The organism is Nocardioides sp. P5_E3 (assembly GCF_054049275.1).
On sequence record NZ_JBFUMR010000028.1, the window covers coordinates 1 to 56,560 of the forward strand.

A 56,560-nucleotide genomic window follows, 5' to 3' on the forward strand; every position below is an offset into this window, starting at 1 on the left:
GTGCGAGGCTGGCAGGGAGCCGACGAGGTCGCGGGGTGAGACGGGCAGCTCGAGCCGGTCGAGGACCCGGCGGGCGACCTCGTCCTGGGCCTTCCAGTCGATGCGTCCGGTGAATCGGCTGCGGACGAAGCCGCCGATGCCGATGTTCTCGCTGACGCTGAGGTGGTCGAGCAGGCCCATGTCCTGGTGGACGACCGACACTCCGGCCGCTCGGGCGGCCTGCCACTGGACGGGCAGCGCGAGCTGCTGCCCGTCCACGGCGAGGCTCATCCCGGCGTCGGGTGCGTGGTAGCCGGTGAGGATCTTGATCAGCGTGGACTTGCCGCAGCCGTTCTGGCCGACCAGGGCGTGGATCTCGCCCGGTCGCACGACGAGCGAGGCATCACGCAGCACCGTGGCGGCGCGGAACGTCTTGCCGACGCCGTGTGCTTCCAGGCGAGCCGGAGTCATGACTTCTCGACTCCCCACGCGGTCAGGAAGAACTGCTTGAACGAGTCGTCGCCGAACCAGTCGGGAGTGAAGTAGGCCTCGGTGGACAGATTGAGGTCCGCAACGTTGTCGGCGTTGAAGTCACGGGTGACCATGTCCTCGGGTGCGACAGGGACGACCTCGTCGCCGGCCATGAGCTGCATGAGACCGTTGGCGTACTTCCAGCCCTCGTAGATGACCGGGGTGCCGAGGTCGGAGACCTGCTGGCCGTCCTTGATGCGCTGCAAGCCGGCGAGGTCGGAGCTGGAGGAGACAACCTTGACCTTGTCGCCGAAGCCGGCGCTCTGCACGCCCTGGAGCGCCGGCGGGACGAAGCTGTCGACCGGGACGACCATCAGCTCGGTGTCGGGGTGCGAGACGAGCGCGGCGCTGACAGCCGACGGCAGCTTGTCGATGTTCGGGGTGGTGAACTCCGCGGTGGCGACCTTGCACGTGGGGCACAGCTCCTCGGCCTTCGCGATGCCCTTGTCGCTGGCGCTTCGCGTGGTCGTCGAGTCCATCAGCTTGAGCCACAGGATCTGCGCGTCCGGGCCACCGTTGGCGACCGCGGAGACGGACATCGCCTCGTAGAGCGCGTCGACGCGGCCGGTGTTGTCGTAGAAGGCGAGGGTGTCGTCGGACTCCCGGCCACCGCTCGGCTCGACGCCACCGACGAGGACCTTGACGCCCTTGTCGGCCAGCGCGTCGAACGCCGTGCCGGCCATCGCGTAGTCGACGAAGAGGGACACGACGGCGTCAGCGCCCTGGTCGCCGGCGGTCTTGAGGCAGTCGGCGACAGCCGTCGGGTTGAACTTCCCGTCGCAGATCTTCCCGGTGGCACCGACCTGCTCGAGAGCGTCCTGCAGACCCACGGCCACACCGTGGATGACGGGGATCTGGTCACCGAGCGCGACGATGTGCACCGTCTTGCCGGCCATGTCCACCGGCGCCGAGAGCTTCGGCTCCTCGGGGTACTCGGTCAGCGGTGCCGCCCATGCTGCGAGCTGCGTCTTGGCCTGCTCGACGCCAGCCTCACTGTCGGCGGCGCTGCCGGCGGGCGCATCGTCCTTGACGCTGTCTTGGGCGCACGCACTCAGCAGCGTGGCGAGCGCGAGGGCGGTCGCGGCGAGCGCCGCACCTCGCGTCTGGGGAGCGATTCGGGTCATCTGCGTGATCCTTCGTTCGTAGGTGTGGGCCACCCCGGGTGTGACCTGGGTCATGTCAGGTCGTGGCGTGGAACGTACGAAGGACCGGCAGCCAGACGTGAGCGCGTCGTTCCTGCAGGTGGAACGTTCCGTGGACCAGCACGCACACGTGCCGTCGTCGCGGTCACGGCCGAGAGGGTGGCCGCCATGACCACGAGCGCCACCACGAGCAGCACCGAGACGGACACGCTGCCGCTGCGCACCCTCGTCGTCCTCGGCGCACTCACCGCCGCGGCGCCGCTGGTCACCGACTTCTACCTGCCGTCCCTGCCGGATCTGGCGCGCTCGCTGGGGACCGACGAGGCGATCGCCCAGCTCACGATCTCCGTCTCGATCGTGGGGTTGGCCCTCGGCCAGCTCGTCGCTGGCCCGTGGAGCGACCGCGTCGGCCGCCTGCTGCCCCTGCGGGCCGGGGTGCTGATGCTCGCCGTGACGTCGCTGTTGTGTGCGCTGGCCGGGAACATCGAGACGCTGCTCGCGTTGCGGCTCGCGCAAGGGCTCGCCGGCGCGGCGACGCTGGTCGTGGCCCGGGCGGTCGTGCGCGACGTGTACGACGGCGCCCGGGCGGCGCGGATCTTCTCCGAGCTCATCTTGGTGATGGGACTGGCGCCGGTGGTGGGTCCGGTCATCGGCGGCCAGCTGCTGCGGGTCACCGACTGGCGGGGCATCTTCGTCGCGCTGGCCGTCCTCGCGGCGTTGCTGCTGGTCGCGACGCTCGCGCTTGTCGAGGAGACGTGGACGCCCCGGGCGATCGGGTCGAGCGGAGGCTTCAGGGTCGTGCTGGGCGACCGGACCTTCCGCCGGTTCATGGTGCTGTCGGGATGTCTTGGCGTGGTCTTGTTCAGCTACATCTCGATGAGCTCGTTCGTGCTGCGCGAGGAGTACGCGATCGGCCCGGTCGCGTTCTCATGGATTTTCGGCGCCAACGCGGTCGCGATGGTGGTCGGCGGACAGGTCACCGCGCGGCTGGTGCACCGTCACGGACCCGCCACCATGCTGCGCATCGGCCTGATGCTGATGGCCGTCTCCGCGTCGTGCCTCGCGCTGGCGCTGATGGCCGCGCCGTCGCTGCCGTGGGTGCTGGTGCCGCTGTGGCTCGTGCTGTGCGGGCTCGGCCTCAGCTTCGGCAACGCGACGGCGTTGGCCCTGTCGAAGCACGCCACCTCAGCGGGGTCGGCGTCCGCGCTCATCGGCACCAGCCAGTTCCTGTGCGGCGCGGCGGTGCCGCCACTGGTGTCGGTCGGCGGTGCCACCGGCACCGCGATGGGCGCCACGATGGCCGCTGCCGCCGTGGTTGCTCTCGTCGTCGGCGCGCGCCTCACTCGGACCGACCCGTCCTCCGGGTCCTACTAGGATCACTTCGATGCCCAGGCAACGGACGCGTACACAGCCCCAGGGGGACGCCTCACGGCTGGCGTTGCTCGAGGCCACGTTGCGCCTGGCCGGCGAGCGTGGATACGTCGGCACCACGATGGCGAAGGTCACGCGAGCCACCGGGCTTCCGGCCAGCTCTGTCTACTGGCACTTCGCGAACAAGGACGAGCTCATCGCCGACGCCGTCGCGCACGGCTTCGAGACGTGGCGTTCCACCATCGATCCGTGGACGTCCTTCGACCCTGACGTTCCGCGGGCCGAGCAGCTGTTCTCCCAGCTCCAGTCGGTCGTGCTGGCCCCCGACGACCGCCTGGGCTACTGGCGGATGGGACTGCTGCTCGCCCTGGAGACCGGACCGGCCGTCGGAAGCGCTCCGCGTGACCGGTTCCTGGGCATCCGCGCCATCGCCACCGACCAGCTCGGCGCGTGGTGGTCGCTCTCGGTCGGCGGCAGCGACCCGCGCGCCCGCACCATGGCGCGACTGACCCTCGCGGCCCTCGACGGACTCTTCGTCGCCCGCCTCTCCGACCCGGCCGAGGACGTGCAGGACGCACTGCACCTGCTCGCCACCGGCCTGGACGCGGTCGCCGACCAGCTGTCCGACGACGCTGACGTGTCCAGAACCGGCGACACAGCACAACGAGCAGGCGTGCAGCGTCCCACCCAGGACAGTCGACTCAAGCTGCTTCGCGCGGCCGGTGAGGTCGCCGCCGACAGCGGGTACGACGGAGCCAGTATCGCGAGGATCTGCGCGGCGGCCGGCCTGCCCGCAAGCTCGCTCTACTGGCACTTCGTCGACAAGGACGACCTGCTGGCCGAGGTCGTCGACCAGTCCTACGAGGAGTGGTACGCCGACCAGCCCGCCTGGGACCTCCCGGCGGACGGCACCGCATGGGACGACGAGCTGCGTGGACACCTGGCCCAGAGCATGGGCAGCCTCGCAACGCGACCGATCTTCCTCCGACTCGGCTACCACCTGCTGTTGCTGCGTCGCGACGATCCGCCCGCCGCGCGGGCCCGCTTCGTCGACGTACGAGCCCGGGCCAGGGGAGCCATCGCGGACTGGCTCACCGGCGCCATCCCGGATGCCGGCGCCATGCCAGGACCGGCCTCGATGCTGCTGATGGCCCTCTCCGACGGGCTCTTCTTCTCGAACCAGCTCGACACCCCGCCATCCGACGCCGCGCTCTTCAGCGACCTCGTGACACGGGTGTTGGCCGCCGGCGCGCGCGCCACCGTTTCATCCTGACCCGACTCGAGGACCGCGCACCTCCACGCGGCATCTCATGCGGACCCTCAGCGCAGCACCCTCACCACTTCTTCCCACCCCGGCCCACGCCCCCCGCCCGCGCCCGCGCCCGCGCGCCAACCTTCCTCGGCCCGCCTCGTGTTGCCGGTTCTTTCAGCAGGCCCGTCCTCGCACTCGCGGTCCAGACCGATCCGCGTCAGCCTCTTCCCATCCTCTGTAGTGATCGTTACAGTAACGATCACTACAGGAAGTGGTGGCCGTCACACCGGCGGGCATCCGAAGGAGTGGGACATGAGCGTCATCGAGATGCAGCCGGCCATCGACGACCAGCGTCTGGACGAGCGAGTTGAGGAACGTGAGGACGACGAGCGGGACGTGGTTCCCTCTGTCACCAAGGCGCTCCAGCTGCTCGACACGTTCCGCACGCACGGGCCGACGCTCGGTGTCAGTCAGATCTCTCGGCTGGCTGGGGTGCCGAAGTCCACGTCCTTCCGACTGCTGGCGTACCTGGAGCAGAGCGGGTTCGTCGAGCGTGATGGTCGCGGGTACTGCCTCGGACGGCGTCTGTTCGAGCTCGGAAACAGCGTGGCGCTCTGCCGGCCCGACGGCCTGCGTGAGACCGCCAGTCCGCATCTCACCGACCTGTTCCTGGCCACCGCCGGCAAGGCCGCCGTGCACTTGGCGGTGCTCGAGGACACCGATGTGGTCTACCTGGAGAAGATCGCCGGTCCGCGCACCATGAGCGTCCCGACCCGGGTCGGCGCCCGGATGAGCGCCTCGTCCTCGGGCCTGGGCAAGGCCGTGCTCGCCTACAGCGGCCGCGAGGCGATCGCAGCCGTCCTGGACGCGGGACTTCAGCGCCACACCCGCTACTCGGTCGCCGACCCGGCCCGGTTCCTCCAGCAGCTGCGCCGCGCCCACGAGGACGGCGTGGCCTTCGACCGCGAGGAGGTGACCCTCGGCCTGGTGTGCACCGCTGCACCCATCCTCGTGGAGGGACGACCCGTGGGTGCCGTCTCGATGTCCGGTCACGCCATCGGGTTCAGCCCCGAAGCAGTCGCCCCGCTCGTGCAGCGGACTGCCGCCGCCATCGCACGCGACCTCGCCGCCTGACGCTCCGCCTCCCCGCAACGCACGAGGCCCCCGACCCGCTCTGGGTCGGGGGCCTCGGCACGCCATGGCGAACGCGCCCGGTGAGGCGGTCAGCTCTCGGAGATGAACGAGCGCACGAGGCGGTTGAACTCTTCCGCGTGCTCGAGCTGGGCCCAGTGCCCGCACCGGTTGAGCAGCACCAGGCGTGAGTCGGCGATCATCGAGACCAGCCGCAGCGAGTGCTCGTAATGCACCACGCGGTCGTCGCGGCCGTGGATGAGCAGCGCCTTGGTGGTGATGCCGGAGACCTGCTGCGGGGTGGCGACCGTCGGCACCGGGCCCTTGTTGGCGAAGCTCTCCAAGAAGTTGGCGAGGTGGTCGGGCCGGGCGGCGGCGTTGTCGGCGCGCTGCTGGGCCAGCTCGTCGGTGGCGTGCTCGGCGGAGAACGACATGATCTCCACGAGCCGCTTCATCACCTCAGGGGTGGGGTTGCGGTAGCCCTCCTGGAGGATCTTGAGGCCCTCGGTCGGCCCGTCGCCGGCGCCGAAGAGGGTCGGGACCGAGAAGAAGCTGCCGGGTCCCATCGTGATGAGGTGCGAGATGCGGTCGGGATAGCGCGCGGCGAAGGTGATGGCCGTCATCCCGCCCATCGAGTTGCCGACGAGCGCTGCGGTCTCGATGCCGAGGGCGTCCATGAGCTCCAGCACGGCGACCGGGTGGTCGTACTTGTCGGAGGTGGCGGCGTCCGACTGTCCCCACCCGGGTGCGTCGAGGGCGATGACCCGGAAGTGCTCGGACAGGGCAGCGATGTTGGGCGAGAAGTTGCTCCAACCGGTGGCGCCCGGGCCGCTGCCGTGCAGCAAGATCACCGGGTGGCCTTCCCCGGCCTCGTTGTACTTGAGCTTCCAGCTCGCCGTCTCGACGAAGCGGGTCGTGCCCTCGTCGGTCAGTGGTGCCGTCATGGGGACTCCTTGTCCAGGTTGTTCGCTGTTGTGGCGGTACGTCTGAGGATTCAACGCCCGTGCTGGCCGAACTCGGGCTGGTCGCGTGCCGTACAGCGGACCGCGAGCGGCGACCGAAGCCGGCGGGCGGTGGCACGGTTCGGCGCATGTCGTCCCACCACGCCGCGAGCACCAGACCCGTCACCGGGTCCGTCATCGGGTCCCTCACTGGGGTCGGCCCGATGCCGAGCCATCACGAGCGTCGGAGGTCGCTTCGAGCCGCGCTCGCCGCGGACGCACCGCTGGTGCTCCCCGGAGTCACCGACGCGCTCGGGGCTCGCCTCGTCGAGACGGCGGGCTTCGCTGCCATGTACGCCACCGGCGCCGGACTGGCCAACGCCCAGTACGGCGTACCGGACCTCGGCCTCATCTCGCTCGGTGAGGTCGCCGACCACGTGGGCCGGCTGACCGAGGCCACCCGGCTGCCCGTCATCGTGGACGCGGACACCGGCTACGGCGGACCGCTGATGGCGATGCGCACCATCCGGCTCATCGAGCGCGCCGGCGCAGCCGCCATCCAGCTCGAGGACCAGGAGATGCCCAAGCGGTGCGGTCACTTCGACGACCACGCCCTCATCCCGACCGCCCACATGCAGACCAAGCTCGCCGCGGCCGCCGAGGCGCGCACCGACGACGCGCTGGTCATCATCGCCCGCACCGACGCACGCAGCGTCCACGACATCGACGAGGCCATCGCCCGCGCCAAGGCCTACGTCGAGGCCGGTGCCGACCTGATCTTCGTGGAGGCTCCGCGCACCGTGGACGAGCTCGCCCTCGTCGGGCGGGAGCTGGCCGGCGTGCCGCTGCTGGTCAACGTCGTCGAGGGCGGCAAGACCCCGCAGCTCGAGCTCCAGGAGTACGCCGACCTCGGCTTCGGAGTCGTGCTGTTCGCCAACTACCTGATGCGCTCGATGACGCTGGCCGGCCGGGAGGCGCTGGAGCACCTGGCAGCGCACGGCGAGACCGGCACCCGTGCCGAGAAGATCGCGAGCTGGGTCGAGCGCCAGGCTCTGGTGAACCTCAGCGAGTTCACCGCCGCCGAGGCTGCCCTCGACCAGCCGTGGAGCGGTCGATGATCCCCGGGCTCCCCTACGACACCGACCTGCCGGACCGGGTCGGTGTCCTCGTTCTGGGTTCCGGGCTCGCCGGATGCGCCGCCTTGCTGGCCGCGGCCGAGGCCGGCCAGTTCGCCGTGATGCTGGAGAAGACCTCCGAGATCGGCGGGTCGACGGTCAAGTCGGCCGGCCTGTCCGCGTTCGCCGGGACCGCCGAGCAGCAGAAGCAGGGAATCGCCGACTCCGTGGAGCTGCTGCGCAAGGACCTCCTCGAGGTCGGGAAGCACCGCAACGACGAACGCCTCGTCGACCTGTACTGCGAGCACCAGCTCGACACCTACCAGTGGCTCACACAGCACGGCGTCACCTACGGCGACGTGCACGCCGCCTCCGGGCAGTCCGCGCCCCGCTCCCACCCGACCGACACCACCGCCATGCTCGTCCACCTGCTCAAGGCCGCCGGTCGGCTCGGTGCGCGGCTGGTCATGGACACCTCCGCCGAGCGACTGGTGCGCGAGGGCGGGCGCGTCGTGGGCGTCGACGTCCGCACCGCCGACGGCAGCCGTCGCGTGCTCGCCGACGCAGTCGTGGTCGCGACCGGCGGGTTCGCCCAGAGCCCCGAGCTCCTCGCCCGCTTCGCCCCGCAGATGGAGCACGCCCTGCGCGCCGGTGGCGCCGGCTGTGAGGGCGACGGCCTGCTGATGGCCTGGCAGCTCGGTGCGGGCGTCGTCGACACGCCCTACATCAAGGCGACCTACGGCCACTTCCACGAGATGCACCCCGATGAGGACGGCACCGGCATCCTCGCCGTCTACAAGGGCGCCATCGCCGTCAACCGGCAGGGCCGGCGTTTCGTCGACGAGTCGCTCAACTACAAGGCGATCGGCGACCGGGCGCTCGCCCAGCCGGGTGTGACGACCTTCCAGGTCTTCGACAGCCGGGTGCTCGCATCCTCGAGCGACGAGGTGCCGATCTACGACTTCGCCGGCCGCGCCAGCTCTGGCCTGCTGGTGCGCGCCGACACCGTCGCGGAGCTCGAGACCCAGCTCGGCCTGCCGCCGGACTCCTTGGTGGCGACCGTCGAGGACTACAACCGAGCGATCCGCGACGGCTCGCCCGACCCGCTCGGCCGCCAGCACCTGTCCGGCTCCGTCGGCGCGCCGTTCCCGCTCGAGCAGCCCCCCTTCTTCGCCCACCCGTCGGGCAGCGTCGTGCTCGCCACGTACTGCGGGCTCACCGTCGACACCAGCCTGCGGGTCCTCGACATGTACGGCGAGCCGATCGAACGGCTCTACGCCGCCGGCGAAGTGATCGGCGGCTTCCACGGTGCCGGTTACATGACCGGCACCTCGATCGGGAAGGCCGGCATCTTCGGCCGGCTCGCCGGCACTCACGCCGCAGCCGAGGAGAGTGAGCTCGAGTGGTGAGCCCGTTCGACCTGACCGGCCACGTGGCGCTCGTCGTCGGCGCCGCCCCCGGCGGCCTCGGCGAGCGGGCTGCGCAGGCGCTGGCCGAGCACGGCGCCACCGTGGTCCGCGCCGACCTCAACTCCGATCTTCATGGCGACCTTCAGGGCGACCTTCAGGGCGACCTTCAGGGCGACGTCCTGCTGCACGTCGACGTCACCGACGAGGCCTCGGTGCACGCCCTGGTGGCCCACGTCCTGGACCTGCACGGGCACATCGACGTCCTGGTCAACGCGGCAGGCGTGATGCTACGCAAGGCCTACGACCAGACCAGCCTCGCCGAGTTCGAGCACGTCGTCCGGGTGAACCTGACCGGCAGCTGGCTGCTGGCCCGCGAGGTCGCCCCGGCCATGTCCGACACCGGCCGCATCGTCAACCTCAGCACCGTCTACGCCGAACGCGTCGGCCCGGTCCCGGAGTCGGCCTACTACGCCTCGAAGGCCGGCGTCGCCAACGTCACCCGCGCCCTCGCCGCCGAGCTGGGGCCGCGTGGCATCACCGTCAACTGCCTGGCCCCGGGCGTCTTCTACCCCACCAAGATGACCGCCGCCCTCGGTGCAGACCCTGAGCGCCTGCAGTGGTTCTCCGAACGCACCATGCTCGGCCGGCTCGGCGACCCCGATGCCGACTTCGCCGGCCCCCTTCTCCTCCTGGCCTCCACCGCCTCGTCGTACGTGACCGGACAGGTCCTCTACGTCGACGGCGGCTGGTCCGCCTGGTAATCGCACGCGACCTGCTACCCGACCCGACCCGCACCCCAGATCGAAAGCGAACCCCGATGACGAACCCCACGACGAGCTCCACGACCAGCCCCCGTCCCACCCGAGCTCTTCTCCTGTTGGACTACCAGGTCGCCCTGTGCGAGGAAGGGCCGCACCTGCGGATGCCCCCGCTCGCCGCGCAGGTCGCCGAGCGCGGCGTGCTCGCTACAGCCGAGAAGGTCCTCGCAGCGGCCCGCACCGCCGGCTGGCTTGTCGTGCACGTGCGGCTCGCGTTCGACCCCACCTACACGCTGCGGACCAACCGGCTCGCCCGCTTCGACGCCTACCCCGACCAGCAGGCCATGCTCGCTGACTCCCCCGAGGCCCAGGTCGTCGCCCAGCTCGCACCCGCCGCAGGCGAGCCGGTCATCGACAAGGGCTGCGTCGACCCATTCGTCGGCACCCCGCTGCGCCACGTGCTCGCCGCCGAGGGCATTACCGAGGTCGTGCTCGGCGGCGTCGCGACCAACCTCGTCGTCGAGTCCGCGGCGCGGCACGCCAGCGACGCCGGCCTTCAGGTCACGGTCGTGGAGGACATGTGCGCGTCGTTCCGCGCCGACTTCCACGACTTCTCCGTGACCAACATGCTGCCGCTGTTCGGCACCGTCACCACCGCAGCCGACCTCCTCGGGGGCCTGTCGTGATCGGGACAAGCGACCACCAGAGCAGCGAGTACGACGTCATCGTCGTCGGCGGCGGGGTCGCCGGCTTGGCCGCGGCCTGCGCCGCCGCGGAGGGCGGTGCCCGGGTCGCCCTCCTCGAGCGGTCCACCGAGGCCGAGACGGGCGGCAACACTCGCTACACCGAAGCGTTCTTGCGGATGAAGTCGCTCGAGGAGACCGCCGAGGGGCTCGAGGACACGCTCGTCGATGACTTCATGGGCCACCCGGACCCCGCCCTGATGGCCGACGCCGCGCACGACCCGTCCCGCCGCTCCGCGCTGTACCGCGCCCACCACACCGTCGACCCCGACTACGTCGCCCGGTTCGCCGAGGCGGCCCCGGACGCGTTGGCGTGGATGGGCGGGCACGGGGTGCGCTACGACTTCCTGCCCACCCCGTTCCTCACCACTTCCACCACCCGCATGGCGCCGGTCGGCGGTGGCCTGGCGATCGTGGAGACGATGGGCAAGGCCGCTCGCGGCCTCGGGGTGGAGTTCCACTTCGAGACCACAGCCCGCTCGCTGGTCATCGACCACGACGACGCCGTGCACGGCGGCGGTAGCGGTGGAGTCGACGGGGTGGTCGCCGACACCCCCGCCGGTCGCCGCGTCTTCCGTGGCCGGGTCGTGCTCGCCTCCGGCGGCTATCAGGGCAACGCCGAGATGATGGCGCGGTACCACGGTGACCGCGCACTCGTGGCGCGCCCGGTGGCGCGCGGTGGCAACTACAACAAGGGCGAGGGCATCGAGATGGCCTTGGCGGTGGGCGCCGCCACGGCCGGCAACTTCTCGCTCTTCCACGCCGAGCCGATCGACCCGCGCTCCGGCGAGCCGGAGGCGGCGATCTTCTGCTTCCCCTACGGCGTTCTCATCAACGCCGAGGGCAAGCGGTTCGTCGACGAGGCCCGCGGACCCATCGACGCGTGGTACGAGCGCACCACCCGCGACATCGCCGCACAGACCGGCGGCATCGCGTGGGTCGTGCTGGACCAGAAGGCCCTGGCGGTCCCCAACATCCGCTCCGGCATCCGCACCGACATCGCACCCGTCACCGCGGACACGGTCGAGGGACTGGCGGCCCGCATCGGCGTCCCCGCCCCCGAGCTCGTGGCGACCCTTGCGGCATACGACGCCGCATGTGGCGACGGCGACTTCGACCCGCTGTCCCCCGACGGTCTCGCCACCACTGGCGTGACGCCGCCGAAGTCGAACTGGGCCCGCCCCGTCGGCCAGGGTCCCTTCGAGGCCTACCCGATCATGGCCGCGAACGTGTTCACCTTCGGTGGGCTCAAGACCACCGAGCACGCGGAGGTCGTCGACAACGACGGGCGCGTGGTCCGTGGGCTGTGGGCAGCCGGGGAGATGACCGGCCTCTACTACTCCAACTACACCGGGTCCACGTCGGTACTCCGCGGAGCGACGTTCGGCCGCATCGCCGGAATCCTGGCGGCCGCCGGATGAGGATCTGGCACCAGAGCTTCACGGTCCTCGACGACGTCCCGCACTACCGCGACGCTCTCGCCCGGCACCTCGCGAGCCAGGTCGCGGACGGCACGACGGTCGACCTGCACGGCATGGCCGAAGGCACCTACCCGAGCGACTACCCGGGCACCCACATCGGCTACGCCTACCTTTCCGGTCTGCATCGCGAGCAGTTCGTTCAGGCGGCACTACGCGCCCAGGACGAGGGCTACGACGCGTTCCTCATCGCCACCATCCCCGACACGGGGTTCGAGGAGGTCCGCACCCTCATCGACATCCCGGTCGTGACCCTGGGACACACCTCGGTCCTGATGGCCGCACAGCTCGGCGACTGCATCGGCATCGTGAACTTCATCGAGGCCTTGGTGCCGCAGCTGCGCCGCAACCTGCGCAACTACCGGCTCGAGGGGCTGGTCGGGCCGATCGTGCAGGTCGCAGCCGCCTTCACCGACGTGATGGCCGCCTACGCCGACCCGCAACCGCTCCTGACCGCGTTCACCGCCGCTGCACGTCAGGCCGTCACCCAGGGCGCCACCGTGATTGTCCCGGGTGAGGGGCCCCTGAACGTGTTCCTCGCCGACCAGGGCCTCGTCGAGGTCGACGGGGTGCCGGTGCTCGACTCGCTCGGTACCTGCGCGAAGGTCGCCGAGCTGCGAGCGGCGCAGCACCACTCGAGCGGCATCCGCCCCACCCGGGTCGGGTTCTACGGCGCCCAGCCGCCGCGTGACCTGCTCGACACCGCCCGCTCCTTTTACGGCGTACCGGCCGCGCTCACATGATGGCGACCAGCGAGGGCGAGGACGTCGATGTCGCAATCGCCGGTGGAGGCGCGGCCGGCCTGATGACCGCCCTGCGCGCCTCACAGAACGACCAACTTGTCGTCGCCGTCTTCGAGAAGTCCACCCGCGAGGGCTGCAACGCTGCCATCTCCAGCGGGTCGCTGGCCGCTGGCGGGACCCGCTTCCAACAGGCAGCCGGCATCATCGACTCCCCGCAGCAGCACGCCGACGACATCCTGGCCGCCAGCCGCGACGAGCCTTATCGACCGGTCGTGGAAGCCCTCTGTGAGGCGGCACCCGAGCTGGTCGAATGGCTGGCTGAGACCGGCTACCCCATCGAGATCGGGGTCGACATGCCGCGGGCCGGGATGTCGGTCCCCCGCCTGCACACCGACAGCGGACGCCTCGGTGGCGCCCGGCTCGTGCGGCACCTGCACAACCTCCTCGCCGCACGCCCCAACGTCGCGTTCGTCGACGAGGCACCGACCGTCGGACTGGTGACCACCCCCGGCGGAGTCGGGGGGCTGGTCGTCGAGCAGAACGGCTCCCGAGGGGCCGTCCGCGCCCGTCACACCGTGCTGGCCACCGACGGCTTCGCCGCCAGCCCGGCCATGATGGCCAAGCACCTCCCCCACCTCGGCGACCCGTTCCACGGCGGCACGTCGACCAACACCGGCGACGCACACGCATGGCTGCACGCACTCGGTGCCCAGTTCCGCAACATGGGTGCCGCGCTGCGCTCCGGGCTCGTCGTCGTCGGCCACGGCACCCGCGTCTCCCCCGCGCTGCAGTTCAACGGCGCCATCCTCATCTCCACCGACGGACGACGTTTCGTCGACGAAGAGGCGCACGGCTACTCCTCGATGGCCGGCATCCTGCAGCAGCAGCCAGGAGAACGGGCTGCGATGGTCTGGGACACGACCGCGATGGCGGCCACCGTCGAGTCGGAGATGATGCGCGACTGTCTCGCGAGCGGCGCCATCGCCTCCGTCCCTTCGGTGACCCACCTCGCCGAACGGCTCTCGATCGACGTCGACATCCTCCGAGACGCGCTGTCTCCGCTGCCGGGCCGCCGCCCGCTCGAAGCACCGTTCCACCTCGCCTGGGTCACGCACGGCGTTCTCACCACCCAGGGTGGCGTCGTCATCGACCCCGGCGGGCACGTCCTGGACCAGTGCGGCGTACCCATCCCCGGGCTGTACGCCGCCGGCGGCACCGCGTGCGGTCTCGCGGGCCCCAGCTCCGACGGCTACAGCTCCGGCAACGGCCTGCTGTCGGCGTTCGGGATGGGCTGGATCATCGGCAACGGACTCGCCGCTGCCGACCACCTGAGCACGCCCCCAGGGCGTGCGGATGAAAGGAACGACGATGTGCGGCATTCCTGACACACCCTTCACCCGACGAGCACTGCTGCGGACCTCCGGTGCGGCTGCAGCGGTTGCAGGAGCGACCGCCACCGCCGGCCTGGCCACACCGGCGCACGCCGCCCACCCGGCCAAGCCGCTCGACCGGCGCACCCGACTCGTCCTCCTCGGCACCTCGGGCGGCCCCATCTGGTGGACCGACTCGAACAGGCGCGGCATCTCCTCCGCCGTGGTCGTCGGCGACGCCGTCTACATGGTCGACTGCGGCGACGGTGCCCCGGAAGCCTGGCGCCCGGCCGGCCTGCTCGGGCCCGGCCAGGGCCAGAACGACATGACCAAGCTGCGGGCCCTGTTCCTCACCCACCTGCACTCCGACCACATCTCGGACTACCCCACCCTGCTGCTCCAAGGCTTCGTCGGCGGCGGCCTGGCCACCGCGGACCGACCCCTGCACGTGTACGGGCCCGGCCGGCGCGAAGGACTGCCCCACGTGTTCCCCCCGGGCCGACCGACGCCCGCCCCGGTCAACCCCGAGAACCCCGGCGCCGGCACAGTCGACATGACCAACTCACTCATCGCCGCGTTCGCGACCGACATCAACGACCGCATCTTCGACAGCGCCTCACCCGACATCCGGTCCCGCGTCGTGCCCCACGACATCGCCGTCCCTGCCGGCGCCTCCACCCCGAACATCCCGCCCGTACGTGTCTCGCCCTTCCACGTCTACGAGGACGACCGGGTCAAGGTCACCGCAACCCTCGTCGACCACGGCCAGATGTATCCCGCCTTCGGGTTCAGGTTCGACACCGACGACGGGTCGATCGTCTTCTCCGGAGACACCACCCTGTCGGACAACCTCATCGAGCTCGCCCGCGACTGCGACTACCTCGTCCACGAGGTCATCGACCAGCCGTGGGTCGAGCAGAGCGTCGCCGGCCTCCCCGTCCCGCCGGAGGTCAAGCAAGCCTTCTTGAACCACCTCCTGGGAGCCCACACCACCGTCGAACAGGTCGGCGCTGTCGCACAGGCAGCAGGCGCCAAGACGCTGGTCCTCAACCACTTCGTGCCCGGCGAACTGCCCAGGAGCCGGTGGAGGCGCGCGGCACGCACCTACGACGGACGACTCGTCATCGGCGAGGACCTCATGCAACTCGGTGTCGGAAAGGCACGCGCATGACCAACCACCGCCCGCGCACGCTCGCCGCGGCCCTCGCCGCGTTCACGATCGTCATCGCCGCCGCTCCCGCAACCCTCGCCGCACCCGCCGAGTCCTACCGACTGTCGTTCATCCCGGCACCGCCCTCACCCGAAGACATCATCGCCGTACCCGGGACCAGGAAGGTCGTCGTGAGCGCCCTCGCCGCGGACCCGCTCGCCGAGGGCAGCGTCGGCCACCTCTACGCCATGGATGCCACGACCCGGAAGGCCACCGAGATCTGGCCCGACGCCGCATGGCGCACAGCCTGGGACAAGGACACCTACCCCGACTGCCCCGGCCCGCCCGACCCCACCAAGGCGTCACCGCACGGCATCAACATCGCAACCGACGCCGCCGGCCGGTCCACGCTGTACGTCGTCAACCACGGCGGACGCGAAGCGATCGAGGTGTTCCGCATCCGCGGCGGCAAGAACGAGACCCTGCGCCTCACCTGGAAGGGATGCGCCGAGATGCCGGCCGGGACCTTCCCCAACGGCGTCGCCCCACTTCCCGACCGAGACGGGTTCGTGGTGTCCAACTTCCTCGACCCGACCAGCGCCAACCCCTTCGCGGGCATGTTCACCGGAGCCAAGACCGGAGACGTCCGCGAATGGACGCCGCGACGCGGCTGGCGAACCGTCCCGCGCTCGGCCCTCGGCGGCGCGAACGGCATCGAGGTGACCCCCGACGGCAGGGCCGTCATCGTGGCTGCTTGGGGTGAGCGGAAGCTCTACCGCATCCCGCTGCGCCGCGACATCCGATCGCAGACCAGGACGTGGGTGCAAGTACCGATGAAGCCGGACAACCTCCGCTGGACCGCCGACGGGCGGCTGCTCCTGACCGGCCAGGACATCACCGAGCAGCAGTTCCTCGCATGCGAAACTGGGAACCTCACCGGGTGCCCCACCGGCGTGCGCGTACTGCGCGTCAACCCGAACACGATGCGAGTCCGCACCATCCTCCACTCGGACACGAAGCGGTTCAGGGTCCCCACCGTCGCCGCACCGGTCGGCGACGACGTCTGGGTCGGCACCGTCAAAGGCAACACGATCGCGCGGCTGCGCTCGCGCTGACGTGCCACCCGGGTCGTCTGGCTCTTTCCTGTGCGGCGGAGCCAGACGCGCTCTGGCGACTCGCGAGCACCCGCAAGGCGTCGACGGTGCCCTCGATGGACCGGCGGAGGCGCTGCTGTTCGCGATCGCGCCGTAGAAATCGGGTCGTGATCGCGCGCACCGGAGCACGCCGAACGTGTACGCACGCGTCCCACGCGCCGCGTCGCCGGCCACCCCCTACGCCGCTCACCAAGTACCTCGCACCCCATGCACTGTCGGTCGGAGTTGCGGCGGACGAAAATCGGTGAGGCCTGGCTGGTGGTCCTCATTTACCGCACCGACAGCGCCCGAGACGCCGGAGTTGTCCGATCAGCGCTCGGTTGGCGTGCTTTTCCTGAGTGTCGACAACCGACGACGGCTAGCGCCGAGACACACCGGAGGAGAACTCGCCATGAAGGACGACACCGACACTTCACTGCAACCGACGCTTTGGGGGGAGGCGCCCGAGCACCAGGCGACCGGCGCGCGCCCACGGGGTGCCGCACGGCAGCCTCGTCAGCACCGTGCGGCCACTGAAGCTAGCGAGTTGTGGACGATCGACGAAGTCGCCCACTACCTCGGCGTCCCGAAGCAGACCGTCTACTGCTGGCGCACGAGCGGCTACGGGCCGGCCGGTTTCCGCGTCGGTAAGCACCTGCGCTGGCGGGCGTCCACGGTGATCGCGTGGACCCTCGAGCTCGAGCGCCAGCGGTGACCGACCAGAACGACGCCAACGAGCTGACCGAGCGCCCGCGGTCGTGTCCGCGATGCGGCGAGGCCATCGTCGACGTGTTTCCGAGGTTGCCGGGACGGCCGCGGCGATGGTGCTCGTCGAAGTGCCGCCGATCAGCATCCGAGGAGCGGCGAGCCGCGGCGGCGGGGGCGATCGCCACGCGATATGTCCAGGCCGACGTCACCCTCGACGACCACGTGCGCGCGGTGCTGGCGTCGCCGTCCGCGTGCCGCCGCGTCCTGCGCGATCTGCGCGAGAGGTCTGAGGCGGGGAAGCTGGGCGACGCGCGGTGGAGCTCAGTGGCCGAGGAACTTCAGCGCACCCGTCCGCAACCCCGTCCGGCCGTTCGATGGGGTTCGCGGTGAAGGGCACCCGACACGAGCAAGCGCCACCATCGATTGACCGACCCGGCAGCTGCGGAATCGTCGCCTGCCGGTTCGCGCTTTCGGTGCGTCGCTGACCCCGCTCGAAAGCGACATCGTGCTCTGGCGAGTACTGGAGTCCTCCGCCGGACAAGATAGAACCGCCCACGGTCTCGGGTCCGTGAGCGGTTCTGGCCTCAGAGTACGCGGCCGCTATCCCCAGTGCTGGTACAGCACATGCACGCGCTTGCAACGGATCGGTAGCGCATGCGACGCGAGCCCGTCGTGACCGATGGTCTAGCCCTCATTCACCCCGAACGGTGAAGTTCGAAGCCGACGCCGCTTCGCGGCCCGTCGCCGCGCGTACGGTCACCACGCGATCACTCGTGGGGGCGTTGAGGTTGTAGGCCCCGCCGGGCCCGGGGGGCCTGGCGGGGCTGACCACCGCCCGGGCGCAGGGGCGACCGCAGAACGTGCCGACGCGGCAACAGCGGCGCGACCTCAAACGGGGGGATTGGTCGCGCCGCTGCCTCCTGCTGGAGCGACCGCGGCGCCATCCGCATCTCTGCGGGAGGTAGAGACAGGCGGCAACGCGGCCACTCACTCCCTCCAGCGTCACGGCGCGGGGAAGTGTTACGGATCCGCGTTCCGCGGCCGCAGTGACGCTGATCCTTGGACAGAGATTGCCCCCGCCAAGGGGCGGTTCATCCTTTGGTCTGCGACATCCGAGGTCGCGCATCACCGCTCCAGCAGTGGGAACCGATTCCGCAGGTCACTGCAGCAGCCCGGGCTGCCGCCGTGACCAGGCCCGGGGAGTCATGAAGCGGCCCCCCGGGCCGACCCCGTTCACGACACGTCAGGGACCCGGCGAGTCTCCGCAATCTCGGCGGCCACGACGGCGACCTTCCTGTTGGTGCTCGACGAGATCCGCCGCAGGTAGTCGAACGCCTGGCCCGCGGTCACGTCGTAGCGCTCCATCAACACACCCTGCGCCTGACCGATGATGTTCCGGTTGTGCAGCGCCAATCCAAGCTGATCGATCTCCCGCTCGGCCGCCATGAGCACCGACAAGTGGCCGGCCAGTGCCTGGGCGACGGCGACATCGTCAGCCTCGAATCGACCGCTCTCGCAGTACAGGCTCAGCGCGCCGAACGAGTGCTCGTCGGTGTACACCAGCAGCGACATCATCGAATCGACACCGAGCTCGGCGTGCACGGCCGGAGCCCACGCCGGCCACCGCGGCTCGACGGCCAGCGACGGACTCACGAGCGTGTTCTGGTCGCGACGCACGTCCAGACACGGTCCCTGCCCCAGCTCGGTCTGTCGTTTGTTGGCCCGGCAGACCAGGTCGTCGCTGCTCGCACAGGTGACCAGGCGGCCGCCCTCGTTGATCGTGATCCCCGCATGGTCGCAACGGGCGACGAGTGCCAACGCCGCATCAACGGCAACCTTGAAGCGGGCGTCCTCATCAGGAGCCGCAGCCAGGGCCTGAGCCAGCTGGGTGAACTCACCGAGTAGCAACTGGGCGTCGTGCATACCCGCCTCCCCTGTGTGACCTCAGCCGCCTCCCGGCTGCATCGGGATTTTAGGCGCCTGAGCACACGGCGTTCTACACCCCGCAGGCGTATCTCCTCAGGCCTCAGAACAGCTCTGGACAGCCAGACCGGGCGTCGGTCACGATGGCCGTTTCCCGCTACATCACGGATGCGCGCGCCGGCGAGGTCAGCATCGCAACGGCCGCGCAGGCCCGGTCGGGACGGACACCCCCGCCGCCCGGCCGGGTCCCCCCGAGGGCGCGACCAGGTTCAGGCAAAGGGGGTCACACTGGGCCGTGCCGGTGCGGCTGGTGCACCGGAGTGCGAAGACCTACACCGAGCCATTTGGAAGCCGCGACCTGGCCGCCGCCATCGGCCCGAAGGCACAGTTCGTCCTAGTCAAGGACGGACAGCACGAACTCCACAGCGACACGGCGACGCAGTCCTCGGTCAACTCTTGCACTTCCTCAGCCGCGTCGGGCACGACTAGTAGGAGCACCATCCGCATGTCGGCAGATCCGGACCTCCCGACAGGCGGCGCGATGACGCGTGCGACCGTGCGTGGGATCAGCGCGCGATCGGAGATGCATACGTGCCCTCGCCCGCCCGAGCCGAGAGGATGGGTGCCGAGTCGCTAGGCGCAGTCTGCACAGAGGTCGACAGCCGGCAAGGATCGTCGAGATTCGTGCTGAACGAGGAAACACGACGTGCAGGTGAACTCGTCCGTCTGCTTTGGCACGACCTCGATGGACAGCGTCTCGTGCGAGAGATCAGCGCCAGGAAGTTCGTATGACTCGGCAAGCTCGGTTTCGTCCTCGTCTACCTTCCCTGAGGTTTTGTCCTTGTCACCTGATGCGAGGCGGCGGGCCTCAAGGCTCTCTTCCTTCTGCTCTTCTTCGGTCTTGCGGGATGCGTCGTAGTCGGTAGCCATTTGCAGGTCCTCTCAGGGCGAAGCGCGAATCCTAGTTTCGACTGCGGAGGCGGCCGCAATGGGAGGGGCTAGGAGCAAGGGGTCGCCGATGCGTGACTGCCGGCAGCTACCCGACAGGCGGCGGAATGGGTCACCTTTGCGACTGCGCCGAGAGCGGCAGATCCGGATGTCCAACCGCGGGTTACAAAGTCCACTGCACGGTCGTCCGGTTAGCAGAGGGTGAGCCGAGCCAGGTTGAGGTCCGCGGTGAGCCTTTCGCGCAGTTGCGGACGGAGCCCGTCAGCCGGTTGTCGATCGTCGCGCTACGAGCGCAGGCTGGAACAGGGCCTGCCGGTGGGCGTGACTAGGGTCGCTGGCTTCTTCGACCAAGAGTCGGGCGGCTGTCCGACCTAGTTCGGCTCGGGGCTGGCTTACTGAGCTCAGTGGTACGGCCGCGGCGCCGGCGAAGTCGATGTCGTCGTATCCGACGATTGCCAGGTCTTCAGGAACGCGGGTTCCGGACGCAATGGCGTGCTGCAGGAGTCCGAGGGCTACGAGGTCGTTTGCGCAGAACGCCGCACTGGGTCGACGGCGCTTCGGGATGCCGGCGAGCCGCTCGCCAGCGCGCCGGCCGTCCTCGACGCTGAGTCCTGTGGTCGCAAGCACGACGAGGTCTGGGTGGGCCATGCCTGCGGCGTGCCATGCCTGCCGGGCGCCTTGCAGACGTTCTTGTACCTGGCCCAGCGTGTCCGGACCCCCGATGAACGCAATGCGCTCGTGGCCGAGGTCGAGGAGATGCCGCACGGCCAGCTGTCCGCCCAGGACCTCGTCGACGGACACGGTGCAGAACTGGCCGCCGGCTCGGGTCCGGTCAACAAGCACGACAGGGGTGACGGCGGCTGCTTGCTCGAGGAAGGAAGACGCGGGGTCCACCGGGGTGATGAGGATGCCCGCCACCCGTTGTTCGCGGAGGTGGGCCAGGTGTGCGGCCTCACGGTCGGCTCGGTTGCTGCTGTTGCACAGGAACAACGAGAGATGCTTCTGCTCGGCGGCGTCCTCGATGCCTCTGGCGACATCGGTGAAGAACGGGTTCGTTGCGTCCAACATGACGTAGCCCAGCGTGCGACTGCGTCCGGCGCGAAGCTGCCGCGCGGTCTCGTTGCGGACGAATCCCAGTTGTGCCATGGCGTCGTGCACTCGCGTCACATTCGCGGCGGACACCTGATGGGGACGGTTCAGCACGTTGGAGACCGTCCCCACGGAGACGCCTGCGAGCGCAGCGACGTCAGTCATGCGCGCAGCGCGGGGCAAGTCGAGCGAGCCGGTCATCAGTCCTCTCAAACGTAGGCAGGCGGTTGCAGGACGCGCGCCCGCCGAGCGACGACGGTAGCGGCAGACCAGTGAGAGTGGAATGGCTCTCGCCGGTGCACTACGACGTCGGCACAACGGTGATAACCGACATACAAACGGTGAATGCCCACTTGTGCCTGTGGTGTTGCGGTCGTCACAACGCTCGGACCAAACTTGTGAAACACACCACATGAATCGTTTCACATCGGACGCCTGAAATTGCGACCCAATCTCAGGACGCCAAGTCGAAGTGAACGTGATGCGAGGAGTCGCGGGGGACGGTGGCACTCCCCGGCGGCGCTTCACCACAGCTCTGCAGCTGGCCCACCACCCGGTCCGTCTGGCTCGGTGGCAGTCACGCCCGCATGTCGGGCACACAACAAGGAGTACGCATGTCCCAGCGTCCAAGCGCGTCGCCAAGGCGACGAAGGGTAGTGATGGTGAGCGCTCTCGCCATGCTCGCCGTGACGGCTGCCGCCGGCTCGGTGGCAGCCCCGGTGGTCACCGCTTCGGCAGCACCCGCTGCCTCGCCAGATGAAGCCAAGGTCAGCTACTGGAACGGGGTCAACCCCGTCACCGAGCTCACCGCGTCGACGTTCGCCAACCCTCCGGCCAACGACAAGGCTTGGGTGCGCTGGAACTGGCCGCCGGCCACCACCACGAACGAGCAGCTGCTCGCCGACCTGCAGGACCTCGCTGACGCGAACATCGCGGGCGTGGAGATCGGTCAGGGCGGCAACCCGACCAACGAGCAGCTCTCCCTCATCCTCGACAAGGCCAACGAGCTCGGCATCAAGGTTGGCATCAAGTACTCCGGGGGCGCTCCCGTCACGGGAACGTGGGTCAACACGAACGACTACACCCGCAAAACGCTGACCAACAACCGCACCACGGTCAACGCCGGCGAGAACTTCACCGGCGCCCTGCCCGGCACCGGCACCCTGGTCGCCGTCATCGCCTACCGCTGCTCGAGCGCCACGTGTGAGACCACGGGTCCGCGCCAGCTCGACCGCAGCTCCGCCATCAACCTCACCAGCCAGGTCACCGACAAGAACACGGCCGGCTTCTTCGGCGGCAGCACCGTCGGGAACATCAACTGGACCGCTCCGGCCACGCCGGCTGGCGCGCAGTGGCAGCTCGTCACGTTCCGCGCCTCGGCATTCCAGAACGCCCCCGAAACCCTGACGAAGCAGGGCACGCAGGCGATGATCGACGGCTACGAGGCGCTGTGGACCCCGGAGTTGAAGGCGAAGCTGAAGGCGAACGGCGCCGACATCTTCGTCGACTCCCACCCCACCGACCCGTGGGGTACTCCCACCGAGCTGTGGAGCAGCAGCATGGCCACCGACTTCCAGTCGCGTGCCGGCTACAACCTGGTCCCTGACCTCGCGGCGCTGTTCTACGCCGACTTCCGCTACAGCAACGGTCGCGACCAGCGCGTGCGCAGCGACTTCTACCAAGTCCGCAACGACCTGTTCATCGAGAACCGCATCAGGCCGTTCACTGCGTGGTCCAACACGTACGGCATGACGCTGCGGCTGCAGCCGGAGGACCCGAACATCGGTGGCGCCGACGCCCCGTACCAGGACCAGATCGACATGGCGTACAACCTCCAGCGCCCCGAGCACGAGTCGTTGGTCGGTGACAACATCGACATCTGGCGTGCCATCGCCTCGGCGAACAGCTGGACCGGCAACCCGTGGTACTCCGAGGAGTGCTGCGCGGTCGGCAGCCAGAACTACGTCGAGACGCTGCAGGACGTCCAGGCCCGCATGAACAAGTCGTTCGCCGCGGGCATCACGAAGAACGTCTACCACGTGTACCCGACCGGTTACTCGCCGACGAGCACGTGGCCCGGTTACGGCAACTTCGGCCCGACGAGCTTCAGCGGCTCGTGGGGTCCGCGGAACCCGAACTGGGAGTCCGACGCCCCGGAGTTCAACACGTGGATGGCCCGCAACCAGCAGGTCATGACCCAGGGTCGCTCCGACATCGACGTCGCCGTGTACCTGCACTCCTTCGAGTGGCCGGCCGGTGCGCTGGTCAACACCGACGGTTCCCCGTTCAAGAACCGCATGTGGGAGGACCAGGCTATGCAGCGGGCCGGGTACAGCTGGGACTACGTGAACCCGACCCTGCTCGCGTCCAAGGACGCCAAGGTCACCGGCGGAGTCCTCAATGCCGCAGGCCCGTCCTACAAGACCCTCATCGTCAACACCGGCATGCAGACCCCGTGGCACCCGCTGAAGTCCGCCATGCCGGTCGCCACCGCCAAGAAGATGCTCGAGCTCGCCGAGGACGGGATGAAGCTCCTCCTCGTCGGTGCCGCCCCGGACACCACCCCAGGTGACAACGGCGACGACGCCGAGCTGCGTGCCGTGTGGTCGGACATCCTCGACCAGCCCACCGTGCGTCGCGTCGCCTCCGAGGCTGGCGTGCCCGCCAAGCTCGCGGCGTGGGGCGTGCAGCCCGACATGAAGCCGTCCGAGCGGTCCACCATGTTCGGCCGCCACCTCAAGGATCGCGCCGCGGGGACGGACTACTACTTCCTCTACAACCAGGGCGAGGAGCGTCTCGACTGGGCCTCGCGCGACATGGTCTACGAGGAGCCCGAGGCTTGCCGCTACACCGGCACCCTCACCCCGTGCCGGCAGAAGGGTGAGCCCGTCGACCTCGACGTCACCCTCACCGGCGAGGGCGCCCCGTACCTGCTCAACACGGTGACCGGCACCATCACGCCGATCAGCCAGTACACCGTCGGCAACGGCACCGTCACGGTCAACGTGGCGCTCGGACGCGACGAGTCCACCATCGTCGCCCTCACGAAGAACCCCAACAAGTTCGGCGTCAAGGAGCTCAAGCGGCACGTCGTCAGCACCACCGCCGACCGGGCCGTCGTCACTGACGACAAGGTCATCCTGCGTGACACCGAGCCCGGCACGTACACCGCCGAGCTCTCGGACGGCAGCACCGTCAGCGCCACCATCGCTGCCGCAGCCCCTGCCGTGGAGCTCACCGACAAGACGTGGAACGTGTCGGTGGAGAAGTGGACCAACGCCAACCCGGCCGGCGCCACGGGTGCTGCCGGCGCGGAGATCGCCAAGAACGTCGTCGACGTGACCATGGACGGTCTCAAGGCGTGGCCGGACGTCCCTGAGCTGGCCGGCGTGTCCGGTGTGGGCACCTACTCCATCAACGTCGACATGCCGTCGACCTGGCAGCAGGGCAACTCCGCCGTCCTGTCGCTCGGTCAGGTCGTCGACACGATGGCGCTCACCGTCAACGGGAAGTCGGTCTCCATCGACCCGCTGTCGGCGAAGGCTGACATCGGCGAGTACCTCAAGGCCGGCAGCAACGCGGTCACCGTCCGGGTCTCGACGACGCTGAACAACCAGCTCGCCACCGTCCTGCCGGCCGTCGCCACCCGCGGCGTCACCCAGGAGTACGGAATCGTCGGCCCCGTCACCCTGAAGCCGATGGCACAGGCCGAGGCCACTGGACCCGGCACCGGAGGCCCCGGCACCCCCGGTGCCCCGGCCAACACCGCAAGTCCGACCATCTCCGGAACCGCGAAGGTGGGCTCGACAGTGCGCTGCGAGCCCGGCACGTGGACGAACGCCACCTCGTTCGCCTACAGCTGGTCCGCCAACGGCACGGCCGTCGCCGGCGCCGATGCGCAGACTCTCGCCCTGGACACCGCGATGGTCGACAAGTCCGTCACCTGCGCCGTCGTCGCCACCGGCGCAGGTGGCAACGCCACGGCCACCTCCGCCGCGGTGAAGGTCGCCAAGGGTGACGCACTCAGGGCCACCACCAAGCCCAAGCTGGTCGGCAAGGCACGCGTTGGCTCCAAGCTCACGGCACGCAACGGCCAGTGGACCCCCGCCGCGACCTCCTACACCTACGTGTGGAAGGCCAACGGCAAGGTCATCAAGGGCGCCAAGGGCAAGAGCTACAAGCTGAAGGCGAAGGACCGTGGCAAGAAGATCACCGTCACGGTCACCGCGCACCGTGCCGGCTACACGGACGGCAAGGCGACCTCGGCGGCAAGGCGGGTGACCGGCCGCTGAGTCGCACATCAGGCGTGGGCCCGGGAGACGTCCCCCGGGCCCACGCCCTCGCACGTACGGCAAAACGGTGCGCTCGATCAACCACCGGGGTCCATGATGGGGCCGACGGAACCGACACGACCTGTCAGACAGCGTGGCGGAAGGCCTTCGGTTCGCGGAAGCCTTCGGCCTGAGCGGGCGGCCTCAAGGCTTCGAGACCGACATTGGAGGAGCAGGAGTGGACTGGAACCTGATCCCTACGCTCGAAGCCCTGCTCGCCGAACGCAGTGTCAGCCGGGCGGCGCGTCGCCTCGGGCTCAGTCAGCCGGCCGTGAGCAACGCGCTTGCACGCCTGCGGCGCCAGTTCGGCGACGAGCTCCTGGTCCGCCGGGGTTCCGGCTACGAGCTCACCCCACTGGCCGAACACCTCGCCGTCGCCACCCGCGACGCCGTCGAGGCCGTGTCAGCAGTCTCCGCGGCCTCCACCGAGTTCGACCCCGCGACGAGCACGCGCCTCTTCCGCATCGCCGCCAGCGACTACGCACAGATGGCGGTCGCCCCCCAGCTCCTTGCAGAGCTGGCCCGCCACGCGACATCCGTGCGCGTCGCGTTCGTGTCCCCGTTCAGCGACCAGTTCGGCAACGACGAGGAGCTGGTGGACGCCACCGACGGCTGGCTCGCCCCGCGTGAGGTGCTACCCGGTCACGAACACGTCGGCGCAGGCGCCGACCGTTGGGTATGTGTGGTCGATCAACACCACGCGGGAGTGTCGACGTCCCTGACGCTCGATGATGCCGCCGCCTACCCGTGGGTCGTGCCGGCGGTACGCGGCACGACGCTGCGCCTGCACCGTGACGGACTGACCTCGCATGGCGTCGAACCGGTCGTCGAAGTCACCACCGAAACCTTCGGCAGCGTGCCGTTCTTGGTCGCTGGGTCCACGCGCATCGGGCTGGTGCAGGAGTCCGTGGCTCGGAGGGTCGCCACGGCCGCTGGTGTGCGCATCCTGGAGTGCCCGTGGACAGTCCAGCCGCTGCACCTCACCTTCTGGTGGAGCCCCAAGAAGAACGGAGACCTCGGCCACGCCTGGCTGCGCGAGCGGGTGGCAGCCGCGATCGACGCCATGCACTCAGAGCCACCCATTACGACGAACCCCTGAACCATGACGGCGACGAAGGACAGCGAGTCTCGCAGACGATCGCCCAGCCTGACAGCGACGGCTGGCATGGCCTCCTACCTGGACAGCGGCGCACTCGTGGCGTCCGGATTCGCCATCGGTGGGTTCTACGTCGACCCGCTCGGCCTCGATGCCCTCACCGTCGGCGCGCTCCTCGGCCTACAAACGCTCTCGTTCGCAACCGGCGCCATCGCCGGAGGCCGGCTCGGCGACCATCTCGGACGTCGGCGCGTACTTGTCACGTCCCTCGGCGTCTACGCGTGCGGCGTCGCGGTCCTGGCGGGCGCTCACCACCCCACCACCCTCGCCCTCGGCTGCCTCCTGACTGGACTCGCCATAGGCGCCGACCTACCCAGCTCGCTCGCGCTCATCGCGGAGGAAGCCCCCACCCGCAAGGCGCGAAGCCTCGTCATCGCCCAGCTGTTGTGGCTCGGCGGCCTCGGCGCCACCGGCATCCTCGCGCTGGCCTTGGCAGATCACGGGGAGCTCGCAGGGCGCCTGCTATTTGTCCACCTACTCATCGTCAGCCTCGCCGTGCTTGCACTGCGCGTGAACCTGCCGGAGTCGCGCGAGTGGCGCGCTGCCCGCCAGCGAGCCGACGGCCGCACACCTGACCACGCCACCACAGCAGAGCTGAGCGAGGGTGTGACCGCTTCCCAGCCCGCCGGACTGACTCGTTCCCGAGCCGCGGCCGGGGGCGCGGTGAGCTCACCGGCCGGCCCCGACAACCGCACACGGCGCATGCTTGCCCCGGCTGTCATCGCGATCACCGCCTACTACACACTGTGGAACCTCGGAGCCAACACCCTGGGCCAGTTCCGGCCCTACCTCTGGACGCAACTCCTGGCGGGAACCGAACGCGGCGCCGCCCTGCTGATGTTGCTACCGCTGCCGATTGCCGTCATCAGTGGTGTCCTCTTCGCGCGAGTCGCTGACCGCCCCAGGCGAGCAAGATGGGTGGTCGCAGGATCGCTGCTGACCGCTGCGGGCTGGCTCGCGGTCACAATCTCACCCAGCCCAGTCGCCTTCAGCGCACTCGTCATCTGCTTCGCGGCCGGAGCGGCGGTATCCGGGGAAGCCATGTACAAGATCTGGGTCCACGAGTTCGTTCCGACGCTCGCCCGAGCCACAGTCCAAGGCACCAGCCTTGCGGTTGCCCGAGTCGCCGCCGCCGCGTTCGCTCTGGTGACTCCGACGCTGGCACTCGCTGACCCCCGGGGCTTGTTCGCCGCTCTGTGTGGCGCGCAGGTCGCAGCAACGCTCATCGCGGTGCGCCTCAGTGCTCGCTCCGGGCCGTAGCTCGAGAACCGAGGTTTGGATCGCCCATCCGAGAAGCGAGCTCACGGATACGGACCTTCGATGCTGACGACGCACCTCCACCGACCATTCCGCTTGTCCGTGCAGGTTCCTGAGGTCCTGGAGGGCAACGGAGCTAGGATCCGTCGAATCACGTCCCGAACGAGGCACACCAGTCGGTGGCCGCTCATCGGTGCGGGTGCAGGCAGTCACGTCGCGCCGACAGGCGGCGGAGTGATGCGGGTTGAGTTGAACGAGACGAACTCAACTCTTGGTCCGGGCTTGCTCCTGAATCCAGTCGCTGGCCGAGCGTGGAGTGATGCCGCGCTCGCGGAGCGGGGCGTCGTCCCAAGTAACCCGAAGGAGGTCCTGCATCAACCCGGTGCCGAAGATCGTCGCCATCGCGGGATTGGGACGGTCCAGGACCCGCATGCCCAGACGCGCTAAGGCTCGGGGCATCCGCTGGACCTTGATCGTCCTCCCAGTTGCTTGTTCTGCAATGGCGATGGCCTCGTTGCGGCTGATCGCCTCTGGCCCGCCGAAAGTGATGATGTCGGGTGGATCGACCTCCACAGCGACGGCGGCGACGAGAGCTGCGACGTCTTCTGTAGCGACCCATCGCCGCTTGGTGTCGCCCTTTCCGAACACCGCGACCTTGCCGCCATGGATGTCGAACCGCCCGATGGGAGCGAGATGAATCTCCTGAAACGCATCGGGCCGCACGACGACTCGCCGCATAGGTGACCGAGCGAGCCGCCTCTCGGTGGCTGCCTTCGCGCGCTCGATAGGCGTGCCCAAGGCCGAGTCGGCACCGGCGTAGGAGACGTAGACGAACCTCTCAACACCAGCGCTCTCCGCAGCCTCGACAAGCGACGCCATCCCGACTTCATCGGCTTCGTGGATGCTCGGATGCTTGGTGCCAGCGAGCACCCGGGCGATCGCGGTAGCCGACGCGACCACCGTGCGCACTCCCTCGCACGCCGTCGCAAGGCTCGCGAGATCGGCGAGATCCCCGCGGATGACTTCGGCCCCCGACTCGCGAAGTCGCACAGCCTCCGTGCCCGGACGCACCAAGCATCGGACCGAATGCTCACCATCACGCAACCACCGGACGATGCGACTCCCCAGGTCTCCTGAGCCACCAACCACCAAGATCATTACCAAGCTCCCTTCGAGCCAGGCATCGGGCGCGAGCCTGACCCTCCAGCATCGTCAGCCATCCCATAGAAGGCAACGAGGGCAAGCGGGCACCTTCGACGAGCACCACGACAGGCAGGCACCACCCTCACGCACATCCCCCGATTGCGGCGTAAAGACGCGCCTCATGGGACGAGTCCGGCGGACCCCGATCCTGCGGGAGCCTCGACGTAGCCCCGCCTTGCAGCGGCCGGTTGGCCCCTGGCGCGGCAGCGGGCCAGGGAGTAGGCATGAGGCAGACCGAAGGAGCTGTCATGGTTGCCCCAAAGCAGACATATGCCGCACGCCTCGAGATCGACTACCCCGATCGGCTGGACCGGGTCACCACGCTTTTCCGCGTGGTGCTCATCATCCCTATCGCCATCGTGCTGTCGCTGGTGAGCGCGTCCGCGACGTCGACCACGGTCATCTACAAGTCGGGCGAGGTGGTCGAGAGGACGACGAGCACCGGTGGCGGCATCGCCGGTGGTCTGTTCGCCGCCACGGCGCTGATGATCGTCTTCCGGCAGCGCTACCCTCGCTGGTGGTTCGACTTCGTGCTCCAGTTCAACCGCTTCGTGACGCGTGTGGGCGCCTACCTCGCCCTCCTCACCGATCGCTACCCCTCGACCGAGGACGAGCAGAGCGTCCACCTCGAACTGGACTACCCCGACGCACGCGAGGGCCTCAGCCGGTGGCTACCGCTGGTCAAGTGGCTTCTGGCTCTGCCCCACTACGTCGTGCTGCTGTTTCTCGGGGTCGGCGCCGTGGCGGCGGTGGTGATCGCATGGTTCGCGATCCTGTTCACCGGTCGCTACCCGCGCGCACTGTTCGACTACATCGTCGGAGTCGGCCGGTGGGCGCTGCGCGTGCAGGCCTACGCATTCCTCCTCCTCACCGACTCCTACCCACCCTTCAGCCTTCACTGATCCGCGCATCAAGGACACGCCGCGTGGTGGAGTGCCTTCGCGGCGGAATGGGGCACTTTCGAGGCGCACACTGCGGCAGTGTGCGTGGTCCCGGCTCAGATGGCGAGGTCGACCTCCGCCGTCGGGCTCAGGCGGCAGTCGTCCCGGCGACCCCTCGCGAAGCAGGTCCGCGTGTTCGCAGTGCTGGGCGCACCCGATAATCACCGGAGCATCAGCCGCTGCAGCTCGACGCCCTCGCAATCCATCGGCCGCGCGGTGTCGTCGAGGTCGTGCGCGGCGACGATCTGTTGGGAGACCGCACACGCCGCGCTCCAGACGTCCAGGTGGGCGCCGAAGTCAGTGTCCGAGAGTGGGTCGAAGTCGAGGTTGGGTTGGTTTGGTGTGCAACTCAGGCTGGCTCGTCGCTCGTCCACGCAGCACACCCGGGGGATCCGGAGTACATTTGGCATTGGCGAGAGTGGCCGCGCCGACCGTCGAGGCGGAACGCAACGTTAGCTCTTCTCCAGTATGCGAAAGCCGCCTCTTAGGTACGCCTTGGGCGGCGGCTTTGCGTCCGGGCATGGCGTGTCACGGACAGCACCCCCGAGACGCTCGCAGACGGCAGCGCCCATCCGAGACACGCTTAAGGCACGTGCGGATGCCTTGAGCTGCATCGGCAGGCGGCTGCGCAGAGATCAGCCCCGCCAGGCCTGCCCGGCGGGGCCTCGACCCAAACGCCCCCGCGGGGGTCGTGCGCCGACCGTATGTCAACTCCCGCGCCAACCCAGGCGGCGTCTCACAACACCGCCGCTGAGGGTGGGACAGGGCTAGACCATCCGTGGACGTAAGCCTCGCCGGGCCTCTGTCGCAAGCACCGCGGCGGGCGCGACTCCTTCGACGTCGCTCAACTGAGACCGGCCTTTCCTGCGCGGGCGTGGCGGTTCGACTTCGCCGCCAGGCGGCGCAAGGACGCCCTTGAGCGAATCCGGTCGTGCCGCGGCCGATTGGATGCGCGTCGGAGGCACCGCACATTGACGGTGCGGTGGTGGACGGCGGGAAGGAAGTCGAGCGTTCAACCATGGTTGTGCCCACCCGACGCCCGGAGTAGACCTAGTCCTGCTCACGGGGTGCCCGAGGGTGCTCGCTCACGCAGTCGAGCGCCGGCGGGCACCCGGTGAGACCAAGACTCGTCAGCGCTCTACGGCCAGCCGGCCGACTCGGGCTGGCTGTTGACCACTCCGCTGATCCTCCCTGGACCAGGGCGAGGTGACACCCAGTCGCGGCAAAGAGACGCGCCCAGTCGGCCGCGCCGCCGCTGGTCAGCGCTGCCCAGACGCTGGTGTTCAGGTCGACCAGGATTACGTGAGGGCCTGGTCGATGCCGACGTGGGGCGACACCACGCCGGCAGCCCCGCCGTAGATGGTGTGTCTGACGATGTGTCTGCCCTTTTGCGGCCGCGCGCGCTTTGGCCTAGACGGCCGTTGTTGTTGCCGGTCGCGTGGAGGACTGTGGCAGGAAGGGCCAAGTCCATAGAAGGGATCGAACCATGTCGCACGTCTCCAAGAAGGATGAGGTCGGTCAAGGTAGCTGTCGACTACCGGCGAGTGGCGCTTCGGTGCCGCCGGCGAGAGGACTCAAGAAGGCATTTGTCGCGGCGATCTGCGGTGCCGTCGTGGCGTTGATGACACCTGCAGCGGCGGTTGCACCGATTGACGCCGACAACATCAGTCGGGCAGCGGCTGCCGAGGACCAGTTCGAGCACAGGGTGACGAACGTCGCTGCGCACGGTCGCTTCCGGTGTGGCGACCTCATCTTGGAGGTGGTTGCGGGACGGGAAATTGAAACCCAAGACGGCTTCCTGCACGACGGTGTCGCTCATGTCTTTATCAATCGCGTGTGGCGTCACATCAAGCTGTCTGGCTCGGACGGCGAGACCTACCGATCCTCGGGGGTGGCGAGCGCGTGGTTCGTCTTGAAGGCGCCCCACTTCAATCGCCCCGTTCGGGGTGACGAGACCATCGTTGCCGTGTTCCGGTCCGGAGCAACCAAGAGCCCGGGCTACGTGAAGGAGCACATCTCCATCAGAGACAGTAAGGAGAAGGAAGTCGTCAGCGGTCCCTGCGACTACGCAGACGAGTGAGGCCGCATCCACCTGCTCAAAACTGGCATGCATGGGTCGATCAGGCCCAATTCCTCGGGCGGGCGTCGAAGGCCACGACGTAATCCGATCGGGCAGCCACACCGCGCCCTGATCCCCGTGCCGCGCAGGGCGCCAAACGACTCGCGGCAGTAATCGCGGCGGAATGGGTCACCTCTGCGGCTGCTGGGAGAGCGGCAGATGAGTGCGTTCATCGCGGCATGAGCGACCGTTCAGGCACGGCAAGGTTCCTTCGCCGGTCCGGTGTGCCTCGTTACCGAGCACGACATGTCGTGGCCCTTGGCGTCAGTGCAGGCCGGCCTGGTCGTAGGCGGGGTCTTTTGTCCACCCTTTCGGGGTGCACCGTGGGAAAGACCTTGGACAACGCCTCGACAAGGTCGCTAGCCTCCAAACCGACTGGAGGAGGCCACGAATGGCGGATCCTTTGGGGCGGAAGCCGTCCGGCAATGATGGTGCGCCTCGCGCCGCGTTCGGTGACGTGGTCGAGTCGAAGCTTCACCGCCCTCCCGTGCGCGAGGACTGGATCGACCGCACGCGGCTGCTTGAAGCCATGATGCGGGCCGTTCGGCATCCGGTCACCCTCGTGTGTGCCCCCGCCGGGTACGGCAAGACGACACTGGTCGCTCAATGGACGCAATGCGAAGGCCTTCCTCCGACCGCCTGGGTTTCACTCGACAACGGTGACAATGACCCCGACCGGTTGTGGAGTCACGTGGCTGCGTCCTTGGAACGGGCTGGCTGCGTTCTGCCGGTCTCCGACCCGGTGCGCGTGCTCGACGGCACTCCGTCCTGGCGACCGCGGGCCCTGCTGTGGGCGATCACGACCGCTCTGGCGGCAGCACCCGAGGACCTCGTCCTCGTCCTCGACGACTTCCACTTCGTTCAGTCGCCCGAACGCCACACCGAGGTCGAGACGCTGGTGGCAAGTCTTCCCGAGCACGCGCACCTGGTGATCACCAGTCGCGCGGACCCCGGCCTGCGCCTGGGACGGCTCCGCGTCTCCCACGACCTGGTCGAGCTGCGGGCGGAGCAGCTGGGCTTCACCGTCGTCGAGGCGCGGAAGATGCTCGCACATCAGGGGGTGACGCTGTCCGACAATGCCCTCGTGCAGCTCGTCGAACGGACGGAGGGGTGGCCCGCCGCCCTCTACCTCGCCGCTTTGTCGCTGACTGGTCGGACAGATGCTGACGACTTCGTCCGGCGGTTCAGCGGAGGCAACCGGTTCGTCGGGGACTACCTCATTGAGGAGGTCCTGAGCAGGCAGCCTGAACGGCTACGCGACTTCATCCTCGGCGTCTCGGTGCTCGACCAGCTCACCGCGGAGCTCTGCGACCACGTCCTCGAACGGACGGACAGTGCCACGGTCCTGCAACAGTTGGAGCGCGCCAACCTGTTCCTGGTGCCCCTCGACGCGCAACGACGCTGGTTCCGCTTCCACAACCTCTTCCGCGCCGTCGCTCTCAGCGAGCTCGAGCTCACGCTTCCCGATGTTGTCGACGTCCTGCGTGCCCGGGCCGGTGACTGGTTCTCCACGCACGGCGATGTCTCCGAAGCCATCAAGAACTGGCTGAAGGCCGGGCGCACCCAAGAGGCAGCCACCCTTGTCCAGACCAACTGGCTGCAGTTCGCCGACGCGGGACGTGCCGGCACCGTGCTGTCCTGGCTCAACGACCTGGGCCCTCCCAGCGGCCCGGCGGCCCTCGTCACCGCGGCGTGGATGGCGGCGCTGACCGGCGATGAGACGGCCTTGGCGCGGCACCTCGAAGCGCTCGACGGGCTCGAAGAGCTCGGCCCGCTACCCGATGGGTCGCAGTCCGTCTCGTCCTCGATCGCGCAGATGCGCGGCCTGTTGGGCTACGGCGGGCCTGCCGACATGCTCACCGCAGCACGGCTCGCCGTCGCGCTCGAGACGAACCCCCGGTCCCCGCAGTACACCATCGCGCACCTGGCGTTCGGGCACGCGCTGTACGTCCACGGGGACCTCGACGGCGCCGTCGTGTCGCTCCAGGCAGCCACCCACAGCCGTCCCGCTCCCGGCATCATCCGCATCATGTCGCAGTCGCTCCTCTCGTTTGCCGAACACGAGAGAGGCAACCTGATCGAGGCGCGAGAGCACGCTGAACAGGCCATGGACATCCTGAACCGCCAGACTCTACGGGCCGCACCGCAGGCCTCGTGGGCGTTCGTCGCCCTCGCCCAAGCTCAGGCAGTGGCAGGCAAGACCGACGAAGCCGTCAACACCCTCGAGCTCGGACTCGCCGCCCGACGGACCACCAACGCCCAAGGCGTGTGGGCGCCGATCCACCACCTCCTCCTCAGCGCACGGCTGTTCGCCCAGCTCGGCGACACCGACCAGGGTCGCGAACTGCTGGCCGAGCTGACACAACGCATGAACCGCTTCCCGGACACCACCCCGGCGATGATGGCCAGGGTCGAAACGACCCGCCGCCTCCTCACCAACCCCGGCGCAGAGCGGATCCTCGACGAGCCGCTGAACGAGCCGCTGAACGAGCCGCTGACCGGCCGCGAGCTCGACGTGCTCCGACTCATGCAGGGCCCGCTGAACCTCTCAGAGATCGCCTCGGAGCTCTACCTTTCATCCAACACCGTCAAGAGCCACGCACAGGCGGTCTACCGCAAGCTCGGCGCGCACTCCAGGGCCGAAGCCGTCGTCATCGGTCGCAGGCGTTCGCTCATCTGACCACCCGTGCCACTAGGTGTGTTCCCCCATGACGTTGTCGACGCGGAGCAGCGCACCCATCGCGGCAGATCTGGAACTCGGCTGAAGCGCGTCAGCCGGGCGATGCTGGCGGTACAGCAACGACAGCGTCGTTCAGACCCGTGCGGTCCAAGCAGTCAATGACTGCATCGACGTCTACCCCGTCCAACCCGCCGAGGTTGCCTTGCGAGTAGTGGCCACCGCCGCCCGAGAACTGGTCACCAACCGCGACCTGTCCCCCGGACTTGAAGACAACTGAACGCTCCGCTGGGTCCCAGGAAGTCCCGTCGGCCCAGAACGCCACTGAATCGCCAACCATAAGACAGCCCTTGTTCAGGCTGAGTCGTCCAACGACTTCTGCCGTCGGGTAGGCATTCCACTCCCGCACAGCGATGACGGGGCCCTGCTCCTCAGAATCGGTGTCGGGCCTCTGCGAATAGCCGCATGCCGCACCTGCACCCAGCACGCTCAGTGCTGCGGCCATGCGCATGCCGACCATTGTGATGCGACGAATCATCAGCTCTCCTGCCCCTGTCCGAGGCTAGACGAGGAGCGCGCCAAGATGGTGCGTTCCTCGCTGGCCTGCTCTCGGACTGTCACTCGCACATCGGCAGATCCGGCATCTCACGGGGCGCCATCAAACGGCGGATAGACGCTGCCAGACCGGCCACGACATTCAGGGGTAGTGGGGGCGATGATGCTCGTGTGAGGGCCACACGTGGCGTCCGACTCATCGGACGGGACGAGGAGCTCGACCAGTTGCGCCGAGCGGCTAATGAGGCGCGCGTCGGGAACGCCCGGGTGGTCGTGGTCGACGGTGAACCGGGCATTGGGAAGACCCGGCTTGTTGCTCAACTGGTGGCCGAGCTGCGCGCCTCAGGCGACCTAGTCGTTTCCGGTCACGGCATCAACCTCGCGGGCGGCGAACTCGCCTACGGAGTAGCCGCCGAGATGATGCGGGACCTCACCAACCAGCTCGGCGAGTCCGCAGTGCGCGACGCCGCCGGCCCGCACGCCCAGCGGCTGGGTGTCCTGCACCCGGCGTTCGCCAGCCAGAGCGGCGGCGACGCGTCGGTCGCGGTCGACCGAGCGGTGCTGTTCGGCGCGGTGCACGCCGCCTTCCTGGGGTTGATGCGCGACCGGATGGTCTGTTTGGTCGTCGACGACCTGCAGTGGGTCGATGCGTCCTCCCGGTCCCTGATCGACTACTTGGCGCTGGTGTCCGCCTCCGCCCCGTTGCTGCTCGTGTGCACGGTCCGCTCCACGCCACATGATGCGGGACCGATCACGGTCGATCTGGCGGACCTCTCTCGAGCCCCAGGTGCTCAGACCATCACGCTGGGCCCGCTCCCGCCGTATGCGGTGGAGACGTTCGTCCGGGCGGCCTTAGGCGACCACGTGACGCCGGAACTCGTCGAACGAGTCCAGGTGGCGAGCGAGGGCGTCCCGCTCTACGTCGAGCACCTGCTCGAGCCTGACGAGCAGGCCGGCTCGACCGTGTTGCGGGTGAACCTCGCAGCCCGCCTGACCGGGCTGGACGAAGACACCGCGCGATTTCTGCTGGCCGCCGCGGCGGGAGCCGGACACTCGTTCGAAGATCTCGTGGTGGCAGCGAGCGACCTCGACCCGGACCGTGCGGCGCGAGCACGGGCCGACGCGACCGCGCGCGGCCTGCTCTCGGGCATCGACCACGGTCAGGTGCGGTTCCACCACGCGCTGCTACGCGACGCGGTGCTGGACGGCGCGTCCGCAGCAAGCCTGCTCGAGTGCCATCGTCGGTGGGCTGCCTCGCTGGAACTCACCCCGCACGCGCTCCCGGCCGCCGAGCGGCTCACCGCTCTCGCGCAGCACTGGTACGCGTGTCGCGAGGAAGACCGGGCGCTTCGTTCAGCGGTCGATGCCGCCCGTGCGGCGTTCGACCGCGGAGGCCTGGTCGAGGCGGCGACCTGGTTCGACCGGACGATGCGGCTGTGGGATCGCGTGCCCGACCCCGAGGCGGTCACGGGCCTGGACCGTCGCGAGCTGCTGGTCAAGACCTTGCGGAGCCACTTCGGCCAGGGAACCGACGCCGGGTTCCTCCGGATCACCGAGTTGTGCCGGGCCGAGCTCGAACGGAGCCAGGACGACTGGGTCACGAGCTTGTACCTGCGGCTTCGGATCGCCTGGTTCACGAGGCTCACGCAGGGTGTGGTCCAAGAGGTGCTCGATTCCGACCAAATTCAAACCACCGCCGAGGCGTTGCTGGCCGAACACGCTCATCCGCTCGCGGCCTTGTGCGGGATAAACCTCATTCAGCTGTACCCCGCGGCCGTTCCCTGGTCGCTGGTGGAGCAGACAGGCGCCCGGGAACTGTCAAAGGTCGAGCAGAGCGGCGACCTGGGTGAGTTGATGGCCCTCCTGTGCTGGCAAGGCTACGTGGCGACCACGCGGGGACAGGCAGCGCAGGCCATGGCCAGCAACCGGCGAATCATTACGTTGACCGCGCACGGACCCCCGCCCGCGCCGACGGTCATGGTCAACACGGTGCTCAGCATGGGATCGCTCGGCCATTTCGCCGAGGCACTGGCCTGGGTCGACTCGCTGGTGGACCTGTCCTCACCGGCCGACGGGCGGGCGTGGGCCAGCGTCGCCGAGAACTTGGTGGAAGGCCTGTACGCGGCCGGAGATTGGAATCGAAGCGATCAGCTGGAGGCTTTGGCCGGCGACACCGAGCCCATGACAGCCGGCATGAACTGGGCGATCCGGACCCGAATCGCCGCAAGCCGTGGTGCAGTCGAGGCTGCCCGTGTGTACCTATCCCGGACTCTCGAGGTCCTCCCAAAGCCCGGTGACCCACGGGCCCCACTCATGGCCGCGCACCCGGCGGCGACGGCCACCGCCGAGGTGGCAATCCTCGATCGCGCGCCGGAACGGGCGCTGGAACACCTGCTGCTAGCGCTGCAGGCTCCCGACATCGTCGAAACGTCCGGCCTAGCCGCAGAGCTCTTGGTCCTGGCCGCGCGGATCGTGCCGGCGCTCCACAGCGCGCCCGCGGGTACCACCGAGCGGATCCGCGAAGTGTCCGAGCAGCTGCACCAACTGGGTGACCTCGGCGTCGCGTGGTCCGGCGAGGTTGCGGCACTGCTGGCAGAAGCGGAAGGCCATCCCACGCCGTCCAAACGGTGGCGTGAGGTCAACGCCGCGTGGAAGCGCGTGGGGCATCCCTTCGATGCACTTCAAACTCAAACACAGCTCGCGGGCGCGCTGCTGCGGGAAGGAGCACGACCCGCAGCAGCGCAAGTCATCGCCGAGGCGCTGCAGCTGGCAGACGAGCTCGGCGCTGTTCCGACGGCCGACCGGCTCCGCGCGATCGCCCGGTCGGCACGCCTGCCCGGTCACGACGCGACTGGGTTACCGGGTCAACTGAGCAGGCTGAGTCAGCGGGAGCTGGAGGTTTTGCGGCTGCTCGCGGCCGGCCGCAGCAACGGACAGATAGCCGAGGAGCTCTTCGTATCGCCGAAGACGGCGTCCGTGCATGTCTCCCACATCATCGGCAAGCTCGAGGTGGCCAACCGCACCGAAGCCGCCGCGCTCGCTCACCAGCACGGGATCACCTAGGCGCTGCGCCAGCCGGTGCGTCAGTGGACCCGGCAGGCGGCTGCCCGACGGGTCCGATTCGGAAGCGCCTGTGGCCTCTCAGCGGACACGGGCCATACCGCCGAGCCAAGCGTCGACGCTGTCGGACCGCAAGGTGTCGCCGGGCTCCGTGGCGGTTCCCGATGCCGTCTCCGTCCCGGGGCAACGCGGAACCGGGCCGTCGAGAGCGACGTTCCAGCGCGGCTGCTCGATGAAGCACTGGCGGGTGTACGGACGTTGGTCTCCATCGCGGGTCTCTGTGGCGGACGAGGGCACGGCGGCCAGCGCAGCGATGGTCACCGTATAGGCGACGACGAGCGTCCAGCGCGTGACGTGCTTGGAAGTGCCCCGGGTGCCGGTGTTGCGGTGCTTGATGTTCATGGTGTGCTCCTTGCTCAGTGTTTCCGGATGCCTCCGACACTTCTTGTAAGGAACGGGCGAGCACATTGGGTAAACGACTAATCGATCCCGACGTGAGGCACTCGCAGACGAGGCACCCTGCGTTCGCTCGTGTTCAGGACCGAGGCCGCGTCATAGTGGGCGGTTCGCAGCGCCTCTGAGGCACGCCCAATCTGGGCGGCATGCCCGTGACGGGGCGGATCGGCTTGGGCCTCTAGCTGCTGCCCTTCGAGCCCGAGTCCGAGTGATCGCCGTGGTGGCGTCAGCGGAGGTGCTTTGGCGACGCGGCGGTCGTAAGGACGTAGTTCGTGGTAGCTCAGGGTCTAGGCGAGCGATGTCCTTGAAAGCGGGTGACTCGTGTGGTTGTGCGGGTCGAAGCCGGTAGTAGCTCGACAGAATCAGTTGGTTGGGAGGGATGCTGACGGCGGGCAGGTCGAGGCGGCTCGTCCGCCTTCTGCGATGGATCGCTTTGAGGATGGCGAGCAGCACGGACACCTTGCTGGCGACAGCGGCGGCCCATGACCACCGCCCGCCAGAGCCTCGAAACTGCCCACAAAGTGCCCGGAAAGTCCGGCGGAAAGAGCCCGCGCGATGAGAGACGGCAATCGGCGGAGATCGACGAAAGCGCAGGTCAGGCCGCCATTAGCCGCAACTACACGTCATCGTTCACTGCTGCGGAGAGTTCTCAGCGGGTTCGGGGTTCGAGTCCCTGATGGCGTACAGAAGCGAAGGGCCGGTCCTGCTGGACCGGCCCTTCGTCGTGCTCCCGCCGGTCGGACACTCTGCTCGAGCACCCGGCCGCGCTCAACAGCAACGTAGGCAGTTGACCGTTCCGCCGCATGGCCCACGCGTGGACGGACCCAAGGGCGGCCGAACTGCCTACGTTGGACAGGCGCGGCCGCCATGATGGCGCACATGAGCGAAGGGCCGGTCCAGAGGACCGGCCCTTCGTCGTTTCTCCCGCGGGGATGCTACTTCGTGAACAGGCTGACTCCGCCGGGGCCGACGAGCAGCCCGACGATGATGAGAACGATGCCCCAGAGCATCTGACCCCTGATCAACGAGACGATGCCGGACACCACGAGGATGACGGCGAGGATCCACAGCACAAATGCCATTGCATGCTCCCTTCGGTTGAACCCTCAACCTAGCCTTCACGGTTCCCCAGCGGTAATGCTGCACACCCGGATGGGCGTGTCGCCGGCCTCAGGCCCGGTCCTCCTCGCGCAGCCGCGGGGGCGTGAACCCGTCGGGGTTGAAGCCGGTCTTGTCGGCGTAGAACTCGCGCAGCACGTCCATGTCGGCGCTCACGTCGCCCGTCGGGTGGAACGTCGGACCCCAGCCGACGGTGCGCGAGGGCACGTCGAGGAAGGCCAGCGTGATCGGGAGGCCGGTCTGGCGGGCGATCCGGTAGAAGCCGGACTTCCAGTAGTCGCCGCGCGATCGCGTGCCCTCCGCCGCGATCCCGAGCAGCCAGGAGTCGCCGCCCTCGGCCTCGGCCAGCAGGTCCTTGATCGTCGCCGCGGGGTTCTTGCGGTCGAGCTCGACGGCGCCCGTGCGCCGCAGGAGCCAGCCCAGCGGTCCCACGAAGAGCTCCTTCTTGACCAGCAGCCGGATCGTGATGCCGTAGCGCCACGCCAGGAGCATGGTCAGCACCCAGTCCCAGTTGGAGGTGTGGGGTGCGCCGACGAGGACGCCGCGCTGCGGCACCTCGCCGACGGCCTTCCAGCGGGCCGCGCCGAGGAGGAGGCGGGCGAGCGAGCGTCGCGCTCCCCCGCCGCCGGGCGCCGGGGCCGGCACCGACCCGAGCGACGGCGCACGCGTCGCCGCGCGCTCCCGACCGGCCTTGCGCTCGCGGTCCAGGTCCCACAGGTAGTGGTCGAAGTCGACCTCCATGGTGTGCCGCGGCGAGGCGTAGAACTGCTTCTTGTCCCGCCGGTGCTCACCCTCCATCTGGCGTCGTACGACGTCGTCCGCGGGTGGCACGTAGCGACCGGCGAGCGTCTCGGCGATCCACGCCGACTGCGCCTCGGAGATCGGCATCACCGCACCGATGGCCTGCACGAGGCCGATGAAGTAGAGGCCGGGAAGGTCGGGATGGACGGTGCGCTTCCACAGCGGCAGCTCGTTGTCGTGCGCCGACACCAGGTCGGGATCGAGGAACGGGAACGTCACGTGGTAGCCGGTGGCCCACACGATGAGGTCCGCCGGGGCCGTGGTGCCGTCGACGAAGACGACCCGGTCGCCGTCGAGCCGCTCGATGCCCTGCCGCGCCGTCACCGCACCGGCGTCGAGGCGCTCGCGGATCTTGTCGGACTGCACGGGGTGCGACTGCCCGGGCTTGTGGGCAGGCGCCGGCAGGCCGTACTTCGTCATGCTGCCGGCGTACGTCGCCCCGATGCGCAACCGCGCGGCGGTCACCCACCACGGCAGCCATCCCGGCAGGGCGACCTGGTCGCTCGGCTTGCCGAGGAGGAACTTGCGCAGCACCCACTCGGTGCGGCGCACCGACCACGTCGTCGTACGCGCCACGTAGGAGGACTCGACCGCGATGTCCATCGCCGAGTTGCCGGCCCCCACCACCACGACGTCGCGTCCGGCGAGCTGGTCACCGGAGCGGTAGTCGTGGGCGTGGATCTGCTCGCCGGCGAAGGTGCCCGGGTAGGCCGGCTCGGGCCAGCGCGGGTCCCAGTGGTGGCCGTTGGCGACGAGCACGGCGTCGTAGGTGCGGGTCTCGGAGCCATCAGGCCCGGTGACGCGAACGTCCCAGCGGCCGTCGGCCGACCGGGAGACGTCCTCGACCAACGTGTCGAAGGTGATGGTGTGGCGGAAGCCGAAGTGGTCGACGTACTGCTCGAAGTAGGCGCGCACCTGGTCGTGGCGCGCGTAGGGCGGGTAGTCCGCCGGCATCGGGAAGTCGGAGAAGGCCATCCGCGGGCACGACGTGTTGATCTCGAGGGTGTCGTAGCAGGCCGACTGGCCGTTGGAGTTGTCGAGGACCCACGTCCCGCCGATGTCACTGCCCTGCTCGAAGCAGTCGAACGGTATCCCGGCCAGGTAGAGCTGCTTGGCCGCCGCGATGCCCCCGGACCCGGCGCCGATCACGCACGCGCGCGGCAGCGACTCGTCGACGGGAACCGGTGAGGTCACCGCCGGCGCGCGGTGGGACTGCTTGACGAGGTAGGCCATGGCCAGAGCCTAGGGCTGGCGTCAGAGGTAAAGACCGGTGGAGCCGCCGTCGAGCCGCTCCGCGGCGACCGCGTGCACGTCGCGCTCGCGCATGACGACGTAGACCTCGCCCTGGACCTCGACCTCGGCCTTGTCCTCGGGGTCGAAGAGGACCCGGTCGCCCACCTCGACCGCACGGGCGTGCGGGCCGACCGCGATCACCCGCGACCAGGCCAGACGGCGGGCGCCCATCGCCGCGGTGGCGGGGATGACGATGCCCCCGCTGGAACGACGCTCACCGGCCTCCTGGTCGACCTCGACGAGCACGCGGTCGTGCAGCATCTTGATCGGGGCGGACCCGGGGTCAGTGCCCCCGGTCGCCCTGCTGCTGGAGGACACGCTCAGCTCGCGACCTTGCGGACGAGGGCGAACAGGACGATGACCCCGACGACGGCACCGGCCGCCTTGAGGATGTTGTCGGTGCGGGGCGCGCCCGTGTCGAGCTCGACGAAGTGGGACTTCACCGTCGTCACCTGCCGACCGACGATCGTCTTGGGGTGGGCGCGGTAGGCGAGCTGGTCGATCGTCGAGGCGAGCCGCTCGCGGGTCGCCTCGATCTCGCGCTCGAGCGCGCTCATGTCCTGGGTCACCGGGGAAGGCTATCAATGCGCCGCGGGTCGAAACCCCACGGCAGCTCGAGCCTGTGGGCAGACATCAGCTCGTCGTCGGTGAGGACGTCGAAGGTCGGCCGGTCTGCGACCACGACCCCCTCGCTCAGCACGACGCTCCGCGGGCACAGCTCCAGCGCGTAGGGCAGGTCGTGGGTGACCATCAGCACCGTCACGTCGAGGCTGCGCAGGATGTCGGCGAGCTCGCGGCGCGAGGCGGGGTCGAGGTTGGACGACGGCTCGTCGAGCACCAGGATCTCCGGTTCCATCGCCAGCACGGTGGCGACCGCCACCCGGCGGCGCTGGCCGTAGGACAGGTGGTGCGGCGGCCGGTCGACGAAGTCGGCCATCCCGACCCGGTCGAGCGCGTCCATCACCCGGCGGTCGAGCGCAGCGCCCTTGAGACCGAGGTTGGCGGGACCGAAGGCGACGTCCTGGCGGACCGTGCCGAGGAAGAGCTGGTCGTCGGGGTCCTGGAAGACGATCCCGACACGACGACGGATCTCCTTCAGGTGCTCCTTGGCGACCGGGAGGCCGCTGACCGTGACGGAGCCACGCCCCGCGGCGAGGATGCCGTTGAGGTGGAGGACGAGGGTCGTCTTGCCGGCACCGTTGGGCCCGAGCAGCGCGACCCGCTCGCCGCGGTGGACGTGGAGGTCGACCCCGAACAGCGCCTGGTGGCCGTCGGGGTAGGCGAACGCGAGCCCGCGCACGTCGAGCACAGGGGTGGTCATCGGGGGTCCCCGCGGCGTTGTCCGGAGGAGCGAAGCGGAGGAGGAGAAGGTCGTGGGGTTCTCATCGCACCTCCCCCGACTGCGGCAGGCGGCCGTCGTACCCCCGCGACAGCATGGCGAGGTGGACCCGCTCGCCGCGCTCGTAGGACCGGATGAAAAGGGCGCCCAGCGAGCGGGCCAGCACGGGCCAGTGACGCGGCGAGCGCGGGTCGCAGCCGCGCGAGCGGAGCGCCGTCATCATCCGGCCCAGCTCCGCGGTGACCACGTCGAGGTAGCGGATCATGAAGCCCATGATCTGCACGACCAGGTCGGGGGTCCGCAGCCGTTGCAGCCCGCGGATCAGGTCCTGCGGCTCGGTGGTGGCGGCGAGGGTGAGCGAGGCGAGGACGCCGATCGTGCCCTTGATGAGCAGCGCGACACCGGCCACGAGGCCGGGCTCGGAGACGCTCACGCCCAGCACCTCGGTCTGCGGTCCGTGGGCGATGAACGGCATCAGCACCGCGAAGACGACGAACGGCACCTCCACGACCATCCGCGGCAGCAGGTAGCGCACCGGCACGCGGGAGAGCGCGACGACGCCCAGCAGGACGGCGGCCCAGAGCGCGAAGACGGCGTACGCCTGCCGCGGGGTCGCGACGACCACCAGCATGAACCCGAGCAGGGCGAGGACCTTGAGGTGCGCGGGCGCGCGGTGCACCGGGCTGTGGCCGTGGAAGTGGAGCCGGTGCCCGTGCCCGGCGCCCATCAGGCCTCCGACTGGTGGGCGCGCTCGGGGCGGGCGTCGTCCGAGTCGACGTCACCGGAGTCGGCGTCGTCGGTCCCGCGGCGTCGTACGAGCCAGAACAGGCCGGTGCTGAGCAGGAGCATCACGACCACGCCGATCACCCCGGCGAGGCCGCCGCTGATGCGGGCGTCGTCGACGCCGGACGTCTGGTAGTCGGCCAGCGGGCTGTCGACGGTGGCCGAGTCCTCGGCGGAGTCGATGAAGCCGGTCTGCTCGGCGACGTACTCGAGGCCGTCGGGGTGCGAGCTGGCGTAGTAGCTCGCGACGCCGGCGACGAGCAGGCTCACGACCAGGGCGACGGCGAAGAAGCGGCGGGTGCTCATCGAGCGACCCCCGTGCGGAGCTCGAGCTCGCGCTCGACCAGGAGCGGACGGGCGCCGTGGACCAGGTCGGGGCGCGCGGCCACGACGCTCGCGACGACCAGGCCGGTCACGACCGCCTCGCCGACGCCGATCACGGCGTGCCAGCCGAGCATCGCGGTCATGACGGCGCCCAGGTCGACTGGGACGCTGCCGCCGACGGCGAAGAGCAGGGTGAAGACCAGCGCCGCGGCGGGGACGCTGACCAGGGCGCCGACCGCGGCTGCCGGCGCCACCATGCCGAGCCGCTTGGGCAGCACCCGGCGCAGGACGACGAAGACCCCGTAGCCGACGACGACGGTCACGATGCCGATCAGGGTGATGTTGGTGCCGAGCGCGGTGATGCCGCCGTCCGCCATCAGCAGGGCCTGCACGACGAGTACCACCGACAGGCACAGCACCGCGGTCCACGGTCCGACGAGGACGGCGGCGAGCGCGCCGCCCATCAGGTGTCCGCTGGTGCCCGCGCCCACGGGGAAGTTGATCATCTGGGCGGCGAAGACGAAGGTCGCGACCAGCCCCGCCGCGGGCGCCGTACGGTCGTCGAGCTCGCGTCGCGCGCCGCGCAACGAGCACGCGACCGCGACCACTGCCACCGCCCCCGTCGCCACCGAGGTCGGGGCGTCGAGGAATCCGTCGGGCACGTGCACGTGGTCGCTCCTGCTCGGGCGGGGCTGGTTGGATGTCTGGTGACCGGCTCGGATCCCCCGATACCGGGCCGGCACGCCTCGACCTTATTGCAATCGTCTTGCAACAACCAACCGGACCGCCCTCCGGACCGACCGCGCACAGGAGTCCCCATGTCCGACCGCCTCGCCGCCGGCGACACCGCCCCCGACTTCACCCTGACCAACGACACCGAGGAGCAGGTCTCGTTGTCGGACCTGCGCGGCAAGAAGGTGATCCTCTACTTCTACCCGGCCGCGATGACCCCCGGCTGCACCAAGCAGGCCTGCGACTTCTCCGAGTCGCTCGACTCGCTGCGCGGCGCGGGCTACGAGGTGCTCGGCGTCTCCAAGGACAAGCCGGCCAAGCTCGCCAAGTTCCGCGAGCGCGACGCGCTCACCCTCACGCTGCTCTCCGACGAGGACCTGGCGGTGCACCAGGCGTACGGCGCCTACGGCACGAAGAAGCTCTACGGCAAGGAGGTCGAGGGCGTGATCCGCTCGACCTTCGTGATCGACGAGGAGGGCAAGGTCGAGCTCGCCCAGTACAACGTCAAGGCCACCGGCCACGTCGCCAAGCTGCGGCGGGACCTAGGGTTGGACTGATCGTCCAGCGCTCGTAGCCCAATTGGCAGAGGCACCACGTTTAGGTCGTGGCCAGTGAGAGTTCGAGTCTCTCCGAGCGCACCTGCGGCACCACTCGCATCACGTACGAGCGGACGTCGACCTAAGTACACGTCTGCCGCGACTTCCTCCCATGTGACGCCCGTCACCACTAGGGTCCGCGCATGGACTCCGCGCTGACCACCGTCGGGCTGCCGCTCGCCCTGGCCATCATCATGTTCGGCCTCGGTCTGGACCTGACGATCGGCGACTTCAAGCGGGTGGGCCGGGCGCCGAAGGCCGTGGCCGTCGCACTCGGCTGCCAGATCCTCCTGCTGCCGGCGATCTGCTTCGGGCTGGTCGTGCTCTTCGACCTCCCGGCCCTGCTCGGCATCGGCATGATGCTGCTCGCCGCGTCGCCGGGCGGCACGACCGCCAACCTGTTCAGCCACCTCTTCCGCGGGGACGTGGCCCTCAACATCACGCTGACGGCCATCAACACCGTCATCGCGGTCGTCACGCTGCCGGTCATCACCGGCCTCGCCATCGCCTACTACGACCGGCAGGACGACGTCTCCATGCCGCTCGTCGAGATCGTCAAGGTGTTCGCGCTGATCCTGCTGCCCGTCGGCATCGGCATGCTGGTCAACGCCCGCGCGACGGGGTTCGCCCGGCGGATGGACAAGCCGGTGCGGATCGGCTCGGCGATCATCCTCGCCATCCTCGTGCTGGGGATCCTGCTCGACCAGCGCGAGAACGTCAGCGACTACCTCGCCGACGTCGGCCTCATCACCGCCCTCTTCTGCGCCATCAGCCTCGTCGTCGGTTACTACGTGCCCAAGGCGTTCGGCGTCACCGGCCCGCAGGCCATCGCCTCCTCTATGGAGGTCGGGGTGCACAACGCCACGCTCGCGATCTTCGTCGCGGTCGAGGTGCTCGACGAGGTCGAGATCTCCGTGCCGGCGGCGGTCTACTCGCTCGTGATGTTCCTCTTCGCGGCCCTGTGGGGCGCGTGGGTCAGCAGGCAGGTCGGCGCCCGCGAGGACGTGTCAGTCGCCTGACAGGTCCGCCGCGACCTGCGGCGCGAGGGCGCGCAGCGCCCGCCCGCGGTGCGAGATCCGGTCCTTCTCCCCCGGCTCGAGCTCGGCGGAGGTCAGGTCCTCGGCGTCGTGCTCGACCGCGACGAAGACCACGTCGTAGCCGAAGCCACCGGTCCCGCGCACCTTGCGGATGATGCGACCGTCCATCCGGCCCTCGACCACTCGCTCGCGACCGTCCGGCATCACCCACGCCACGGCGCACGCGAAGTGCGCGCCGCGCCGCCCGTCGGGTACGTCGTCGAGCTGGGCGAGCAGGAGCTCGTTGTTGCGCTCGTCGCTCTTCGGAGGCCCGGACCACCGTGCCGACAGCACGCCCGGCATCCCGTTCAGCGCGTCGACGCACAGCCCGCTGTCGTCGGCGACCGACGGCAGCCCGGTGGCCGCCACGCCGGCGCGCGCCTTCAGCAGGGCGTTGCCCTCGAAGGTCGGCTGGTCCTCGACCGGCTCGACGTAGCCCTCCACGTCGGCGATGCCGAGCACCTCGATCCCCGGCACGTGCTCGGCGAGGATGCGCTGCATCTCCAGGATCTTCTTGGTGTTGCCCGACGCGAGGAAGATCTTCACCGGCCCAGCGCCTCCTGCTGCAGGCGCGTCAGGTCGGCACAGCCCTTCTCGGCCAGGGCCAGCAGGGCGTCGAGCTCGGCGCGGTCGAAGGCTGCGCCCTCGGCCGTGCCCTGCACCTCGACGAACTTCCCGTCGCCCGTCATCACGACGTTCATGTCGGTCTCGGCGCGCACGTCCTCGACGTAGGGCAGGTCCAGCCGCGGCACGCCGTCGATGATGCCGACGCTGACCGCCGCGACGGACCCGGTCAGCGGCTCGCCCGTGAGTGCGCCGTTGGAGCGCAGGTGCGCGACCGCGTCGGCCAGGGCGACGTACGCCCCGGTGATCGCAGCGGTGCGGGTGCCGCCGTCGGCCTGGAGGACGTCGCAGTCGAGGACGATCGTGTTCTCGCCGAGCGCCTGATAGTCGATGACCGCACGCAGGGAGCGGCCGATCAGCCGGGAGATCTCGTGGGTGCGGCCGCCGATGCGGCCCTTCACCGACTCGCGGTCGGAGCGGGTGTTGGTGGCCGCGGGGAGCATCGCGTACTCGGCGGTGACCCAGCCCAGGCCGGAGCCCTTGCGCCAGCGCGGCACGCCCTCGGAGGCGGAGGCGGCGCAGAGCACCCGGGTGCCGCCGAACTCGACGAGCACCGAACCGGCGGCGTGGTCGAGCCAGTTGCGGGTGATGGTGATCGGGCGGAGCTCGTCGTCGGCGCGGCCGTCGGCCCGAGGGGCCGGAGTCGGGGCAGAAGTCATGGGCACGACCCTAGACGTGGCTGAGCCGGGTCCGGTCACCCCCGTGTGTCACCGGACCCGGCTCGAAGCCCCTTCCCCTGCGGGACCGTCCACTCGTGCGCGGCCCCACGCCGCGCAGCTCCCTCCACGCGGTTGGTGGGACCACCATGCGCCGACGGGACCGGCACACGCATCGGCCCTGAGGCCATGTCCATGCGACCAAAGTAGGAATTCGGCTCGTTAACCTGAGCGCCGTGGAACCACGACCCGACACCCAGCCCGAGCTGACGTGGGTGTCGCACGCGTGGCGCTACGGGCTGTGCGTGGTGTTCTCGGCAGCGGTCTGGCAGACCGTCGCGGCGGCCGAGTGGCGCGACCACCGCCTCCTCTTCACCGTCGACGTGGTCCTGGGCGTGGCCGCCTTCGTGCTGGTCTACTTCCGCCGCCGGGCGCCCAAGCGGGTCGCCCTCGTCATCGCTGCGATGAGCGCCTTCTCCGGGCTCGCGGCCGGCCCGGCCACCCTGGCCGCGGTCTCCGTGGCGACCCGCCGGCGCTGGCGCGAGGTGGTCCTGGTCGGCAGCGCGAACTTCGTCGCCGCGCAGACCTGGACGACGATCGCGCCGATCGAGGACAGCGACTTCCTGGTCGCCACGCTGGTCAACCTGGCCGTCAACACGGGGATGATGGGCTGGGGCCTCTACATCGGCTCGCGGCGCGAGCTGCTCTGGAACCTCCGCAACCGCGCCGAGCGTGCCGAGCTCGAGCAGGAGCTGCGCCTCACCCAGGCCCGCTCGACCGAGCGCGCCCGCATCGCCGGGGAGATGCACGACGTCGTCGCGCACCGCATCACCCAGGTCTCCATGCAGGCCGGGGCGCTCGCGTTCCGCGACGACCTCGACGGCGACCGCCTCCGCGAGGGGCTCGGCCAGATCCAGCAACAGGCCAACGACGCGCTCCACGAGCTCCGCGGCGTGCTCGGGGTGCTGCGCGAGGACGACCCGAGCACGACCACGGCGCGACCGCAGCCGACGTACGACGACATCGCCGCCCTGGTCGACGAGGCGCGGTCGCTCGGCCTCGACATCGACTGGGCCGACCACGTCGACGGTGACGTGCCGGTGCCGCCGGTGACGGGCCGCACGGTCTACCGGATCGTGCAGGAGGGCATCACCAACGTCCGCAAGCACGCCCCCGGCGCAGGGGTGGAGATCAGGTCCTCGGGGGACGAGCACGGCGGCATCACCGTCGTGATCAGCAACCCGCTCGGCGACCGGCCGAGCGCCGCGCCTGGCGCTGGCCTGGGGCTGGTCGGGCTGCGCGAGCGCACCGAGCTGCGGGGCGGCCGGCTGCACCAGCGCACGGAGGGGTCGAGGTTCGTGCTGGAGGCTTGGCTACCGTGGACAGCGTGATCCGCGTGCTGCTCGTCGACGACGACCCGCTGGTCCGTTCGGCGCTGACCCTGATGCTCGGCGGACAGTCCGACATCGAGGTGGTGGGCGAGGCCCCCAACGGCGAGGCCGGCCTGGCCCAGGTCGCCGAGCACCGGCCCGACGTCGTGCTGATGGACATCCGGATGCCGGTGATGGACGGGCTGGAGGCCACGCGCGTCCTGCACTCGCGACCGTCCCCGCCCGCCGTGGTCGTGCTCACGACGTTCGACGCAGACGACCACGTGCTCAGTGCCGTCGCGGCGGGCGCCGACGGCTTCCTGCTGAAGGACACCCCGCCGGGCGACATCGTCGGAGCGATCCGCACGGTGGCGGCCGGTGACGCCATGCTGTCGCCGTCCGCGACCCGCAGCCTGGTCTCCCGGCTGCGCAACACCTCACCGACCGACCGCACCACGACCGCCGCCGACCGGCTGACGGTGCTGACCGAGCGCGAGCTCGAGGTCGCCGTGTGCGTCGGCCGCGGGCTCAGCAACTCCGAGATCGCCTCGGAGCTCTACCTGTCGATCCCCACGGTGAAGTCCCACGTCTCCCGCCTGCTGACCAAGCTCGACGCCACCAACCGCGTGCAGGTCGCGATGGTCGTGCACGACGCCGGGCTGGTCTGACGCGCGGTCAGATGTCGTACGTCGCGCCGGCGCGGGCCAGCTCGACCGGACCCGACCACTCGGCGCGGGCCTCGGCCTCCGCGTCGGCCGGGTCGTGCCACGGCGGGACGTGGGTCAGCACGAGGCGCCCGGCACCGGCGTGCGACGCCGTGCGTCCGCAGTCGGCGCCGGTCATGTGGAGCTCGGGCGGGTTGTCGTCGCCGCTGCGGAACGACGCCTCCGCGAGCAGCAGGTCGGCCCCGACGGCCACCTCGTCGAGCTCCGGGCAGGGCCCGGTGTCGCCGGAGTAGACGAGCGTGCGGCCACCGGCGGTGACCCGCAGGGCGTAGGCAGCGACGGGGTGGACCACCCGGCGTGCCTCGACGCGGAACGGGCCCAGCTCCACGACCCCACCGTTGTCCCCGTAGGCGTGGAAGGCGAACTCCTCGGTCATGCCGGGCTCGACCGGCAGGTCGTAGGCCCGCGCCATCCGCTCGGCCGTGCCGGCCGGCCCCCAGACGGGGATCTGCGGCTGCGCACCGGTGGGGTGGTACTTGCGCATCACGTAGTAGCCGCAGAGGTCGAGGCAGTGGTCGGCGTGGAGGTGGCTGAGGAAGACCGCGTCGATCCCGAGCGGGTCGGTGTGGCGGTGCAGCTGGCCGAGCGCGCCGTTGCCGAGGTCGAGCAGGATCCGCCAGGTGCGCCCGGCCTCCTCTGCCTCGAGGAGGTAGCAGCTCGCCGCGGACTCGGGGCCGGGGTAGGAACCCGAGCACCCGACGATGGTGAGCCTCATCGGGTGATCACTCATCCGCGTCCCCCGGCGAACTGCGTCGCACCGAGCAGCTCCGAGCCGAGGAAGCGGCGGCCGATCGTGGCGAAGTCGTCGGGGCTGCCGGTGGTGGAGAAGGTGTAGCTCGCCTCGCCGTCGGGACGCATCAGCCCGGTGCCGGCGAGCATCTTGTAGACGTCCTTGGCGCACTCCTCCGCCGAGCTGACCAGGGTGACCTGGTCGCCCATCACGTAGGAGATGACGCCGGTCAGCAGCGGGTAGTGGGTGCAACCGAGGATCAGGGTGTCGACCCCGGCCTCGGCCAGCGGGTCGAGGTAGTCGTGGGCGGCGGCCAGCAGCTCGTCGCCGCCGGTGACACCCTGCTCGACGAACTCCACGAAGCGCGGGCAGGCCCGGATGTGCAGGTCGAGGTGCGGCGCGGCGGCGAAGGCGTCGTCGTACGCCATGGAGCTGGCGGTGGCGCGCGTGCAGATCACGCCGACCCGCTGGTTGCGCGTGGCCGCGGCCGCGCGCCGGGCCGCGGGGAGGATCACCTCGACGACGGGGACGTCGTAGCGCTCGCGGGCATCGCGCAGCATCGCGGCGCTGGCGGAGTTGCACGCGATGACCAGCGCCTTCACCCCCCGCTCGTAGAGGTGGTCGAGGCACTCGAGGGCGTACTCGCGGACCTCGCCGATGGGCTTCTGGCCGTAGGGCTGGCGCGCGGTGTCGCCGAGGTAGACGACCGACTCGTGCGGGAGCTGGTCGATGACGGAGCGCGCGACGGTCAGCCCGCCGAAGCCGGAGTCGAAGATGCCGATCGGGGCGTCGGCGGTCTCTCTCGGCATGGGCGTCGGCACAGGCAGCAGGCTAGGCGGTCGGGGCGTCGCGGGTCACGCGGTCGCGTGCGTCGGCCCCGTCACACCGTCCGCGCCGGGTTAGGGTCGCCGCGTGACCATGCGTACCGCGATCGCCTCCCTCCTCGCCTGCTCCGCCATCGGGTTGTGCCCGACGTCCGCCCCGGCCCAGGTGCCCTCCGGCGACCCCCTGCCGAGCACCCAGCGCGGCTCCGCCGACAACGCCATCGACTCGGTCGTGGCCATCTCGGTCGACGGGCTCAACACCGACGCCCTCGGCAAGCTCGGCCCCGCACGGACACCCCACCTGCACGACCTCATGGCCTCCGGCGCGTCGACCCTCAACGCCCGCACCGAGCACGAGCTCACCATCACCCTGCCCAACCACACCGGGATGGTGACCGGCCGGCGCATCGAGGCCGCGACGGGCGGCCACGGCGTGACCTGGAACGACGACCGGCGCCGCCCGGCGACCGTCCAGGCGGCGGCCGGGCAGCGCGTCGAGTCGGTCTTCACGCAGGTCAGCGCCGCCGGCGGCTCGACGGCCCTCTTCGCGAGCAAGACCAAGTTCTCCCTCTGGAAGCGCAGCTGGCCGCTCTCCATCGACACCACCCGCATCCAGCTCGACAACACCCGCCTGGCCCGGTCGGTGCGGCGCGACCTGCGCGACAACGAGCGCGCGTTCCGCTTCGTGCACCTCTCGCTCCCCGACGCCGCCGGCCACGAGTACGGCTTCATGTCCCCGCGCTACCTGCGCGCCGTCCAGCAGGTCGATGCCCTCGTCGGCTCGATCGTCGACGCCGTCCGCAACGACCCCGAGCTCGTCGGTCGCACCGCGATCATCCTCACCAGCGACCACGGCGGCCTCGGTGCCGACCACTCCGACGCCCGCCGCCTGGCCAACTACCGCGTCGCCTTCATGGTGACCGGACCGGGCATCCCGGCAGGCGCAGATCTCTACGCGCTCAACGCCGACGACTACCGCGACCCCGGCACGCGGCGCACGACCTACCGCCAGACCCCGCAGCCGGTCCGCAACGGCGACCTGGCCAACCTCACGCTCGACCTCCTCGACCTCCCGGCGGTGCCGGGAAGTGAGCACAACTCCGACCTCGACCTCGACGTCTCACCTCCGCCTGCCTGACCCAGCCGCCCGGACGACGGGCCGAGGAGACACCGTGCCGCTGTTGAAGAAGCCCTTCCTGGGACGGCTGAGCGTCGCGACCGCGCTCGCCGTCGCCGCGTCGACCGTCGTGCTCTCCCCTGCCTCCGGGCGTGAGCCCACCCCGACCGACCGGGCCACCGCCGCCGTCGGGTGGCCGCCGGCCGCGCCGACCCAGCTGGTCATCGACACTGCGGGCGCGGTCATCGGCCGCGAGGACTACGTGGCCGGCACGGTCACCCTGGACGGCGTCACCCGGGTCACCGAGGTCCGCGGGCGGGGCAACTCGACCTGGGGCTGGGCCAAGAAGCCCTACAAGCTCAAGCTGGAGGACGACGCCGCCCTCGTCGGGTCGCGGGAGTACGACGAGTGGGTCCTCCTCGCCGGCTACGGCGACCGCAGCGGGTTGCGGACCGCCGCCGCGTTCGCGGTCGCCGCGCAGACGCGGCTCGGCTGGACGCCGAGGTTCCGCTTCGTCGAGGTCGTGCTGAACGGCGCGTCGCAGGGCCTCTACCTGCTGACCGAGCAGGTCGAGCAGGGAAAGGGCCGCGTCGACCTCCCCGACGACGGCTACCTGCTGGAGTTCAACAAGCGCTACCTCCGCGACGACGAGCCCGGCTTCCGCACGAAGCGCGGCTCCTCGATCGCCTTCAAGGACCCGGACGAGATCACGAAGAAGCAGCGCCGGCAGGTGCGCGGCGCGGTCACCCGGTTCGAGAAGGTGCTCTACGGTCCCGGCTTCGCCGACCCGAAGACCGGCTATGCCGCCTACGTCGACGTGAAGCGGATCATCGACTGGTACCTCGTCGAGGAGCTGTTCGCCAACCAGGACTCGAACTTCCAGTCGAGCGTGCACTTCAGCTGGGTGCCCGGGAAGCGGTTCAAGTTCGGCCCGGTCTGGGACTTCGACCTCAGCGCCGGCACCAAGTGGCGCTCGTCGAGCTCGCCGGAGAGCTGGTACACCCGCACCGGCAAGCACTGGATCTCGCGGATGCTGGAGGATCCGGCGTTCTCTCGCCGGGTGAAGGGCCGGTGGGCTCGCCTGCGGCCCGCCGCGGACGCGGTCGTGTCGCAGCTCCGGGTCGCCTCGGCGACCCTCGAGCCGCTCGCCGAGGCCGACTGGCGCCAGTGGCACGCCGACGGCACCGACCTGGAGTGGACCCGCCACGCGACGACCCGCAACGGGGAGGTCGCCTTCCTCGAGGACTGGCTCTCCCAGCGCGTGCGCTGGCTGAGCCGCAACGAGGCCCGCATGGGCGACAACCGGATGTCCACCGAGGAGCGCGCTCGCACGGTCTGGGTGCCGATCGAGCTGCAGAGCGCGGCGACGCAGCCGGTCGACGTGACCTGGACGATCGCCGGCCTGACGGCCGAGCCCGGCGTCGACTTCGTCGCCGGGGACGGTCGCACGACGTTCGCCCCGGGCGAGAAGCTGCACTACGTGCCGGTGCAGGTCCTCGACGACGACGACACCGAGCGGCGCGAGCTGCTCACGGTGCGGCTCCTCGGCGCGAGCGGCGACGTGCTGCCCGGCTCCCCCGGCACCACCGTCGTGGCGATCGCCCCCAACCGGCGCTGACCGTCGCTGGACCGAAGGGCCCGCACCCGGCTGGCGCGTCAGCGTCGCCTGACCGCCGCGGCCTCCCGCGGCAGCGGCCACGGGTTGAACCGGCACCCGCCGGTGCCCTTGGACTGCTGCATCATCACCGGCGCCCGGCCGCGCCCGTGGCACGTGGCGTGCCCACGCCCCAGCCAGTGGCCGGTCTCGTGGTTGACGACCATGTGCCGGTAGTCGCGCAACGACCGTCCCGCGCGGTTCCAGGCAGGCGAGGCCCGGGTCCACCTCAGCTGGTTGATCACGACGTGCCGCCCCACGCGGCACGACCACTGCACCGAGCACCCCGACGAGAACGACGGCAGCGTGCCGGCCGCGGCGAGCACGAGGGTGAAGTCACCACCGCGCCGCACGCGGCGGAACTGCACACCGGCCGCGCGCCAGCCGCGCGGGTGGTCGAAGGTCTGCTGGGCCTGACGGCGGAACACCTTCATCGACGTCGTCACCCGTCCGCGGGTGGTGACGGAGTAGGTGACGCGACGGCTCACCGGGACGGCGTACGCCTCCACGGTCGGTTGCGTCGGCGTGGGGGTCGCGCGCCGGTGCTCGCCGGCGTCCTCGCCCGTCGCGTGGGACGGAGCGGCCAGCAGCGTCAGGACGAGCGGCGCGAGCGCGACGAGGAGTCGGAGGAAGCGGGGCGCTCGGTCCACCGCACCAGCCTAGGACACGCGCTCTAGGCCCAGAGCTGTCCGTCGAGCCTGTCCTCGGCCTCGTCGATCGTGCCTTCGTAGGCGCCGGTGGAGAGGTACTTCCACCCGCCGTCGCACACGACGAACGCGATGTCGGCGCTCTCCCGGGCCTTGACGGCCTTCGCGGCCTGGCCGAGCGCGGCGTGCAGGATCGCGCCGGTCGAGATGCCGGCGAAGATGCCCTCGAGCTCGAGCAGCTCGCGCACCCGGCGTACGGCGTCGCGCGGGCCGACGCTGAACCGCGAGTCGATCAGCGAGGCGTCGTAGAGCTCCGGGACGAAGCCCTCGTCGAGGTTGCGCAGGCCGTAGACGAGCTCGCCGTAGCGCGGCTCGGCCGCCACGATCCGCACGTCGGGCTTGGCGCCCCGGAAGAAGCGGGAGACGCCCATGAGCGTCCCGGTCGTGCCGAGCCCGGCGACGAAGTGGGTGATGCCGGGGAGGTCGGCGAGGATCTCCGGGCCGGTGCCCTCCTCGTGCGCGAGCGCGTTGGCCTCGTTGCCGTACTGGTAGAGCATCACCCAGTCGGGGTGCTCCCCCGCGACCTGCTTCGCGACGCGGACGGCCTCGTTGCTCCCGCCGGCGGCGGGCGAGGAGACGATCTCCGCGCCCCACATCCGCAGCAGCTGGCGGCGCTCCTCGGAGGTGTTCTCCGGCATCACGCAGACGATGCGGTAGCCCTTGAGCTTGGCGGCCATCGCGAGCGAGATGCCGGTGTTGCCGCTGGTCGGCTCGAGGATCGTGCACCCCGGCCGCAGGACGCCGTCCTTCTCGGCCTGCTCGATCATCCGCAGCGCCGGCCGGTCCTTGATGGACCCGGTCGGGTTGCGGTCCTCCAGCTTGGCCCAGAGGCGTACGTCCGGGCTGGGCGAGAGCCGCGGCAGCCCCACGAGCGGGGTGTTGCCGACCGACTCCAGGAGGCTGTCGAAGCGCATGCGGCAAGCATGACATCCACCGATCGATGGATGGCCGACAGCGCCGGTTGCCCGATGCGCGAGACGCGGTCGGCGACGAGGCTGGACCCATGATCGAGAACATGCTCGCGCCCGCCGTCGAGGTCGAGCGCCTGCGCAAGACCTACGGCGACAAGGTCGCGGTCGAGGACGTGTCCTTCCGCGTGGAGCCCGGGGAGGTGTTCGGCATCCTGGGCCCCAACGGCGCCGGGAAGACCACCACCGTGGAGTCCGTGTGCGGTCTGCGTGTCGGGGACGCCGGCAGGGTCCGCGTCCACGGCGTCGACCCCTGGACCGACCGCGACGAGACCACGCGGATCGTCGGCGTCCAGCTCCAGGAGAGCCGGTTGCAGCCCAGGATCACGGTGCGCGAGGCGCTGGAGATGTGGGCGGCGTTCTACGACGACCCCCTGCCGTGGTCGGAGCCCGCCGAGCGGCTCGGCCTCGCGGACCACCTCGACCAGCGCTTCGGCACGCTCAGCGGCGGCC

General features: G+C 69.8%; 52 protein-coding genes and 1 tRNA gene (1 of these 53 cut by a window edge). 29 read left to right on the top strand and 24 right to left on the bottom strand.

Going from position 1 to position 56,560, the window contains the following annotated elements:
* Both ACXJKB_RS17220 and ACXJKB_RS17225 read right to left on the bottom strand, forming a co-directional pair.
* Positions 1 to 450: ATP-binding cassette domain-containing protein (locus tag ACXJKB_RS17220; protein ID WP_457190493.1), on the bottom strand; the 450-nt coding region annotated here is incomplete at its 3' end.
* Positions 447 to 1,634, bottom strand: coding sequence for a sugar ABC transporter substrate-binding protein (locus tag ACXJKB_RS17225; RefSeq protein ID WP_457190495.1), 1,188 nt, complete (start codon positions 1,632 to 1,634; stop codon positions 447 to 449). The genes ACXJKB_RS17225 and ACXJKB_RS17220, both read right to left, overlap by 4 nt.
* A 186-nt stretch (positions 1,635 to 1,820) precedes the next feature.
* Between ACXJKB_RS17225 and ACXJKB_RS17230 the strand changes: the two genes are divergently transcribed.
* From ACXJKB_RS17230 to ACXJKB_RS17240, 3 genes are all read left to right on the top strand, one after another.
* The gene (locus tag ACXJKB_RS17230; RefSeq protein ID WP_457190497.1) at positions 1,821 to 3,026 is read left to right on the top strand and encodes a multidrug effflux MFS transporter; all 1,206 of its coding nucleotides are present in this window, start codon (positions 1,821 to 1,823) and stop codon (positions 3,024 to 3,026) included.
* Positions 3,027 to 3,036: 10 nt separating this feature from the next.
* Positions 3,037 to 4,296, top strand: coding sequence for a TetR/AcrR family transcriptional regulator (locus ACXJKB_RS17235; protein WP_457190499.1), 1,260 nt, complete (start codon positions 3,037 to 3,039; stop codon positions 4,294 to 4,296).
* A 291-nt stretch (positions 4,297 to 4,587) separates the two neighbouring features.
* A complete protein-coding gene (locus tag ACXJKB_RS17240; protein WP_457190501.1) occupies positions 4,588 to 5,409 on the top strand; it encodes an IclR family transcriptional regulator in 822 nt (273 codons plus the stop codon).
* An 89-nt stretch (positions 5,410 to 5,498) separates the two neighbouring features.
* Here the strand turns inward: ACXJKB_RS17240 and ACXJKB_RS17245 are convergent, their stop codons facing one another.
* Complete coding sequence (locus ACXJKB_RS17245) at positions 5,499 to 6,350, bottom strand: alpha/beta fold hydrolase (RefSeq protein ID WP_457190503.1); 852 nt, start codon at positions 6,348 to 6,350, stop codon at positions 5,499 to 5,501.
* 221 nt (positions 6,351 to 6,571) lie between these two features.
* Here ACXJKB_RS17245 and ACXJKB_RS17250 point away from each other — a divergent pair, with 221 nt between their 5' ends.
* From ACXJKB_RS17250 to ACXJKB_RS17300, 11 genes are all read left to right on the top strand, one after another.
* On the top strand, positions 6,572 to 7,465 hold the full coding sequence (locus ACXJKB_RS17250; RefSeq protein ID WP_457190505.1) for an isocitrate lyase/PEP mutase family protein: 894 nt from the start codon (positions 6,572 to 6,574) through the stop codon (positions 7,463 to 7,465).
* Positions 7,462 to 8,871: an FAD-dependent oxidoreductase gene (locus ACXJKB_RS17255; RefSeq protein WP_457190506.1), complete on the top strand. Its 1,410-nt coding sequence runs from the start codon at positions 7,462 to 7,464 to the stop codon at positions 8,869 to 8,871. The genes ACXJKB_RS17250 and ACXJKB_RS17255 overlap by 4 nt, the downstream gene beginning before the upstream one ends.
* Positions 8,868 to 9,632, top strand: coding sequence for an SDR family NAD(P)-dependent oxidoreductase (locus ACXJKB_RS17260; RefSeq protein ID WP_457190508.1), 765 nt, complete (start codon positions 8,868 to 8,870; stop codon positions 9,630 to 9,632). The genes ACXJKB_RS17255 and ACXJKB_RS17260 overlap by 4 nt, the downstream gene beginning before the upstream one ends.
* A gap of 56 nt (positions 9,633 to 9,688) precedes the next feature.
* Positions 9,689 to 10,315 carry a cysteine hydrolase family protein gene (locus ACXJKB_RS17265; RefSeq protein WP_457190510.1) on the top strand — a complete coding sequence of 209 codons (627 nt, stop codon included), beginning with the start codon at positions 9,689 to 9,691 and terminating at the stop codon, positions 10,313 to 10,315.
* Entirely contained in the window at positions 10,312 to 11,793 is a 1,482-nt protein-coding gene (locus ACXJKB_RS17270) for an FAD-dependent oxidoreductase (protein WP_457190512.1), read from the top strand. The genes ACXJKB_RS17265 and ACXJKB_RS17270 overlap by 4 nt, the downstream gene beginning before the upstream one ends.
* Positions 11,790 to 12,593: an aspartate/glutamate racemase family protein gene (locus ACXJKB_RS17275; protein ID WP_457190514.1), complete on the top strand. Its 804-nt coding sequence runs from the start codon at positions 11,790 to 11,792 to the stop codon at positions 12,591 to 12,593. Before ACXJKB_RS17270 ends, ACXJKB_RS17275 begins: the two co-directional genes overlap by 4 nt.
* Positions 12,593 to 13,978, top strand: coding sequence for an FAD-dependent oxidoreductase (locus tag ACXJKB_RS17280; RefSeq protein WP_457190516.1), 1,386 nt, complete (start codon positions 12,593 to 12,595; stop codon positions 13,976 to 13,978). Before ACXJKB_RS17275 ends, ACXJKB_RS17280 begins: the two co-directional genes overlap by 1 nt.
* The gene (locus tag ACXJKB_RS17285) at positions 13,962 to 15,134 is read left to right on the top strand and encodes an MBL fold metallo-hydrolase (RefSeq protein ID WP_457190518.1); all 1,173 of its coding nucleotides are present in this window, start codon (positions 13,962 to 13,964) and stop codon (positions 15,132 to 15,134) included. Before ACXJKB_RS17280 ends, ACXJKB_RS17285 begins: the two co-directional genes overlap by 17 nt.
* A complete protein-coding gene (locus ACXJKB_RS17290) occupies positions 15,131 to 16,228 on the top strand; it encodes a hypothetical protein (protein ID WP_457190520.1) in 1,098 nt (365 codons plus the stop codon). The genes ACXJKB_RS17285 and ACXJKB_RS17290 overlap by 4 nt, the downstream gene beginning before the upstream one ends.
* 430 nt (positions 16,229 to 16,658) lie before the next feature.
* Positions 16,659 to 16,961 carry a helix-turn-helix transcriptional regulator gene (locus ACXJKB_RS17295; protein ID WP_457190522.1) on the top strand — a complete coding sequence of 101 codons (303 nt, stop codon included), beginning with the start codon at positions 16,659 to 16,661 and terminating at the stop codon, positions 16,959 to 16,961.
* Complete coding sequence (locus ACXJKB_RS17300) at positions 16,958 to 17,344, top strand: hypothetical protein (RefSeq protein WP_457190524.1); 387 nt, start codon at positions 16,958 to 16,960, stop codon at positions 17,342 to 17,344. The genes ACXJKB_RS17295 and ACXJKB_RS17300 overlap by 4 nt, the downstream gene beginning before the upstream one ends.
* An 843-nt stretch (positions 17,345 to 18,187) precedes the next feature.
* Here ACXJKB_RS17300 and ACXJKB_RS17305 read toward each other — a convergent pair.
* The 3 genes from ACXJKB_RS17305 to ACXJKB_RS17315 all read right to left on the bottom strand — a co-directional run bounded on the left by ACXJKB_RS17305 (position 18,188) and on the right by ACXJKB_RS17315 (position 21,115).
* A complete protein-coding gene (locus ACXJKB_RS17305; protein ID WP_457190526.1) occupies positions 18,188 to 18,877 on the bottom strand; it encodes a GAF and ANTAR domain-containing protein in 690 nt (229 codons plus the stop codon).
* A 633-nt stretch (positions 18,878 to 19,510) separates the two neighbouring features.
* Positions 19,511 to 19,807 carry a DUF4193 family protein gene (locus tag ACXJKB_RS17310; protein ID WP_457190528.1) on the bottom strand — a complete coding sequence of 99 codons (297 nt, stop codon included), beginning with the start codon at positions 19,805 to 19,807 and terminating at the stop codon, positions 19,511 to 19,513.
* Positions 19,808 to 20,086: 279 nt separating this feature from the next.
* Positions 20,087 to 21,115 (bottom strand): LacI family DNA-binding transcriptional regulator, encoded by a 1,029-nt coding sequence (locus ACXJKB_RS17315; protein ID WP_457190530.1) that lies wholly within the window; start codon positions 21,113 to 21,115, stop codon positions 20,087 to 20,089.
* 461 nt (positions 21,116 to 21,576) lie between these two features.
* Here ACXJKB_RS17315 and ACXJKB_RS17320 point away from each other — a divergent pair, with 461 nt between their 5' ends.
* The 3 genes from ACXJKB_RS17320 to ACXJKB_RS17330 all read left to right on the top strand — a co-directional run bounded on the left by ACXJKB_RS17320 (position 21,577) and on the right by ACXJKB_RS17330 (position 27,661).
* Complete coding sequence (locus ACXJKB_RS17320) at positions 21,577 to 25,206, top strand: glycosyl hydrolase (protein WP_457190532.1); 3,630 nt, start codon at positions 21,577 to 21,579, stop codon at positions 25,204 to 25,206.
* A 217-nt stretch (positions 25,207 to 25,423) separates the two neighbouring features.
* Positions 25,424 to 26,344 (top strand): LysR family transcriptional regulator, encoded by a 921-nt coding sequence (locus ACXJKB_RS17325; protein WP_457190534.1) that lies wholly within the window; start codon positions 25,424 to 25,426, stop codon positions 26,342 to 26,344.
* Between the two features lie 66 nt (positions 26,345 to 26,410).
* Positions 26,411 to 27,661 carry an MFS transporter gene (locus tag ACXJKB_RS17330; RefSeq protein ID WP_457190536.1) on the top strand — a complete coding sequence of 417 codons (1,251 nt, stop codon included), beginning with the start codon at positions 26,411 to 26,413 and terminating at the stop codon, positions 27,659 to 27,661.
* Between the two features lie 261 nt (positions 27,662 to 27,922).
* Here the strand turns inward: ACXJKB_RS17330 and ACXJKB_RS17335 are convergent, their stop codons facing one another.
* Positions 27,923 to 28,816: an SDR family oxidoreductase gene (locus ACXJKB_RS17335; RefSeq protein ID WP_457190538.1), complete on the bottom strand. Its 894-nt coding sequence runs from the start codon at positions 28,814 to 28,816 to the stop codon at positions 27,923 to 27,925.
* Between the two features lie 293 nt (positions 28,817 to 29,109).
* Here ACXJKB_RS17335 and ACXJKB_RS17340 point away from each other — a divergent pair, with 293 nt between their 5' ends.
* On the top strand, positions 29,110 to 29,763 hold the full coding sequence (locus tag ACXJKB_RS17340) for a DUF4389 domain-containing protein (protein WP_457190540.1): 654 nt from the start codon (positions 29,110 to 29,112) through the stop codon (positions 29,761 to 29,763).
* A gap of 200 nt (positions 29,764 to 29,963) precedes the next feature.
* Here ACXJKB_RS17340 and ACXJKB_RS17345 read toward each other — a convergent pair whose 3' ends face one another.
* Positions 29,964 to 30,176 (bottom strand): hypothetical protein, encoded by a 213-nt coding sequence (locus tag ACXJKB_RS17345; protein WP_457190542.1) that lies wholly within the window; start codon positions 30,174 to 30,176, stop codon positions 29,964 to 29,966.
* A 1,112-nt stretch (positions 30,177 to 31,288) separates the two neighbouring features.
* Here ACXJKB_RS17345 and ACXJKB_RS17350 point away from each other — a divergent pair.
* Together ACXJKB_RS17350 and ACXJKB_RS17355 are read left to right on the top strand one after the other, a co-directional pair.
* Positions 31,289 to 31,882 (top strand): hypothetical protein, encoded by a 594-nt coding sequence (locus ACXJKB_RS17350; protein ID WP_457190544.1) that lies wholly within the window; start codon positions 31,289 to 31,291, stop codon positions 31,880 to 31,882.
* Between the two features lie 430 nt (positions 31,883 to 32,312).
* Complete coding sequence (locus ACXJKB_RS17355; protein WP_457190546.1) at positions 32,313 to 34,601, top strand: LuxR C-terminal-related transcriptional regulator; 2,289 nt, start codon at positions 32,313 to 32,315, stop codon at positions 34,599 to 34,601.
* A gap of 91 nt (positions 34,602 to 34,692) precedes the next feature.
* Here ACXJKB_RS17355 and ACXJKB_RS17360 read toward each other — a convergent pair whose 3' ends face one another.
* Positions 34,693 to 35,136 carry a hypothetical protein gene (locus ACXJKB_RS17360; protein WP_457190548.1) on the bottom strand — a complete coding sequence of 148 codons (444 nt, stop codon included), beginning with the start codon at positions 35,134 to 35,136 and terminating at the stop codon, positions 34,693 to 34,695.
* A gap of 188 nt (positions 35,137 to 35,324) precedes the next feature.
* Here ACXJKB_RS17360 and ACXJKB_RS17365 point away from each other — a divergent pair, with 188 nt between their 5' ends.
* Complete coding sequence (locus ACXJKB_RS17365; protein WP_457190550.1) at positions 35,325 to 38,216, top strand: helix-turn-helix transcriptional regulator; 2,892 nt, start codon at positions 35,325 to 35,327, stop codon at positions 38,214 to 38,216.
* A 78-nt stretch (positions 38,217 to 38,294) separates the two neighbouring features.
* On the opposite strand, the gene ACXJKB_RS17370 is transcribed toward ACXJKB_RS17365, so the two are convergent.
* The 9 genes from ACXJKB_RS17370 to ACXJKB_RS17410 form a co-directional block, all read right to left on the bottom strand.
* Complete coding sequence (locus ACXJKB_RS17370; RefSeq protein WP_457190552.1) at positions 38,295 to 38,615, bottom strand: hypothetical protein; 321 nt, start codon at positions 38,613 to 38,615, stop codon at positions 38,295 to 38,297.
* A 989-nt stretch (positions 38,616 to 39,604) separates the two neighbouring features.
* Positions 39,605 to 39,751: a GPGG-motif small membrane protein gene (locus ACXJKB_RS17375; protein WP_457190554.1), complete on the bottom strand. Its 147-nt coding sequence runs from the start codon at positions 39,749 to 39,751 to the stop codon at positions 39,605 to 39,607.
* 88 nt (positions 39,752 to 39,839) lie between these two features.
* Positions 39,840 to 41,822: an NAD(P)-binding domain-containing protein gene (locus tag ACXJKB_RS17380; protein ID WP_457190556.1), complete on the bottom strand. Its 1,983-nt coding sequence runs from the start codon at positions 41,820 to 41,822 to the stop codon at positions 39,840 to 39,842.
* Positions 41,823 to 41,843: 21 nt separating this feature from the next.
* Positions 41,844 to 42,143, bottom strand: coding sequence for a GroES family chaperonin (locus tag ACXJKB_RS17385; RefSeq protein WP_457190606.1), 300 nt, complete (start codon positions 42,141 to 42,143; stop codon positions 41,844 to 41,846).
* Between the two features lie 59 nt (positions 42,144 to 42,202).
* Positions 42,203 to 42,451, bottom strand: a complete 249-nt coding sequence (locus ACXJKB_RS17390; RefSeq protein WP_457190557.1) for a DUF3618 domain-containing protein — start codon at positions 42,449 to 42,451, stop codon at positions 42,203 to 42,205.
* The gene (locus ACXJKB_RS17395; protein WP_300046204.1) at positions 42,448 to 43,203 is read right to left on the bottom strand and encodes an energy-coupling factor ABC transporter ATP-binding protein; all 756 of its coding nucleotides are present in this window, start codon (positions 43,201 to 43,203) and stop codon (positions 42,448 to 42,450) included. The genes ACXJKB_RS17390 and ACXJKB_RS17395 overlap by 4 nt, the downstream gene beginning before the upstream one ends.
* Before the next feature lie 61 nt (positions 43,204 to 43,264).
* Complete coding sequence (cbiQ, locus tag ACXJKB_RS17400; protein ID WP_457190559.1) at positions 43,265 to 43,948, bottom strand: cobalt ECF transporter T component CbiQ; 684 nt, start codon at positions 43,946 to 43,948, stop codon at positions 43,265 to 43,267.
* Complete coding sequence (locus ACXJKB_RS17405; protein WP_457190561.1) at positions 43,948 to 44,310, bottom strand: PDGLE domain-containing protein; 363 nt, start codon at positions 44,308 to 44,310, stop codon at positions 43,948 to 43,950. The genes cbiQ and ACXJKB_RS17405 overlap by 1 nt, the downstream gene beginning before the upstream one ends.
* Entirely contained in the window at positions 44,307 to 44,996 is a 690-nt protein-coding gene (locus tag ACXJKB_RS17410; protein WP_457190563.1) for an energy-coupling factor ABC transporter permease, read from the bottom strand. The genes ACXJKB_RS17405 and ACXJKB_RS17410 overlap by 4 nt, the downstream gene beginning before the upstream one ends.
* Before the next feature lie 150 nt (positions 44,997 to 45,146).
* On the opposite strand from ACXJKB_RS17410, the gene bcp reads away from it, so the two are divergent.
* The 3 genes from bcp (at position 45,147) to ACXJKB_RS17425 (ending at position 46,675) form a co-directional block, all read left to right on the top strand.
* On the top strand, positions 45,147 to 45,617 hold the full coding sequence (gene bcp / locus ACXJKB_RS17415) for a thioredoxin-dependent thiol peroxidase (protein WP_457190565.1): 471 nt from the start codon (positions 45,147 to 45,149) through the stop codon (positions 45,615 to 45,617).
* A 7-nt stretch (positions 45,618 to 45,624) separates the two neighbouring features.
* Positions 45,625 to 45,698: transfer RNA gene (locus tag ACXJKB_RS17420), tRNA-Leu, on the top strand.
* A 101-nt stretch (positions 45,699 to 45,799) separates the two neighbouring features.
* Positions 45,800 to 46,675: a bile acid:sodium symporter family protein gene (locus ACXJKB_RS17425; protein WP_457190567.1), complete on the top strand. Its 876-nt coding sequence runs from the start codon at positions 45,800 to 45,802 to the stop codon at positions 46,673 to 46,675.
* Here ACXJKB_RS17425 and rdgB read toward each other — a convergent pair.
* Positions 46,664 to 47,278, bottom strand: coding sequence for an RdgB/HAM1 family non-canonical purine NTP pyrophosphatase (rdgB, locus tag ACXJKB_RS17430; protein ID WP_457190568.1), 615 nt, complete (start codon positions 47,276 to 47,278; stop codon positions 46,664 to 46,666). The genes ACXJKB_RS17425 and rdgB overlap by 12 nt on opposite strands.
* The gene (rph, locus tag ACXJKB_RS17435) at positions 47,275 to 48,015 is read right to left on the bottom strand and encodes a ribonuclease PH (RefSeq protein ID WP_191196426.1); all 741 of its coding nucleotides are present in this window, start codon (positions 48,013 to 48,015) and stop codon (positions 47,275 to 47,277) included. Before rph ends, rdgB begins: the two co-directional genes overlap by 4 nt.
* A gap of 233 nt (positions 48,016 to 48,248) precedes the next feature.
* On the opposite strand from rph, the gene ACXJKB_RS17440 reads away from it, so the two are divergent.
* On the top strand, positions 48,249 to 49,403 hold the full coding sequence (locus ACXJKB_RS17440) for a sensor histidine kinase (RefSeq protein ID WP_457190571.1): 1,155 nt from the start codon (positions 48,249 to 48,251) through the stop codon (positions 49,401 to 49,403).
* A complete protein-coding gene (locus ACXJKB_RS17445; protein ID WP_457190573.1) occupies positions 49,391 to 50,050 on the top strand; it encodes a response regulator in 660 nt (219 codons plus the stop codon). Before ACXJKB_RS17440 ends, ACXJKB_RS17445 begins: the two co-directional genes overlap by 13 nt.
* A gap of 7 nt (positions 50,051 to 50,057) precedes the next feature.
* Here ACXJKB_RS17445 and ACXJKB_RS17450 read toward each other — a convergent pair whose 3' ends face one another.
* Together ACXJKB_RS17450 and murI are read right to left on the bottom strand one after the other, a co-directional pair.
* Positions 50,058 to 50,822: an MBL fold metallo-hydrolase gene (locus tag ACXJKB_RS17450; protein ID WP_457190575.1), complete on the bottom strand. Its 765-nt coding sequence runs from the start codon at positions 50,820 to 50,822 to the stop codon at positions 50,058 to 50,060.
* Positions 50,823 to 50,833: 11 nt separating this feature from the next.
* A complete protein-coding gene (gene murI, locus ACXJKB_RS17455) occupies positions 50,834 to 51,646 on the bottom strand; it encodes a glutamate racemase (RefSeq protein ID WP_457190608.1) in 813 nt (270 codons plus the stop codon).
* Positions 51,647 to 51,755: 109 nt separating this feature from the next.
* On the opposite strand from murI, the gene ACXJKB_RS17460 reads away from it, so the two are divergent.
* Together ACXJKB_RS17460 and ACXJKB_RS17465 are read left to right on the top strand one after the other, a co-directional pair.
* Complete coding sequence (locus tag ACXJKB_RS17460) at positions 51,756 to 52,799, top strand: alkaline phosphatase family protein (RefSeq protein ID WP_457190610.1); 1,044 nt, start codon at positions 51,756 to 51,758, stop codon at positions 52,797 to 52,799.
* Positions 52,800 to 52,833: 34 nt separating this feature from the next.
* Positions 52,834 to 54,396 (top strand): CotH kinase family protein, encoded by a 1,563-nt coding sequence (locus tag ACXJKB_RS17465; RefSeq protein ID WP_457190576.1) that lies wholly within the window; start codon positions 52,834 to 52,836, stop codon positions 54,394 to 54,396.
* Positions 54,397 to 54,434: 38 nt separating this feature from the next.
* Here the strand turns inward: ACXJKB_RS17465 and ACXJKB_RS17470 are convergent, their stop codons facing one another.
* Both ACXJKB_RS17470 and ACXJKB_RS17475 read right to left on the bottom strand, forming a co-directional pair.
* Complete coding sequence (locus tag ACXJKB_RS17470; RefSeq protein WP_457190578.1) at positions 54,435 to 55,082, bottom strand: DUF3152 domain-containing protein; 648 nt, start codon at positions 55,080 to 55,082, stop codon at positions 54,435 to 54,437.
* Positions 55,083 to 55,105: 23 nt separating this feature from the next.
* A complete protein-coding gene (locus ACXJKB_RS17475; RefSeq protein WP_457190580.1) occupies positions 55,106 to 56,053 on the bottom strand; it encodes a PLP-dependent cysteine synthase family protein in 948 nt (315 codons plus the stop codon).
* Positions 56,054 to 56,142: 89 nt separating this feature from the next.
* On the opposite strand from ACXJKB_RS17475, the gene ACXJKB_RS17480 reads away from it, so the two are divergent.
* On the top strand, positions 56,143 to 56,560 hold the 5' end (the start) of the coding sequence (locus ACXJKB_RS17480) for an ABC transporter ATP-binding protein (RefSeq protein ID WP_457190582.1). 530 nt of this gene lie beyond the right edge of the window; the window shows 418 of its 948 coding nt (coding positions 1–418); the start codon lies at positions 56,143 to 56,145; its stop codon lies beyond the right edge, outside the window.

Coding starts and splice junctions, on each gene's coding strand:
- ACXJKB_RS17330 (WP_457190536.1), top strand. CDS start 26,411: ATGGCCTCCTACCTGGACAGCGGCGCACTCGTGGCGTCCGGATTCGCC.
- ACXJKB_RS17385 (WP_457190606.1), bottom strand. CDS start 42,143: ATGCTGCACGACCGCGTGCTCGTCGAGGTCGACCAGGAGGCCGGTGAG.
- ACXJKB_RS17460 (WP_457190610.1), top strand. CDS start 51,756: ATGCGTACCGCGATCGCCTCCCTCCTCGCCTGCTCCGCCATCGGGTTG.
- ACXJKB_RS17250 (WP_457190505.1), top strand. CDS start 6,572: ATGCCGAGCCATCACGAGCGTCGGAGGTCGCTTCGAGCCGCGCTCGCC.
- ACXJKB_RS17245 (WP_457190503.1), bottom strand. CDS start 6,350: ATGACGGCACCACTGACCGACGAGGGCACGACCCGCTTCGTCGAGACG.
- ACXJKB_RS17370 (WP_457190552.1), bottom strand. CDS start 38,615: ATGAACATCAAGCACCGCAACACCGGCACCCGGGGCACTTCCAAGCAC.
- rph (WP_191196426.1), bottom strand. CDS start 48,015: ATGACTTCTGCCCCGACTCCGGCCCCTCGGGCCGACGGCCGCGCCGAC.
- ACXJKB_RS17230 (WP_457190497.1), top strand. CDS start 1,821: ATGACCACGAGCGCCACCACGAGCAGCACCGAGACGGACACGCTGCCG.
- ACXJKB_RS17360 (WP_457190548.1), bottom strand. CDS start 35,136: ATGATTCGTCGCATCACAATGGTCGGCATGCGCATGGCCGCAGCACTG.
- ACXJKB_RS17350 (WP_457190544.1), top strand. CDS start 31,289: ATGTCGCACGTCTCCAAGAAGGATGAGGTCGGTCAAGGTAGCTGTCGA.
- ACXJKB_RS17295 (WP_457190522.1), top strand. CDS start 16,659: ATGAAGGACGACACCGACACTTCACTGCAACCGACGCTTTGGGGGGAG.
- ACXJKB_RS17305 (WP_457190526.1), bottom strand. CDS start 18,877: ATGCACGACGCCCAGTTGCTACTCGGTGAGTTCACCCAGCTGGCTCAG.
- ACXJKB_RS17235 (WP_457190499.1), top strand. CDS start 3,037: ATGCCCAGGCAACGGACGCGTACACAGCCCCAGGGGGACGCCTCACGG.
- ACXJKB_RS17355 (WP_457190546.1), top strand. CDS start 32,313: ATGGCGGATCCTTTGGGGCGGAAGCCGTCCGGCAATGATGGTGCGCCT.
- ACXJKB_RS17310 (WP_457190528.1), bottom strand. CDS start 19,807: ATGGCTACCGACTACGACGCATCCCGCAAGACCGAAGAAGAGCAGAAG.
- ACXJKB_RS17280 (WP_457190516.1), top strand. CDS start 12,593: ATGGCGACCAGCGAGGGCGAGGACGTCGATGTCGCAATCGCCGGTGGA.
- ACXJKB_RS17290 (WP_457190520.1), top strand. CDS start 15,131: ATGACCAACCACCGCCCGCGCACGCTCGCCGCGGCCCTCGCCGCGTTC.
- bcp (WP_457190565.1), top strand. CDS start 45,147: ATGTCCGACCGCCTCGCCGCCGGCGACACCGCCCCCGACTTCACCCTG.
- ACXJKB_RS17255 (WP_457190506.1), top strand. CDS start 7,462: ATGATCCCCGGGCTCCCCTACGACACCGACCTGCCGGACCGGGTCGGT.
- ACXJKB_RS17375 (WP_457190554.1), bottom strand. CDS start 39,751: ATGGCATTTGTGCTGTGGATCCTCGCCGTCATCCTCGTGGTGTCCGGC.
- ACXJKB_RS17240 (WP_457190501.1), top strand. CDS start 4,588: ATGAGCGTCATCGAGATGCAGCCGGCCATCGACGACCAGCGTCTGGAC.
- cbiQ (WP_457190559.1), bottom strand. CDS start 43,948: ATGGGCGCCGGGCACGGGCACCGGCTCCACTTCCACGGCCACAGCCCG.
- ACXJKB_RS17275 (WP_457190514.1), top strand. CDS start 11,790: ATGAGGATCTGGCACCAGAGCTTCACGGTCCTCGACGACGTCCCGCAC.
- ACXJKB_RS17265 (WP_457190510.1), top strand. CDS start 9,689: ATGACGAACCCCACGACGAGCTCCACGACCAGCCCCCGTCCCACCCGA.
- ACXJKB_RS17380 (WP_457190556.1), bottom strand. CDS start 41,822: ATGGCCTACCTCGTCAAGCAGTCCCACCGCGCGCCGGCGGTGACCTCA.
- ACXJKB_RS17285 (WP_457190518.1), top strand. CDS start 13,962: ATGTGCGGCATTCCTGACACACCCTTCACCCGACGAGCACTGCTGCGG.
- ACXJKB_RS17335 (WP_457190538.1), bottom strand. CDS start 28,816: ATGATCTTGGTGGTTGGTGGCTCAGGAGACCTGGGGAGTCGCATCGTC.
- ACXJKB_RS17395 (WP_300046204.1), bottom strand. CDS start 43,203: ATGACCACCCCTGTGCTCGACGTGCGCGGGCTCGCGTTCGCCTACCCC.
- ACXJKB_RS17475 (WP_457190580.1), bottom strand. CDS start 56,053: ATGCGCTTCGACAGCCTCCTGGAGTCGGTCGGCAACACCCCGCTCGTG.
- ACXJKB_RS17405 (WP_457190561.1), bottom strand. CDS start 44,310: ATGAGCACCCGCCGCTTCTTCGCCGTCGCCCTGGTCGTGAGCCTGCTC.
- ACXJKB_RS17450 (WP_457190575.1), bottom strand. CDS start 50,822: ATGAGGCTCACCATCGTCGGGTGCTCGGGTTCCTACCCCGGCCCCGAG.
- ACXJKB_RS17225 (WP_457190495.1), bottom strand. CDS start 1,634: ATGACCCGAATCGCTCCCCAGACGCGAGGTGCGGCGCTCGCCGCGACC.
- murI (WP_457190608.1), bottom strand. CDS start 51,646: ATGCCGAGAGAGACCGCCGACGCCCCGATCGGCATCTTCGACTCCGGC.
- ACXJKB_RS17340 (WP_457190540.1), top strand. CDS start 29,110: ATGGTTGCCCCAAAGCAGACATATGCCGCACGCCTCGAGATCGACTAC.
- ACXJKB_RS17315 (WP_457190530.1), bottom strand. CDS start 21,115: ATGACCGGCTCGCTCGACTTGCCCCGCGCTGCGCGCATGACTGACGTC.
- ACXJKB_RS17425 (WP_457190567.1), top strand. CDS start 45,800: ATGGACTCCGCGCTGACCACCGTCGGGCTGCCGCTCGCCCTGGCCATC.